Here is a 55286-nt window from a genome sequence, read left to right as displayed (position 1 = left end):
GGTGGGGAGCCGCCATGCCCACGACCGCACTCACTGACCTGCCTGTCGTTGTCGGGCTCAGCGCCCGGGAACACGAGGTACTGCGGGCGGTCGGCTGCGGCCTCACCGACGGCGAGATCGCCCTGACGCTGGACCTCCCCGAGCCCACTGTGGCCGACGATGTCGAGCACATCCTCGCCACGTGCGCGCTCCGCGACCGGGCCGCCGCCATCGTGTACGCGTTCGACCGTGGACTGGTCGTCCCCGGCCAGGGACCGCGCGGGCAGGCGGCGGCACCGGTACTTCGCGTCGTCGTGCCGCGACCGTCCCGGCCGAGGCTGCGGCTGTCCGTACTCGGGCCGCTGCGCGCCTGGTACGACGGGCGGCCGGTGGACCTGGGGCCGCTGCGCCAGCAGGCCGTACTCGCGGCCCTGGCCCTGCGCTCGGACCGTACGGTCAGCCGGCAGGAACTGCTCGACGCGGTGTGGGGCGCGGAACCGCCGGCCGGCAACGTCGTCCAGGTGTACGTGTACCGGCTGCGCAAGATCCTGCTCGGCGGTACGCAGCCGGACCCGGTGATCCGGCGCGACCGGTCCGGCTACCGGTTCGCCCGGGACACCGTCGAACTCGACGTGGCCCGGCTGGAGGACCTCGTCACCGCGGCGCGGCGCGCGGACGGCGCCGGCGACCTGACCGGTGCGGTACGCCTGTGCTCGCAGGCGCTGGAACTGTTCGACGGCGAGCCGCTGGCCGGCATCCCCGGACCGTTCGCCGAGCTGGAACGCCTGCGCCTGGCCGAACGCCGGATCGCGCTCGCGCAGTGGAAACTGGACCGGCAGCTCCGGCTCGGCCAGCACACCGGCGCCATCGCCGAACTGTCCGCACTGGCCGCCGCGCAGCCGTACAACGAGCCGGTCGCCGCGATGCTGATGCACGCGCTGCACCGGACCGGACGGCGGGGCGAGGCGCTGCTCGTCTTCACCCGCACGTACCGGCGGCTGGCCGACGACCTGGGGCTGGCGCCGGGCGAGACGCTGCGCCACGCGCACGAGGCCGTACTCCGGGGCGAGGACACCCGGTTCGGGCACTGACCGGGAGCCACGCAACCGCCCGGCGGGCGCGCGGTGCAGGGCACGATCCCTTGTCCCACAAGCGAACGGCACACACGAAGGCGGGCGGGGCGACGAGTGGTGAACTCGTCGCCCCGCCCGTTCAGGTCCTGCTCAGACGGTTTCCCCCACGCGGGCGGCCAACCAGTCGGACAGGACGGTCAGGGCAGGGCGGCCGGTGTGGTCGACCGTCGCGCTGCCGTACGAGGTGTGCGCCTTGCTGCCGTAGAAGACGGCGGCCTGGATGCCCTCCGAGATCACCTGCTTGGGGGTGAGGTCGGTGGTGAGCAGCTGGTTGATCGTGCCGCGCGGCAGGTCGATGCCGGCGACCGACAGGCCGTGCGAGGCCAGGTCGCTGATCGTCGGCACCATCGCCAGTACGTTGACGCCGAAGATGTCGGTGAGCGACTTCCGCGGCGCGTTCGGGTCGACCTTCGGCGGGTGGCTCGGGTTGAACTTGGCCAGCCCGTCCTGGAGTTTGCGCAGGTCCTTCGTGGTGCGTACCCAGTCGACGCGGTCCAGGAGGCTCAGCGCGTCGCCGACGGTGCGCTCGTTCGAGCCCTGCGGGAACATCCGCAGCAGCGCCGCGACCGGGGCGAAGTCGACCCGGTTGGCGGTCTTCGCCAGCGGCATCAGCTTGTCCTCGACCGTGGTCAGCACCTTGTACAGGCCCTTGACGTCACCGCTGGCGACCAGCGTCGGCACCATCGCGATCGCGTTCGCGATGCCCCGGTAGTCCACCCCGAGTACGCCGTGGATGACGTTGCTGGCCTGGGCGAGTACGGCGACCGGGCGCAGTCCCTCGACGACCGTGGTGGCGCGCGCGAGCTGGTCCGCCGGTACGCCGGCCAGCGGTGCCACCTTCTTGGCGACGCGCAGGCCCAGCGAGATCAGGCTGTCCAGGTCCTTCTTGTCGGCCGCCTTGAGCCCGGTGCTCAGGTCCTTCGCCAGCCCGACGAAGTCGGTGTCGTTCATCGCCTGCAACACCTGGCCCGCGATGTACGTCTGCGACCCGCGCGGCGTGTTCAGCAGCGCGTTGACGATCAGCGGGTTGCCGACGAACCGTTCCAGGTCCTGCATCTGCCGGACCAGCGGCACCAGGTTGTCGATCTCCTTGGCGAGCGCGGTGAGCTGACCGTTCGTCAACGTGCCGCGCTTCGTCTGCTTGACCAGCTTCTGCAACCCGGCCGGCAGGTACGACAGGTCGACGTCCTTGCCGTTGCCCGCCTTGAGGTCGGTGGTGACCGCCTCCCGGCCCTCGACGGACTGGAGCGCGTGGTCGACGCCGATCTGGCTCAGTACCTTGCCGATCACGACCAGGTACTTGTCCTTCTGCGGCAGCGCGCAGTACATGTCGCCGCGGACGCAGACGGTGGCGACCCGACCGGACACGGCACGGTACCCACCGGCGCGGGGGCCGGCGATGCCGAGCGTGCCGGGCTGCGTGGCGCCGAGGTCGACGGCACCCTTCGTACCCTGGCCCGGGTCGGCCACCAGCCCACCCGCCAGGTACTGGTCCGGCCGGATCGGCCCGGCACCCCGACCGATGTCGTACGCCAGCGTGCCGGCGATGTCGGCGCCCTGGCTGTACCCGACGATCGCGAAGCGGGTACCCGGGCACTTGCCGGCGAGCCGGTCGAGCGCCGCGCGGGCGCCCTTCATCCCCGTCGCCTTCGAGTCGTTGTACGTCATGCCCTTGTCGAACGCGGTCGCCGAGTACGTCACCACGTACGAGGAGACCTTCCCCGGGTACTGACGCTCCAGCCGGTCCATGACCGGCTGGAGCATGCCCGCGGGCGCGTTGGGATCCGCCGTCGAACTCGTCTCCCAGGTGCCGGGTACCACCATGAGCTTGACCGGCGTGCAGTCCTCGTTGGAGCCGGCCTGGGCCGCGCCGGTACCGACCGCGGCGACCGCGGCGCTCGCGGCAACGGCGGTGGCGGCCAGCAGCCCCAGGGCGCGTAGCCGTCTCCGCCGGAAGACCCGGACGGGTCGGGAACTGTGCACGATGCCTCCTCTGATGTGGGGGTGGAACGCGACCGGGCCCGTCGCCCCCGGCAGCCGACCAGCTGTCATCCGCACCCGTCTTCCGCCGGTACGGCCGCGTCCGCGCGCGGGCCGACCCGGTCGGCGTCGGCGTACCAGGAAGGCCCACCTCCCGCGGGCCCGTGCGCGGGCCGGAACGGTGTGGCAGCGTCGGACACCGCGTCGTCGAAGGTGCTCAGCTGAATCTCCGTTCTCGACGGGACCGGTGCGCGACCGATGTTCGCTTTTCTGCCGATTCCGCAGCCAGGCCAGCCACCGGCCCTATATGGCCGGTCCGCCCCACCCTCCTGACCAGCGACTCCGCCGGCGTACGGCCGGGCGGCACGGCCACCGGCGGGATCGCCGGCACGGCAGGCGGAGTACCGGTGTGCCGTGGTCGAGCCAGGCGCCGCCGGTGCCGTGCGCCGAGCGTCAGTGCCGGGGCGTACCGGTCCAGCGGTGGTAGGCGGCGAGGTCGACGTTGCTGCCGCAGACGATGGTGACGACGTGACGGCCGGCGAAGCGCTCGCGGTCTTCGAGGATCGCGGCGATGCCGAGCGCGGCGGACGGTTCGACGACGAGGCCGGCGTGGTCGAGGAGCATCCGCATCCCCGCGACGATCGACGCCTCGCGTACGAGGACGGCGTCGTCCGCGACCGCCAGCAGGTCGTCGAGTACGGCGGGGATGGGGCGGCGGCCGGCGACGCCGTCGGCGATGGTGTCGGCCGTGTCGGTGGTGACGACGCGCCGGGCCCGCCACGAGCGCGTCATCGCAGGCGCACCGGCCGGCTGCACGCAGATCACCTCGACCCCGGGCGCCAGCTCCTTGAGTACGTGGCCGACGCCGGTGGCGAGTGCGCCGCCGCCGAGCGCGACCAGTACGGCGTCGAAGGTCGGCTCGGCGGCGGCAAGTTCGAGGCCGATGGTCGCGGCACCCTCGCACGTCTCGATGTCGAGGCTGTCCTCAAGCAGGCGGATCCCGTCGCGCCGGGCGATGTCGGCCGCCCGGTCGCGGGCCAGTTCGTGGTCGCCGTCGACGAGTACGAGCCGGGCGCCCAGCGCACGGATGCGCGCCAGCTTCGCCGCCGTCGCCGTACGCGACGCCACGACGGTCACGTCGAGCCCGCGGCCGCGGCCGGACCACGCGAGCGCCTGGCCGAGGTTGCCCGCGCTGGCGCACACCACGGCCCGCGACCCGCCGTCCACCAGCCGGCTCGCGACCAGCTCGGTACCGCGGGCCTTGAAGCTCCGGACCGGGTTCGCCGTTTCCAGCTTGACGCTCACCCGGCACCCGAGCTCGGGTTCCCACGCCTCGCAGCGGTACAGCGGGGTGTCGAGGAACATCGGGTCGATGACCCGGCGGGCGGCCCGGATCCGAGCGGTGTCGAGCCGCGTCTCCTGCACGACCCGAGAGCCTAGCCGCGCGCTAGCTCCACTGCCCGGGTACGTAGTCGCCCGCGGGTCGCTGCGCGACGACGTTGAGCCGGTTGAACGCGTTGATCGCGGCGATGGCGCACACCAGCGCGGCGAGCTGCTCGTCGTCGTAGTGCTTGCGCGCGTTCGCCCACACCTCGTCGTCGACTCCGCCCGCCGCGTCGGCGATCCGCGTACCCTGCTCGGCGAGTTCCAGGGCGGCGCGCTCGGCCTCGGTGAACACGGTGGCCTCACGCCACGCCGCGACCAGGTGCAGCCGTGCGGCGGTCTCCCCGGCGGCCACCGCGTCCTTGGTGTGCATGTCGATGCAGTACCCGCAGCCGTTGATCTGGCTGGCGCGGATCTCGACCAGCAGCACGGTCGACTCGGGCAGCGTCGACGCGGCGACGGCCCGGCCGGCACCGGCGAGGCTCTTGACGAACTTCGCGGAGACGGGGTTCTCGAAGTAGTTCAGTCGTGCGTCCACGGTTCTGCTCCCTGCTCGCTTCTCGGTTGCTTCACCGTGTTGACACCGCCGTACGTGCCGGTGTGACGGGCGTGAGCCGGCTCACCTCTCCGCGGTGGGAACGGGGGTCAGCGCCGGCGGGAGGCGAGGACGACGACGCGCAGCGGGTCGTCGGGGCCCTCGGCCTCCCCACCGAGGTCCGCACACCCTGGGCGGCGTCACGGCCGCAGGTTCTCCAGGTCCGCCAACAGCCCCGGGTACTTCGGCTCCCAGCCGAGCGTCGCGCGGGTGTACGCGCTGGACGAGGGTTGGTCGGCGGCGAAGATCGGGCCGAGCGGACCGTACGTCTCGACCGGGACGGACTCGACGGGCAGGCCCAGCCGACGCCCGATGACCGCGGCGATGTCGCGTACCGGGTCGCCCTCGTCGGCGACGGCGTGCCAGGCGGTGCCGGCGGGCGCCCGTTCCAGGGCGAGGCGGAAGAGTACGGCCGCGTCGCGCGCGTGCACCGCCGGCCAGCGCTGCGCCCCGTCGCCCGGGTACCCGGACACCCCGGACTGCCGCGCGATGCCGGTCAGTACGCCGGCGAAGCCGCCCTGGCCGTTGTCGTGCACCGTCCGCGGCAGCCGTACGGCCGAGGACCGTACGCCACGGCACGCCAGGTCGAGGATCGCCGTCACCGTACGGCCGCGTCCACCGACCGGCCCATCCGTCGGTACCGGATCGGACTCGGTGGAGGCGCGGCCGGGCGCGGCGGGCGTACCGGAGACGGTGACGAGGGGGCGGTCGCTCCCGACGAGTTCCGCGCCGAGGGTGGTGAGGGCCGCGGTCTCCTCGGCGACCGCGTTCGCGACGGCGTCGGCGCTGCTGAAGTCGTTGCTGAAGGCCAGGTGGATCACCCCGTCGGCCCGGTTGGCGCCGGCGCGCAGCACGTCCAGATCGGCGAGGCCGCCGCGCAACGGCTCGGCACCAGCCTTCTCGGCCGCCCGCGCGGACGCCTCCGAACGTGCGAGGGCGAGGACGGTGTGGCCGTTGCCGAGGAGTTCGGCGACCACGGCGGACCCGATCAGGCCGGTACCGCCGGTGACGAAGACGCGCATGGGATTCTCCCCGAGTGACGGGACTCTTGTCCTGTCACCATACCAGGCGACGGGACCACGGTCCCATCACTTATGATGAATGCATGGCTCGGTGGGAACCAGGTGCGCGCGAACGCCTCGTCGTCGCCGCCGTCGACCTGTTCACCGAGCAGGGGTACGACGCGACCACGGTCCAGCAGATCGCCGAGCGCGCCGGCGTCACCAAGAGCACCTTCTTCCGGCACTTCACCGAGAAGCGCGAGCTGCTGGTCGCCGGCCAGGAAGCGCTCAGCCGGCTGCTGGCCGAGGGGATCGCCGAGGCGCCCGACGACGCCAGCCCGCTCCAGGCCGTCGCCGCCGGCCTCGAACGCGTCTCCATCGCGATGGGCGGCCCGCGGAACCGCGAGTTCGCGCCGCGGCTCAAGGCGGCCGTCGCCGCCAGCGCCGAGCTGCGCGAACGCGACGCGCTCAAGAGCGTCAGCCTCGCCGCCGCGATGACCACCGCGCTGACCGCGCGTGGCGTACCCGACTCGACCGCGGCCATCGCCGGCGAGCTGGGCGTCCTCGCCTTCAAGCGCGGGTACGCGGCGTGGGCCGACGGCGACGGCGACGGCGACCTCGCCACGTACACGCTGGCGGCGCTGGACGAGCTGCGGACGGCGAGCGCGGCCCTGGGCTGACCGCACGCTCAGGTCAGGACCTCGCCGTGCGCGGTGCCCTCCACCGCCCGCACGTACGACTCGGCCACGTCGGCGGCGGGAGTACCGGGAGCGGGGTCCATGCCGAGGTGTTCGAGGGTTTCGCGCACCCAGCCGGGACTCACGGCGTTGAGCCGGATCCCGCGCGGCAGCTCGATCGCCGCCGACCGGACGAACGCCGCCAGCCCCGAGTTCACCAGGTATCCCAGCGAACTGCCCGGTACCGGCTCGGCGAACCGGCCGCTGGTGAGCGTGACCGAACCACCGTCCCGTACGTGCGGCAGGGCGTGGCGTACGAGGTTCACCTGGCCGACGAGCTTGCCGTCGAGACCCCGCCAGTAGTCGGCGTCCGCGGGGGTGGACAGCGGCGCGAGACCGCCGCTCGCCGCGCAGGACAGTACGGCGTCGACGGGTCCGGTCCGGGCGAACAGCGCGTCGATCGAGCCGGCGTCCGCCAGGTCCACCGGGAGCGGGCCGCGACGCGACGCGCGGAGCAGCTCGTACCGGGGGGCCAGCGCGGCGGCCACCGCGCTACCGATCGTTCCCGTCGCGCCGATGAGCAGGATCTTCATGGTCGGTACCCGTTCCGTCGTGAGGTGTGCCGACCCCAGGCTGCGGCCGCCCGCCCCGCGCAACCAGCCCACCGCCGGGACCACACCTGACAGGTACAGGCACCGGCGCCGCGGATCGGCGAGACTCGTACGTATGACTGCACAGGTGACGTTGGGCGAGTTCCTCCGGTCGCGGCGGGCCCGGCTGCAACCCGCGGACCTCGGCCTGCCCGCGTACGGGGAGCGCCGCCGCGTGCCCGGGCTGCGGCGCGAGGAACTCGCCCAGCTCGCCGGCGTCAGCGCCGGCTACTACACGCGCCTCGAACAGGGCCAGAGCGCCAACGCCTCCGACGCCGTACTCGACGCCGTCGCCCGCGTGCTGCGCCTCGACGCCGACGAACGCACCCACCTGTACGCGCTCGCCCGGCCCGCACCGGCGCCGCGGCACCCCGCCCGGCCGGAGCACCTGCGCCCCGGCGTACGGACGATGATCGACTCGTTCGGGGACGTCCCGGCGCTGGTCATGGGCCGGTTCCTGGACGTACTCGGCTGGAACCGGGCGGCCCACGCCCTGCTCGCCGGACACCTCGACGCCGACGCCCCGTACCGGCCGGAGGGGCGGCCCAACGTCGCCCGGCTGCTGTTCCTCGACCCGCACACCCGCGAGCTGTACGGCGACTGGGACCGGAAGGCCCGCTCGACCGTCGCCGACCTCCGGCTCATCGCCGGCCGCAACCCCGACGACACCGCGCTCACCGCGCTGATCGGCGACCTCATCGTGCACAGCCCCGAGTTCACGACGCTGTGGGCGGCGCACGGCGTCGGCGACTGCGGCACCGGTACGCACACGTACCGGCATCCCGTCGTCGGCAGCCTCACCCTCGCCACCGAACTGCTCGCGCTTCCCGACGACGGTCAGCGCGTCGCCGTCTTCACCGCGGAACCCGGATCCGCCTCGGCCGCCGCCCTCACCCTCCTCACCCGCTGAAGGCGCGGTCAGGGCCGGGCGGGCTGGAGTTCGGTGAGGAGGCCGGCCGCGCGGGCGGCGCCGGGGGCGGCGGCGATCGCGGTGGCGATGGCGGCGGCCGCGTCCCGGAAGCTCCGGTCCCGTACGACCGTGTCGACGGCGGTACGGATCTCGGCCGGGGTGGCGCGTTCGCCGTCGAGGGCGATGCCGGCGCCGCGCTGGGCGAGGTGGGCGGCCAGGGCCGGCTGGTCGGCGGCCGGGTTCGGCAGCGCCACCACCGGTACTCCGTGGCGCATGGCGGCGGCGACCGTACCGTGGCCGGCGTGCGTCACCACGGCGACGGCGCCCGGAACCACGTCGGCGTGCGGCACGAACGGTACGACGGCGGCGTCGCCCGACACCCGTACCCGGCGCGGGTCGACCGTACCGGTGGTGACGAGTACCCGGTAGTGGCGGTCGGCGAACGCGTCGAGCGTGGCCTGTACACGGGAGGTCTGGTCCCAGGCGGCGCCGGTGGAGAAGCTGGCGACCACCAGCGGGCGCGGGTCCTCCGGCGGCCACGGCGGCGTCCAGCCGGACGGGTCGGACGGCTCGTCGACCGGCCCCACGAACGCGAACTCCGGCGGCAGCCGCCCGTCCAGCGGATCGAGTTCGCGGACGCTGGTGCACAGCGTGGGGAACGGCGTCCACGCGTCCCACAACCGGTCGAGCCGGGTACGGTCCCCGTTGGCGCGCACCGCGTTCACGGCCGGCAGCAGCAGTTGCTCGAACGGCCCGGACGGCGGCAGCAGTGCTCCCGGGGCGCTGTGCACGAGTACGGCGGCGGGGATGCCGGCGCGTTCGGCGGCGGCGAGCGCACCGAACATCAGGCAGTCCACGACCAGTACGTCGACCGGCTCCTCGGCGAGCAACCGCGGTACGTCGTCCAGGTGCCCTCCGCACGCCCACACCAGGTCCGGCAGGATCGGCATCCAGTCGTCCGGGGGCTGCGCCGGCCACCGCCCGTCCGCGACCCGGAGTACGTGGAACGGGAAGCCCAGCGCGGTGAACCGGTCCGCCTGCGTCGCGTACCCGGCGAAGGCGACCTCGTGGCCGGCGGCCCGCAACGCGCCGGCCACCCCGGTCTCGGGGACCTGGTTTCCCGCGCCGGGCCAGGTCAGGAACAGGAACCGGGCCATCAGTGCCTCCCCACGACGGATTCGATCATCAGCCGCATCGTCGCCTCGGCCTCGGCGCGCGAACGCCCGAAGTCGCGCCGCAGCAGCTTCCACGTGTAGACGTCGGACGCGCACACCAGCGCGTCGAGGGCCACCGCGCGCTTCTTCGGCGACCGCCCCGCGAGCAACGGCCCCAGCAGGTACTCGACGCGCTGCCGGTGCCGGGCCCGGCCGACCTCCAGGATCGGGAACACCACGGCCGGGCCGGTCTCGTCGGCGAGACCGCGGATGACCACGTCACCGATCTGCTCGTAGTGGTCGAACCAGGTACGCACGGCGGCGTGCACGTCGCCCGGCGCGGCGCCGTCGAGCTGCGCGGCGATCTCGGACAGCAGCTGTTCGAACGCGACCCGGAACAGTTCCGACTTGCTGCCGGCCACCCGCAGCACCGTCTGCACCGACACGCCCGCCGCGGCGGCGACGTCCTCCAGCCGGATGTCGACGCGCAGCCGGCGGCGCAACAGATCGGCCGCGGCGTCGACGACCCGGCGCCGGGTGTCGGCGGCCGCCTCCGCCCTGGCGCCCATCCGGTACGGCCTCGCCGAATTCATATTAACGACGTTAACACGAAAGTTCGGGTACCGCACCGGCCGTGCCGCCGCCCCGGAAGCCCTTGCCGTACAAGGAGATCGTGGGCCCGCGGTCGGTGAACGACGCGGCCCGCGCCGACCACGTACCGGCTCGGCGCGACCGAACGACCCGCCGGTACGTCAGGTCGCGGCGGCGCGGATGCGGTCGAGTGCCTCGGCCAGCCCGCGGTTCCACGGTGCACCGTGGCCCGGGAGTACCCAGGTGGCGGTGAGGCCGGACAGCTTGTCGAGCGAGGCGAGCGCCTCGTCCGGGTGCAGGGTGAACGGCGCCGCGGCGGGCCCGGTGACACCGGTGAGGACGTTGCGCGTGGTCATCGTGTCGCCGACGAACACCGCGTCGACCTCCGGTACGTGCAAGACGACGCTGCCCGGCGTGTGCCCCGGTACCCAGACGACGCGCGGCGAGCCGGGCAGGTCGAGCGTGGCGCCGTCGGTGAACGTCGTCACCTCGGCGACGCCCGGCACCCGGAACGCGCCGTGGCGCGCGCCGTACCAGAGGAAGCCGGCCGTCGCGCCGAGCCTGACCTTCCCCGCCTTCCCGTTCGGCTGGTGCGGTTCGCGCCGGGCACGCCCGGCGTCCAGCTCGTGCACGTACACGGGGACGCCGTGGTCGTGGCGCAGCCGTTCGGCGTACCCGAGGTGGTCGGTGTCGCCGTGGGTCAGGACGACGCCACGGATGTCGTCGAGGGAGCGGCCCATGTCGTCGAGTTCGCGGGTGAGGTCGGCCCACTGCCCGGGAATGCCCGCATCGACCACCGTGATGCCGTCCGGGGTGTCCACGAGGTAGCTGTTCACGTAGTCGTTGCCGACCCGGTGCAGTGACGGGGCGAGTTTCATGGTCGTTCTCCCTGCTGACGGGCGGCCGGCGTCGGACGACCCGGGCCCACAGGACGACGGTATGCGTTCCGGTTCAGTCGTGTCGCCTCCCCGGCAACAGCAGTGCGGTCGCGGCGAGAGCCACGGCGAGACCGGCGGCGACGAGGAACACCCGGTCGTACCCGGTGGCCGGGGTGGCCGCGCCCGCCGTGCCGGCGACGGTCGCGAGTACGGCGAGGCCGATGGAGCCGCCGACCTGCTGGGCGGTGGCCGCGACGCCGCCGACGACGCCCGCGTCACCGGCGGGGGCGCCGGCGGTCGTCGCCGCCATGAGGCTGGGGAAGACGAGCCCGATCCCGACCGCGACGAGCAGCGTCGGCCCGAGTACGTCGACGGCGTAGCTGCCGCCGCCGTGCGCCCGGGCGAGCCAGCCGAACCCGGCGACGAAGAAGGCGCAGCCGGCGAGTACGACGGGGCGGACGCCGAAGCGGGGCACCAGTACGGCCGCGCAGCGCGCGACCGCCATGAACGCCACCGCGGCGGGGGTCTGCCCCAGCCCGGCCGCGAGCGCGCCGTACCCGAGGGCGTCCTGCAGGTACAGGGCGGTGAAGTACCAGAGGGCGATGGCGACGGCGCCGAAGACGACGAGCATGGCGCCGCCGGCCGCGACACCGCGGATCCGGAACACCCGCAGGGGCAGGATCGGCCGGGCCGCGACACGCGCCTCCACCAGGCCGAACAGACCGAGCAGCAGCAGGCCCGCCAGGATCGGCCCGGCGACCGGTACGGACGTCCACGCGCCACCGGCGCTGCGCATCACCCCGTACACGAGCGCCGCGAGCCCGGCCGTACCGCAGATCGCGCCGGCGAGGTCGAGCGGTTCCCGCCGCCGGCCCGTACGGGTCAGCGCGACCACGGCGAGCGCGGCCAGCACCGCACCGACCGGTACGTTGACGAGGAAGACCCAGCGCCAGGACAGGCCCGTGGTGAGGGCTCCTCCGGCGAGCGCACCGGCCATGCCGCCCACGCCGCCGGACGCGGACCACGCGCCGAACGCGCGGGCGCGCGCACGGTCCCCGGTGACGTGGGTGTTGATCACGACGAGCGTCGCCGGGGCCATCAGGGCGGCTCCCACGCCCTGCGCGACCCGGGCCGCGACCAGCATCTCCGCCGTCGCCGCCAGGCCGCCCGCCAGGCTCGCGGCGGAGAACAGCACCAGCCCGGCGGTCAGCGTACGGCGCGGCCCGAGCAGGTCGGCGGCGCGGCCACCCAGCAGCATGAACCCGGCGAACGTCAGCAGGTACCCGTCGACCACCCAGGCGATCCCGCTGGTGGAGAACCCGAGCTCGCGGTCGATCGAGGGCAGCGCCACGTTCACGATGGACGCGTCGAGGATCACCACGAACTGGCAGGCGCACACCAGTACCAGAACGATCCCGGCGGTACGGGACGCGGCCGGTGCGCGGCCACGCGTGTCGACGGGCGTTTCGGTTGTCACGTACGCCTCCTGAGCGCCGAGTGTCGAGTGCCGGTCGCGGCGGCGCCCCGCCCGAGTCGGCCGTGGATCAGGCGTCACGGGACGCCGTCCCGGCCGTGGCGAGGGGCTTGCCTGGTAGCGCGGTGGCGTCGTCCGCGGGCCCGGAATCGCCCTGGCTGAGCCGGATCGCCGTACGCGCCAGTCGCTGCCCCTGGTGGCGCGCCGCGTCGAGTACGGCGCCGGCGAGGTCGGCCCCGCCCGGGCCGGTCACGGCGGACGCGCCGTACGGGTTGCCGCCGGCGGCGTACACGACGGGGTCGGTGTATCCGGGCGGCACGATCAGCGCGCCCCAGTGGTAGAAGACGTTGGCCAGCGACAGCAGCGTGGCCTCGCTGCCGCCGTGCCGGTTGTACGCCGAGGTGAAGGCGGTCACCGGCTTGTCGGCGAGCGCGCCGTCGTGCCACAACCCGACGGCCTCGTCGATGTACTGCTTCAGCGGCGCGGCCGGCGTGCCGAACCGCGACGGCGTACCGAAGGCGTACGCGTCGGCCCAGGCGAGGTCCTCGACGCGGGCCACCGGTACGTCGGCGGTGGCGTCGACGTGTTGCCGCCACCGGGGATTGCGGTCGATCGCCTCGTCGGGCGCCAGTTCGGCCACCCGCCGCAGGCGTACGTCGGCCCCGGTGGTGGCGGCACCTTCGGCGACCGCCCGGGCGAGCGTGTGCACGGCGCCGGTCGCGCTGTAGTAGATGACGGCGATCTTGGCGGTCACGGATGCCTCCCGCGGCATGCTGTAGACTTCATTATGCGGCTAACCTTATGCAGATAACGTTAGCCGCGTAAGTAAGCGAGCGTCAAGGAGGGTCCGTGGACTTCGACCAGGCAGACCGCGTCAACCAGGCCATCCGCCTGCTGAGCCTGCGGCACCGCGCCCGTACCGCCGAACTGCTCGCGCCCCTCGGCCTGCACCCCGGACAGGAGGCCCTCGTACTCGAACTCGCCCGTACCGGGCCGATGATCCAGGCGAAACTCAGCGAGGCGCTGAACATCGAACCCCCCAGCGTCACGCTGATGGCCCGCAAGCTCGAAGCCTCCGGCCACCTGCGCCGTACGCCCGCGCCCACCGACAAGCGCGCCAGCGTCGTCGAACTCACCGACAGCGGCCGGGCGCTCGCCGGTCAGCTCAAACGGCTCTGGCGCGCGCTCGCCGAGGAGACCGTGGCCGGCCTGTCCGCCCGCAAGGTGCAGGACCTGCCCGGCCTGCTCACCACGATCGCCGCGAACGTCGACACCCGGCACCGGCGCTGACACGTGGCTTCGCGCTGACGGACCTGGTCACCCCGAAACCGCGAGCGCGCCGCCCCCTCCGCATAAGCCCGATCCCGTTGGTACGCAAGGGAAGCAGCCCACCACGCCGCGCGATCCGGTACCAGGGAAACGGTCGTACGCGAGGACGAGCCGACGCGGTGGCGGGTGCCCGCTACGCTGCCGGCGTGTACGACAGGGAACGACGACCCGGGCCGCGGGCGCTGACGATCGGCCTGCTCGGCGTGGTCCTCGGCATCATCGCGATCGCGGTGCACGGCCCGGCGCTGTCCCTTCGCTTCCACGGCACCCGGGTCACCGCGACGGTCACGTCCTGCCACGGCGTCACCTGGCACGGCAAGTCCGGCGAGCAGCACCGCACCGAGTGCGAGGGCGAGTGGACGCTGCCCGGCGGGACCGTCGACACCGGGGAGATCGACGGCGCGGCCGACGCCATCGGGGCGTACGCGGAGGGCGAGAGCAGCATCGAAGTACACGAGCGGCTGGCGGTCTGGGCCACCGACACCGAAGCGCTCGCGGTACGGGACGACCCGACCGGGTGGCTCTGGGGTGGCGGCCTCCTCATCCTGGTCGGCGCCGCCGTCCTCGCCGGCTCCGCCTGGCACCGCCGCACCGCGTACTGACCGGCGCCCGTTCTGTCCACTGTGGACATACACCACACCAGCGGCAACCGCGTCCTTGCGCGGACCGGGATCGGCCGGCAGAACGCGATCAGCTCCCGGGTCGCCCATCCGTTGTGCCGGAACGGATCCAGCAGTACGTCGTGCACTGTCCCTCCGTTGCCGACGCGGACACCGCCGACCCTCGGCGTACGTCGGGCACGCCCACCGTGCCGCGGTCCGACGGTACGGACAAGGGAGATTCGCGCCGCCGCCCGGTGCTCAGCCCTCGGTGGGACGCAGGTACTCCGCCCAGGACGGCACGTCACGACCCACCTCGGCCATCAGCGTCAAACGGCTGCGGTAGTCGGCGACGCTCGGGCTGATGCCGTCGAACCAGTCCGTCACCGAACACCAGACCGGTTGCGCCGCTTGGCCTTCGGTCACCAGCCACACCGGCGGGTCCGGGTCGACGAGGTCGGCCCCGTCGACGACGTGGAACTCGTACGCCTGGTGCATGAGCAGCACCAGCAACCCGCCCGGCTCGCGGATCGCGCCGCCGTCCCGCGCCAGCGTCGCTCGCGCGTACCGCTTGGCCTCGCCGCCGACCGCGTCCACCCCGAGCGAGCTGCCGGCCCGCCACAACCCGTGCCGCACGCCCAGCAGGCGCAGTACGGCGCGGACGGCGGCGGGCACCGCGGTGACGCCCTGCGCCGCGGCGTACGCGTCGATCTGCTCGTCGGTCGCGCCCGTCACGGACTCCGGCGCCATCCCCTCGGCGGTGACCCGGTCGAAGACCGCCCGGATCGCCGCCGCGGCCGCCTCGTCCCGAGTACTCACGATCGCCTCCGCCCCCACCTGGTCCGTTACCGGAAGGAACCGTACCAACGGGTCATCCGCGGCGGTGCCGTGTGTACGCGCGGGATTGTCGGGGGTGGCGGGCAGGATGGGGACATGACGATCCCCGTTGCGCAGATCGAGGACGCCACCGCCTACGCGCAGGCGGTCGAGGACGCGGTGCAGGCCGCGGCCGCCTACTACGCGAGTGGCGGCTCGCCCCTGGACGACGACGCGTACGACGTGCTCGTCCGGGGCATCGCGGCGTGGGAGGCCGCGCACCCCGACCAGGTACTGCCGGACTCGCCGACCGGGAAGGTCGCCGGCGGCGCGGCCGAGGGCGACGTGCCGCACACGGTGTCGATGCTGAGCCTGGACAACGTGTTCTCGCCAGAGCAGTTCGTCGCCTGGGCGGCCTCGCTGGCGAAGCGGCTCGGCCACGACGCGGAGCGTTTCAGCGTGGAGCCGAAGCTCGACGGGCTGGCCATCGCCGCCCGGTACACGCGGGGCCGGCTGGCCCGGCTGATCACCCGCGGCGACGGTACGGCCGGCGAGGACGTCTCGCACGCGATCGGCACCATCGAGGGCCTGCCGACCGAGCTGACGGCGCCCGTCACGGTGGAGGTACGCGGCGAGGTGCTGATGACCACCGAGCAGTTCGAGCGGGCCAACGAGGCGCGCGTGGCGCACGGCGGCCAGCCGTTCGCGAACCCGCGCAACACCGCGGCGGGCACCCTGCGCGCCAGGGACCGGGCGTACACGGCGACGATGACGTTCTTCTGCTACGGCCTGCTGCCGCTCGCCGACACCGACGACGACCTGGCCGCCCGGCTGCCGGACCTCGCGCACAGCGAGCTGATGGCGCAGGCCGCCGAGTTCGGTGTGAACACCACCGCCACCACCCAGGTGCCCGGCGTCACCGCCACCACCACCGACGAGGTACTCGCCCGCGTCACGGAGATCGCCGCGCTGCGCGCCGAGCTGCCGTTCGGCATCGACGGCATCGTGATCAAGGCGGACCTCGCCGCCGACCAGCGGACCGCCGGTTCCGGTACGCGGGCCCCGCGGTGGGCGATCGCGTACAAGCTGCCCGCCGTCGAGAAGATCACCCGGCTCCTCGACGTCGAGTGGAACGTGGGACGCACCGGCATCATCGCCCCGCGCGGCGTGCTCGAACCGGTCGAGATCGACGGCTCCACCATCACGTACGCGACGCTGCACAACCCGGCCGACATCACCCGCCGCGACCTGCGCCTCGGCGACCACGTCATGGTGCACCGCGCCGGCGACGTCATCCCGCGCATCGAGGCGCCCGTCGCCCACCTGCGTACCGGGGACGAGCAGCCGATCGCGTTCCCCGAGGTGTGCCCGCGGTGCGGCTCCGGCATCGACACCAGCCAGGAGCGCTGGCGCTGCGAGCAGGGCCGCAACTGCCACCTCGTCGCCTCCCTGTCGTACGCGGCGGGGCGCGACCAGCTCGACATCGAGGGGCTGGGCGGCACCCGCGTCGTACAGCTTGTCGAGGCCGGGCTGGTGACCGACCTCGCCGACCTGTTCACCCTCACCCGCGACCAGCTCCTGAGCCTCGACCGGATGGGCGAGACCAGCACCGACAACCTGCTCGCCGCCCTCACCGCGGCCAAGGCCCAACCCCTCTCCCGGGTACTCTGCGCGCTCGGCGTCCGCGGTACGGGTCGCTCCATGTCCCGCCGCATCGCCCGGTACTTCGCAACCATGGACGCCATCCGCGCCGCCGATGCCGAGGCGCTGCAACGGGTCGACGGCATCGGGCCCGAGAAGGCGCCGTCCATCGTCGCCGAGCTCGCCGAGCTGGGCCCGCTGATCGACAAGCTCGCCGCGGCCGGCGTGAACATGACCGAACCCGGCGCGACGCCCCCGCCGACGACGGACGCGGACGAGGACGCCGGCGAGGACGCGGACGCCGGCCCGCTCGCGGGGATGACCGTCGTGGTCACCGGAGCGATGAGCGGGCCGCTGGAGAAGCTCAGCCGCAACCAGATGAACGAACTCATCGAACGCGCCGGCGGCCGCTCCTCCTCCAGCGTGTCCAAGAAGACCACCCTGGTCGTCGCGGGCGCGAACGCCGGATCCAAGCGCGCCAAGGCCGAAGACCTCGGCATCCGCCTCGCCACCCCGGACGAGTTCGCCGCGCTGGTCGCCGACCACCTCGACTGACCGGACGCGTGGGCGCGCGACGCTGATCGGGAAATCGGGCCTCGACGTTCCGTCGCCCGCAGCACGCCTTTGGTCCACAGTGGACAGACGGCGCCGCCGGCGCGGCGCGTGCCGGCGTGGCCGGCCGGCGTCACCGATACGCCAGTCGTACCGGGTGGCGGGGACACGATCGTGGCGCCCGGCGACGCGCGGCCCGATCAGGTCACCCGGGACTCCACCCGCACGGGGCTCCGCCGGCACGAGGTGGCGCTACGAGGCCGCCTCCGGCGCCACGTACCCGGGTGAAGATCGCCGCCGGGCCGACGGCACTGCTGACACGGACCCGGACACGACTCCCCCTGCGGCGTGGACGGACCGCGAACGACGCGTACCGGGGCGGATGTCCGATGTGGGGCGTCCGGACCAGTCGGCGGGCGAGGGAGACTGGGGAGATGCGCGCGCTGCGGGCGGGGCGGCGGACCAACCTGGCGCTCCTGGTGGTGTCGGTGCTGGCGACGGCCACCGGCGCGCTGGCGTACGCGGTGGGCACGCCCGGGCCGGCGCTGGTGGTCGGCGTGGCCCATGCGGTGGCCGGCCTGGCGCTGGTGGCGCTCGTCCCGTGGAAGCGGGTGGTCGTACGGCGCGGGCTGCGGCGGACCGGGCGCCGTGGCCGGGCGGTCGGTGTCGCGCTCGCGGTGCTGCTCGTGGTCTCGATCGGAGCGGGTGTCGCGCACGGCGTCGGCGGTGACCTGTCGGTGGCCGGCGTCAGCCTCATGCAGGTACATGTCGGTGCCGCGGTGGTCGCCGCGGCGCTGTTGGTGGCGCACGTGGTGGTACGCCCGCAACGGATCCGGCGTACCGACGTGTCCCGGCGGGCGCTGGTCCGGCTGCTGGGTGTCGGCGCGCTCGGCGGTGGCATCTGGCTCGCGCTCGCGGGTGTGAGCCGGGCGGCGGCGCTGCCGGGGGCGCACCGTCGCGCGACCGGCTCGTACCCGACCGGTTCGGGTCGACCGGACGCGATGCCCGTCACCCAGTGGTTCACGGACGAGGTGCCGGACCTGTCCACCGACCACACCCTCCTGGTACGCACCGGCGACCGTACCCGGCGGGTGACGTACGCGGAGATCGCCGCCGGGGTCGACAGCGTGCGCGCCACGCTGGACTGCACCGGCGGCTGGTACGCGGAGCAGCGGTGGCAGGGGCTGCGGCTGGACCGGCTGCTGGGCGCGGTCGACCCCGCCGCGTCCGTACTGGTCGTCTCGGTCACCGGCTACCGCCGCACGTTCCCCGCCTCGGACGTACGGCGGCTGCTGCTCGCCACGCGTGCCGCGGACCTCCCGCTGTCGTCCGGCCACGGCGGCCCGGTACGGCTCGTGGCGCCCGGGCGGCGCGGGTTCTGGTGGGTCAAGTGGGTGGCCCGGGTCGAGGTACTCGACCGCTCGTGGTGGTGGCAGCCGCCGTTCCCGCTCCAGTGACCCACGCGCAGCCGTACGCGAAACGGGACGGATCCGGCCGGCGTGGTTGTGGCCCGCAACAAGGGCGGGTACACAACGGGGATGCGCGGCGGCGCCGGGTACGGAAAAAGCCTCGCTGCGGGTTGTCGATTCCGCCGCACCCGTCCGACGTACTGGTGTAGGCACACCGACGAACGAGGAGCACTCATGGCCCAGTACGCGATCCTGATCTTCGACGACCCGACCGCCGGCGACTACACCGCCGGGCAGCTGGCGGAGAGCAAGCAGCACGCGGAGGACATCGTCGACTCGGGCGCGATGGTCTCGGCGTACGCGCTGGCGGCGCCGGAGACGGCGACGTCGCTGCGCGGCGACGTCGTCACGGACGGCCCGTTCGTGGACACCAAGGAGGTCGTCGCCGGGTTCTGCGTGATCGAGGCGCCCGACCTGGACGCGGCGCTCGCGGTGGCGCGCGACAACCCGGCGGTGCGCTGGGGTCGCGGCGGCGTCGAGGTACGCCCGGTCGCGGGCAGCATCCCCCCGGCGCGATGACCGACGCGGCACGGGCGGTCGCCGACGCGCACCGGCGCGAGTGGGCCCTGGTACTCGCCGCGACGGTGCGCGTCGCCCGGGACCTGGACCTCGCCGAGGAGTGCGTCCAGGAGGCGTACGCGGCGGCGCTGACCGCGTGGGCGCGCGACGGTACGCCCGCCAACCCGGCGGCGTGGCTGACCACCACGGCACGGCGCCGGGCGATGGACGCGATGCGCCGGGAGGCGACGTTCCGGTCGAGGCTGCCGCTGCTGGTGGAACCGGCCGAGACCGGGTACGAGCCCGCCACCGACCCGCCGCCGGAGCAGACCGACGCCGTACCGGACGAGCGGCTGCGGCTGGTGTTCACCTGCTGCCATCCGGCGCTCGCCCCCGAGGCCCGGCTCGCGCTCACCCTGCGCCTCGTGTGCGGGCTGCCGACCGCGGACGTGGCCCGCGCCCTGCTCGTGTCGGAGCAGACGATGGCGGCCCGGATCACCCGGGCGAAGAAGAAGATCGCCACCGCCCGCATCCCGTACCGGGTGCCGCGGCCCGCCGAGCTGCCCGACCGGCTCCCCGCCGTACTCGGGGTGGTGCACCTGCTGTACACCGCCGGGCACACCGCACCCAGCGGCCCGACCCTGCTGCGTACCGACGCGGCGGACCGGGCCCTGCACCTGGCCCGTACGCTGCGGGCGTTGATGCCGGACGAGCCGGAGGTCGGCGGCCTGCTCGCGCTGCTGCTCGCCACCGACGCCCGGCGCGCCACGCGTACCGGCCCGGACGGTGGGCTGCTCCGGCTGGAGGACCAGGACCGGTCGCGGTGGGACCGCGCGGCGCTGGCCGAGGCGCACGAGCTGATCGTCGCCGGGCTGCGCGCCGGCCGGCCCGGCCGCTACACGCTCCAGGCCGCCATCGCCGCCCTGTACGCCGAGGCCCCCACGTACGACGAGACGGACTGGCAGCAGCTCGTCACCCTGTACGACCGGCTCCTCGCGGTGTGGCCGTCGCCCGTGGTGGCGCTGAACCGGACCGTACCGGTGTCGATGGCGAGCGGGCCGGCCGTCGCGCTGGCCCTCGTCGACGAACTGGCGGCCGACCCGCGCCTCGCCCGGTACCCGTACCTGCCGGCGGTGCGGGCGGACCTGCTACGCCGGCTCGACCGCCCGGCCGAGGCGGCGCTGGCGTACCGGGATGCGTTGGCGCGCACCGACAACGACGCCGAGCGCGGCTTCCTCGCGGCACGGCTCGCCGAGGTCGACATCGAACCCTGACCCGGTCGCGCCGGGCCTCGCGGCGGTCACCGGCGCCGCGGCCCGGACACATCCCGGGGGTACGCGGTGGGCTACGGCGCGGCCGGGGCGGCGGAGTCCGGCAGGCCCGCGTAGTCGGGCAGGTCGACGCCGTTGATCGCGCGGTCGATCAGGGCGAAGTCCCATTCGGGTTCCGCGTCCGGGTCGGCGTCCGGCGCGGGTACGTCGCGGGTGTGCGCGTGCAGCCGGCCGATCTCCTGGTTGGCCTCGACGTACGACCGCATCCGCGCCTCGTAGCGCGCGAACCCGGCGGCCGGATCCCAGCCCGCGGCGGCCAGCTCCCCGGCCAGCACGTACGCGCCGACCAGGGCCAACCCGGTACCGCCGCCGGACAGCGGCGACGAGCTGAACGCCGCGTCCCCGAGCAGCGCCACCCGGCCGCTCGACCAGCGGTCCATCACCACCTGCGCGACCTGGTCCAGGTAGAAGTCCGGGGTGTCGTCGAGGTGCGTGAGGATGCGCGGGGCCAGCCAGCCCAGGCCGGCCATCCGCTCGCGCAGCAGCCGCTTCTGCGCCTCGACGTCGCGGTGGTCGACGGCGAGATCGGCGGCGGGGAAGGAGAACATGGCCATCGCCCGGGTGGCGTCCTGGACCGGCCGCAGCCCGGCGGAACGCCCGGACTCCGCCTCCTGGTAGTCGTACAGCCAGCGGTCCAGCCCGTACTCGTTGGGCACGGTGTAGAACGCCATCACGTGCCCGAGATGCCGGATGTACCGCTCGCGCGGGCCGAAGACCATCGCGCGCAGCGCCGAGTGCAGCCCGTCCGCCCCGACGACCAGCTCGAAGCGCCGCCGGTCGCCGCCCGCGAAGACCACGTCGACGCCGTCCGCGTCCTGGGCGAGTTCGGCGATCCGGTCGCCGAAGACGTACTCGACGCCGTCCCGCGTGTCGTCGTACAGCACCCGGGACAGGTCGCCGCGCAGGATCTCGATCTCCGCGATGTACCCGTCGCCGCCGTCGTCGTCCGCGCGGAACGTCTCCAGCACGTTCCCGTCCACATCCACCGTGTACGCCCCGGCGGTCTCCGTACGGGCCGCGCGTACCGGCGCGTCCAGCCCCATCCGCCGGATGACCTCCCGGGCCACCCCGCGCGCGTCCACCGCCTGCCCACCGGGCCGCAGGTCGGGCGCCCGCTCCACCACGGTCACCTCGGCGCCCCGTCGACGCAGCCAGTGGGCCAGCGCCGGCCCCGCGATGCTCGCCCCCGACACCAACACCCTGGTACGACTCACAGCGCCTCCCGCTCACCCGTTCCGGATCGCGCAGTCGCCCGCGGCGCCGCGGGTACTCCGCCGCGCCGGCATGGCGTCCTGCCTTCGAGTGGTAGACGTCCTCGACGCGGCGGACTCATCGGCCGGCGCCCGACCGGGTCGCCGGGTCAGGCCACCGGGCGGGCGGTCCGTCGAGGAGACCGCGGTTCCCGTCGACGCCCCCGACCTCCCGGGAACGTCAGTTCCCAGCTGTGCCGGGCTTCCACAGCGTGTACGTGAACGCGAGGTCGACCACCATCCCGCTCTTCGAGTCGTGGTTCGTCACGGACAGGTAGCCGTACCGGCCCCGGTTCGTCTTCACGCAGAGCACGTCGCCGTCGGCCAGGTCGTACGGGTCGATCGTCAGGGTCCAGCCCGGCGTCGTCCGGCAGCTGGCCGCGTCCTGCGGCAGGTCGTCGCGGCCGCGTACGGCGAGTTCGGCGCCGTTGACGGCGTCGAGACCCGCGACGCCACCGTTGACCCCGCCGATCACGATGTCGCTGTCGCCGTCCTTCGAGCCCGTGACCTCGCGGCTCTCCAGGTCCGCGGCGACGACGGCGGCGTAGAGGCAGTCCGTGCCGCCAGTTTCCATCGAGGTACACATGCGCAACGTGCCGTGCACCTCCTGCGCGGGCGGGGTCGCCGACGGGTGGCCGGACAGCAGGGGCGTCAGCTTGACGCCGGCGGTCAGCGCGGCGAGTACCAGGAGGACGGCCAGGCCGGCGACGACCAGGAAGCCCCACCGGCGGGATGGGCCGGCGGTCCGGGGCGCCGGCAGGTCGGCGAGCGTGGGCGGCCCATCCTCGGCGGCGTGCACGGAGACGGCGTCGACGAACCCCGTGGTGAGGGGCTGCGGATCGGCGTCGGCGTCGAGCAGCCCGCCGTACGCGACGACGAGTTCGGGCTGGTCGGCCACGGTGGGCAGGACCCCGAGCCGGCGGTGCAGCAGGCCGGCCACCAGCGGCATCCGGCTGGCGCCGCCCACCAGGAACACGCCGCCCGGTGGCGGCGCGGGCAGCGCGGCGGCGATCGCCGTGCCGGTCGCGGCCACCGTACGCTCGATCAGCGGCGTGGCGATGGTGTCCAGTTCCTCGCGTCCCACGGGCGCGTCGACCTCGACCACCGGCACGTGTACGAACGCCTGCGCGGTGCGGGACAGCATCTCCTTCGCCGCGCGGGCGTCGTCGGCCAGCTGCTGCCAGGCCCGCCGGTCGCGCGCGGTCCCCTGGGCCCGCAACCGGTCCCACGCGTCCGGGCCCCGCGGTCGGTACGTCCGCTCCAGGTGGTCGACCAGCGCCGTGTCGATGTCCAGCCCGCCGACGTCGCCCAGGCCGTCCTCGGCCAGCACCGTCGTCCCCCGGACCACGGACACGTCGAACGTGCCGGCCCCGAGGTCGTACACGACGACCGGTGCCGGGTCGACCCGGACGTCGGCGCCGGCACCCTCGCCCGGTCGCCGGGCAGGGTGCTCGGCGAAGTACCGCGCCGCCGCAACCGCCTCCGGTACGAGGATCACGCCGTCCCAGCCGGACCGGGCCGCCCCCTCCCGCAGGAGTCCCTGCCGGCGCGGCCCCCACCCGGCCGGATGCGTGAGCACCACGCGATCGACCGGACGGCCGGCCACCCGCCGCGCCTCGGCCGCGACACGCCCCAGCACCGCGGCGAACAGCTCCACCACGGGTACCTCGACGCCCAGCAGTACGACGCCGTCGTCGACGCGGAGCTTGGGATGCGGTTCGAAGCATTCGGGCGCCAACCGCGCCGAGTTCAGCGCGTCCCGACCGGTGACGAGGCGGCCGTCGGGCTGTGCGTACACCGAGGACGGCAGCAGCGGCGACCCGTCGAACAGCAACGCCTCCGTACGGCCACCGCTGCGTTCGAGCACCGTCACGGTGTTCGACGTCCCGAAATCCACGCACAGCCGTACCCCGGTCATGCGGCCAGCGTACGGATCGTCGCAACGGCCGGGACCGCCCGAGAATCCGGTACGACACCGGCCCAGTCGGCCCGGGTCACGGGTACGTCGCCGCGCCGCGCTCCCGGACCGGCCCGGTCACGAAGACTGTTGTGCCTGGAACACCATGAGCGCCAGTTGGACGCGGTTGTCCAGGCCGGTCTTGGTGAGGGCGCGGGAGATGTGCGTCTTGACGGTGCCCTCGCTCATGAACAGCGCCTTCGCGATCGTGGCGTTGGAGGCCCCTTCGGCCACGGCGTCCGCCACGGCGCGTTCGCGTTCGGTGAGCCCGGCCAGTACGCGGGCGGCTTTCCGGCTGCCGTCGTCGCGGCCGCTGTGCGCCTGGGTCTGCCGGGCGACCAGCTGCCGGGTGATCGTCGCGGAGAAGGCCGACTCGCCGGCGGCCGCGAGGTGGACGGCGCGGCAGAGTTCTTGCGGCGCAACGTCTTTCAGCAGGTACCCGCTCGCGCCGGCCTGCAGCGCGTCGAGCACGTGGGTGTCCAGGTGGAACGTCGTGAGCATGAGGATCGCCGACGACGGCACCGCGTCGTGGATCCGGCGGGTCGCCTCGACGCCGTTCATCCCGGGCATCTGCAGATCCATCAGTACGGTGTCGGGCCGGTGCCGTACCGCGGCGACGACGGCGTCGGCGCCGCTCGACGCCTCGGCGACGATCGCGATCGTGGGGTCGGACGACAGGACCATCGACAGCCCGGCGCGGACCATCGCGTCGTCGTCGACGATGAGGACGGACGTGGTGGTGTTCATCGCTGAGGCACTCTGCCACGCAGCCGGAACTCGCCGGAGCCGCCGTCCCCACGTCCGACGATCTCGTGCCGTACGGTGCCGCCGAGGGCGCCGACCCGCTCGGCCAGCCCGAGCAGGCCGGCGCCGCTGCCGGGAAGTACCGGGGCGTTGTCGTCGACCGGGTTGGTGACGGTGACCAGGACGTCCCCACCGTCCCGCCGTACGTCGACGGTCACGAGCGCACCGGGGGCGTGCTTGCGGGCGTTCGTCAGCCCCTCCTGGAGGATCCGGTACGCCTCCTCCGCGGCCGGGCCCGCCTCGCGTACGGCGTCGTCGTCGAGGTGCGCGACGACGAGCTGACCCGCCTGCCGCGCCTCGTCGACGAGGCCCCGGACGGTCCGCTCGTGCCGGGTAGCCTGCGGTACCGCGAGCGTGCCGTCCCGCAGCATGCCGATCACCGTACGCAGCTCGTCCAGCGCGCTGATCGCCGTCGTACGGATCGTCGCGGCGGTCGGGCCCACGTCCTTCGCGTGCGCGCCGGCGACTTCGAGCCCACCGGCGTACAGCGCGATCAGCGACATGTAGTGCGCGACCGAATCGTGCATGTCCCGGGCGATCCGGGTGCGTTCGGCCATCTGGATCTGTTCGGCGCGCAGCTCGCGCTCGCGCTCGATGCGTACCGCCCGGTCCCGGTAGACGGCCACCAGATCCTGCTGCTTCTGTTGCAGCGCACCCCAGGCCACGACCGCGAGCGCGATCGCCGTGTTGACCACGACGGTCAGGCTCAGCTCCGAGTTCGCCGGGTAGAGCAGCCAGAACGCGAGCGCGCCGGCCACGTCGGCGAGCGCCACCACGAAGGCCAGCTCGATCCGGCGACTGCGTGCCACGGCGAACAGCGCCACGTAGTTCGCGACGCCGGCCGTCGCGCAGAACGCCGCGACGACCGCGAGCAGCAGCCCGACGGCGACGGGCGCGCGCCGCCGCAGCAGGAGCGCGAGGCTCGCCAGGGCACCCACCGCGATGTCGAGCGCGCGCCACCCGCCGCCCGGCCGCTGTTCGAGTACGAGGAACAGCAAGGCGAGGCCACCCGCGAACGACGCGAGGACCAGCAGCGCCGACCTCCCACGCAGTTCCCATCGTTTCCGGCTGCCGCGAGGGCCGGTCGGAGAATCGTGCACCCGGTCAGCCTAGGTTGCGGCGCCCGTGCCGACAGTCAACGAAAGTGGTAGTCACGGTGGCCGATGGCTGACCCGCGCGGCCCGAACGACAGACGACGCGGGCGGGTGCGGGCCGACATCGTTGACGGCATGAACACGACGCGACACCGCCTGAGCCTGCTGCTCGGACTGGGTACCACCGAGCAGCGCCCCGCCACCCGACTGCGCTTCGCCGTCACGACCGTCGCCGCCTTCGCCACCGCCGTACAGGTCATCGTGTGGCTGCTGATGGCCATCTTCCAGACGCACCTGGACGGCCCGTGGTGGCTCTGGACACCGGCCAGCGCGCTGGTGGTCAACACCGCCGTGCTCGTTCTCGACCACGCCCGCCGGCACTGGTCGAACACCTCCGCCCGAACCGAACCCAAGGGGTCGCTGTGACCACGCCCTCGATCGCCCGCCACCCGTCCCCTCCGCGTACTGCGACCGCCCACCCGCACGCGTCCGACGCGCGTCTCGCCGGACGGGCCGGCCTGACGGTCGGCGCGCTCTCCGTACTGCTGGTGGCCCTGTACTTCATCTACTCCGGCCCGCCACCCGAGTGGAACGTCCTGACACGCAGCCTGCTGACGCTCGTCATCGTCGCCGTACTCACGGTCTTCGGCGTTGCGCTCGCCCGGCTGCTGCCCACCGACGACACGGGCCGGCGGAGCGTCGCCGGGCAGCTGTCCATCGCGTCGCTGCTGACGTACGTCGTCGTCATCCTGTTCGCGACCTCCCTCGAAGCCGGCACCCCGCTCGCGTACCCCGACAAGTCGATGGATCCGACCACCGACGGGCCGCTGGCCGCCGCGATGGCACTGGCGCACGGCCCGATCGCGCACATCTGGATCGCCATGTTCTTCCTCGGACTCGTCGCCGCCGTACGGCGATCGGCCGCACCGCGCATCCTCCCCGCGTGGACCCGACGCGGCACGGTCGTCGTCGCGGTGATCAACCTGCTCGCCGTACCGTCGCTGTACTTCGGCATGGACGCCGCCACCTTCTACGCCGTCAACGGCTGGGGCGCCGACGCTCTCGTCGGACTGATCACCCTGATGTGGGTCGGCTTCATCGGACTCGGCATCCTCCGGGCCCGCACGAGGTCCTGACCCACGAGGTACGCCAGCCGCAACGCGAGCGGTCCCGGACTGATCCCGGGGCCGTTCGCGTGTGCTCCCGGGTGGGCTCGACGCGCGCAGGTCGCGTACGCCCGACGGGGTCGGCCGATCGCCGCGGCGGTGACGCGGGACGACAGGGGCCCTTCGGCCTGTCGCCTGCGGCTACCCGGCTCGTAGCGTGAAGGAGTGAGGTTGCTACGAAGCCGCGATGGCGCCTGGCGGGTGGAAATCGACACCTCGGGCCTGGAAGACGGCAGTGACGGCGCGGTGGTCTGCGTGTTCCACGATGGCGTCAGCGTGGCTGAGGCAGCCACCATTCAGGAGGGCATGGCGGTGCTGCCCGACGATCTGCAGATCGAGTACGACGACAGCGAATCGTGAGCTTCCCTCGCGGCGGCTGCTCGGCGAACATCCCCGGTTCTCCCTGGTGGCGATCATCGATCGTGGGTACGAGACTGATGTCGGCGAGCCGAGTGTTCGGGCCTCGGGCGCTCGGTCCCCGAAAGTCCACAGAGGCGTTCGGTACCGCTTTCGCGGGGGTGCATCATGGCCTCGTTCGTACGGGCGACATTCACGCCGGTAGGCCCGTTCGGTGCGGTTGGCGGCGCGTGGTGGCCACGGTCCCGGAACCTGCAGGTCGAGCTGAGGGAACTGTTTCCCCGGCTGGAACGCCGGTACGGGCTCGTCGACGAGCTCCACCTGTGCCGGGCGGACTGGGACGCGCACCCGACCCAGACCTGGAACGGTGTACCCGTCACCTGGGATCCGGACCCGCACCAACCCCGGTTCGTCGCGCGGTGCCGCCGCGGTCTGCGCGTAGCACTGCGGTTGATACCGGCCGACACCGAGCAGTACAGCGCGTGCCGCGAGCTGACCGCGGCCGCCGCCGGGGTCGTGGTCCCGGACCGACGGCTGCTCACCAGGACGGCGGTCGACGTGACACAGCGGCCGTTGCGGCACGTCGACGAGCCGGCGCGACGTCGGTCCGCCGACGAACAGCTTCCCGTACGCCCGGTCGCGACACAGTACGGCCAGGCGACAGGTACCTGCTGACGGAGCGATCATGATGAGGACCCGCATCCCTCGCCGCGGCGACATCATCGAAGTCGACGACCCGACGGCCCCGCTCGCCCGGCTACGTCCCACGCGCATGCGGCTCACCAGTGATGTCGAGGCCCCGACCGGGCTGGACCCGGCCATCGCGGACTGGTGGCTGATCAGCGGATGGCGCCTGGGGCCGGACGGCCGGCCGGTGCACCTGTGCTGCCTGACCGTACGGTCGGCCGATGTCCGGCTCCTGACCGGCGCCCCGCTGGCCGAGCCCGGGCCGTGACGGAACCCGGAACGCCGTCCGCGCGGCACCCGGTCTGCGGCCCGGATCGACTGGCATGTCGAGCATCCGCTCGTGCCGACCAACGCGCACCGAGCACAGGCAACCTTCGCTCGACTCACGCCGTTCCGAAGCCGGCGCCGTGCGGCGCGATGCGTAGCCGACCGCCGGCGGCACGGCACCGCAGCCGGTACGCGGTGCCGGTCGGACTCCGCGACGTGCACCACGACCCCCGCGCCACACGGACGTACCGAGGGCGTTCGTCAGCGGGTGGTGGGGTAGCCGTCGTCGTTGAGCGGTACGGGTTGGCGCTGTTCGGCCGCGTCGGCGTCCGGGATCTCCACGATCTGGGGAGGGGCGGGCACGTCGGTCCGGTCGTCGTCGATGACGGGCTGCTGCTGCTCGGCGTGGTCGGCGTCGGGTACCTCGATGCCGGGCAGGACAGGGTCGTGTTCGGTGCGCCCGCCCGTGTCGTACTGGCAGGACGGGCAACGGTGCGGGCCGCGCGTGTCCCACCCGGCGTACAGGGCGGCGTCGCGCAGCAGACGCCAGTCGTAGCAGGAGTCGTCGTAGCAGGTGAAGCAGGCGCCGCAGCCGTCGCACACCAGCTCGTAGTACGGCAGCTGGTCCTGGTCGCTCCACAGTCGGCAACTCATCGTCTGACCTCCCTTCCGCGGGCGCTGCACCCTCCGGCAGGTCGGCTACCGCTGGCCCGACGGAGGGGCGGAGGAGTCGGGATCCGGCCCGTGCCGGCGGTGTTTCAGCCGGTCGATCTCGGCGCGCGCGGCGGCCAACTCGGCCTCCAGTACGACGATCCGGCAGGCCGCGTCCAGGGTGAGTCCCTCGTCGACCAGGCGCCGGGCGCGGTCGGCCAGCTCCAGTTCGTGGCGGCTGTAGCGGCGGTGCCCGCCGTCCGAACGGTGTGGTTCGACCAGCCCGGCCACTCCCAGTTGACGCAGGAACGCCTGGGTGACCCCGAGCAGGTCGGCCGCGGCGCCGATGGTGAAGGCCGGGTCATCGCCCCCCAGCCAGCCGGGCTGGGGATCGTCGTGTGCGCGCGGCATTCCGGCCTCCTCGGAACGTGATCCCGTCCCGGACCGCGGGCGGACCGGGACGGGACCGGGAACGAGAGATGGAGCACGAAGGAGTTTCCCTGACGGCCATCACCTCGCCTTCTCCACACCAGGCGTCGGGTACCGGTCTGCCGCCGACGCGCCGCCCCGGCGGCAGGTCTTTCGTGCCTAGCGGCTGCTGCCCTCGATGACCTTGTGCTCGTCGGAGCTGCGGGCGATGTTGATGCGCCGTGGCTTGGCCTGCTCGGCGACCGGGATGGTCACGGTCAGCACCCCGTCGCGGTAGTCGGCCGACACGTTCTCCAGGTCCAGCCCGTCGCCGAGCACCATCTGCCGGCTGAACGTGCCCATCGGACGTTCGCTGACCACGTACTCGGCCCCGTCGGGAGCGGCCGGTCGCCGTTCGGCGTGCACGGTCAGCGTGTTGTTCTCCGCGGTGACCTCCAGCGACTTCTCGTCGATGCCCGGCAGGTCGAAATGCACCATGTACGTGTCGCCGGAGCGGTACGCGTCCATCGGCGCCCACCGCGGCGTCCGCGCGCTGTTGAGGTTGAACCAGTCGCTGGCCAGCCGATCCAGATCACGGAACGGATCGAAGCGCAGCGTGCTCATCGAACTCACCCCTCTGTCTAGTTCACCGGACTGCGTCGTGTCGTGGACTGCCCACACCGGCGTCAGGCCAGCCGCGGGGGAAACCCGGGCCAGGGCCGGCGCCAGCGTGCGTTGCTGCGGCGCGGACGGAACGGCCAGCGCCGTCCGCGCGCGACCGGACGCTGCGTGACGATGGGCACCACCGCTCACCTCACTCTCAACCGCTACTCGCTGGGTCAGCTAATCTCCACTGACGAGTACCATATTACTGCGTCTAGTCGAATCAACAAGCCGTCGCCGCGAGAAGCTCCACCCGACGGGCGCGAGACGAGCGATCGCCCCCGGCACGCGCGGACCATGGCCAGCTGCGGCCAACAACCCGCCGGCCCCACCGCGACCCGGAACCGCCGGGCTCGGTCGAACCGGGCGGTTTCCACCACCTGGCCCCGGCCACGCCCGGCACCGCGGCGTGGCCGGTACACGGGTCAGGGGTCGCGGTGTCGGAGCAGCAGGCAGGCGAGGAGCAGCGCCCCGGCGGCCCACGCGGCGAGGACGCCGATGCCGGCCCACGGGGAGATCGGCAGCTTCGTGAGGTTGGTGGTGGCCTGGACGGCGAGCCCGGCCGTCATCGGCGCGACCTGCTCGATGTGGCGCCGGAGCGGATCGCCGACCGCCCGGGCGAGCAGGGTCGGCAGGTACAGCACGGCCAGTACCACGCCGATCGACACGGCGGTGTCCCGGACGGCGGTGGCGATGCCGAGGGCGAGCAGCGCCACCAGGACCAGGTACAGCACGCTGCCGGCCGCGGCGCGCGACGTCGGGCCGTGCGTGAACCACCCGAGTACGGATCCGTGGTCGGCGCCGAGGCCACCCGGGCGTACGAGTCGGCCCGCGACCAGGCTGCCCGCGACGGCGACGGCGCCGGCGGCGAGGGTGAGTGCCGCCACGGCCGCGGCCTTGGCGCCGAGCACCGTGATCCGGCGGGGCACGGCGGCGAAGCTGGTACGGATCATGCCGGTGCCGTACTCCTCGGTGATGGCCAGGACGGCCAGTACGACGATGACGGCCTGGCCGAGGTCGATGCCGGTCAGGGCGAGCGTGGTGGTGTCCTGGCCGCCGCTGCCCGAGGACTGGTGCGTGGTGGCCGCGACCACCACGCCGACGCCCGTCGTGAGCACGGCCGTACCGATGAGCAGCCAGGCGGTACTGGCCAAGGTACGGATCTTGGTCCACTCGGCGCGGAGCGCGGCGATCATGCGTCCCTCCGGTGCAGCAGGAACCTGGCCGCACCGAGCGCGGCGGCCGTGTAGGCGGCGAGTACGAGCAGTCCGGCCCAGGCCGGCAGCGGGTAGTAGCCGTTGACGAAGGTGTAGGGGTAGTCGACCAGCGAGGACCGGGGGAGGACGCCGAGGACGGAGAACGCGGCGGCCGGAGTGGCGCGGAACAGCCAGGTCTCCGCGCCGCCGGACATGTTGGACCCGATCAGGTACGGCAGGACGAACACCACGATCCCGGCGGCGACCGCACCGGCGCTGCGGCGCAGCATCGTGCCGAGCCCGAGTACGGCGACCGCGGTCAGCGCGGTGACCAGCCCGCACCCGACGACGATGCCGGCGACTGTCGCGGCACCGGCGGGGAACACGTACACGCCGTTGTGGGCGAGGATCAGGTCGCCGACCGGCACCGCGACGGTGGCGGCGAGGGCGCCGATCACGAACCCGACTCCACCCAGCACGACCGCCTTGGCGGCAAGTACCCGACCGCGTTGTGGCGTGGCGGCGAACGTCGTGCGGATCAACCCCCGGCGGTACTCGCTGGTGACGAACAGCGCCGCGAGCACGATCAACACGATCGATCCGACGAGCAGCCCGAGCAGCAGGCTGCTGGCGACGGTGTTGGTACCGAGGACACCCTGCACCACGGCGGGAGCGATGTCGCCGGACCCGGTGAGGACGAACCCGTCGCCGGCGGCGCGTGCCGCACCGGTACCGAGGACCGGGTAGAAGTCGGCCGGGCCCGTACCGATGCCGGCGCTCCGCCAGCCACCATCGGCGGCCCCGGTGACGGTGACGTGGCGGAAGCTGCCCGTGGCCAGGGTGGGGTGACCGGTCTGGCCGTCGAACGACACCGGCGAGGTCACGAACAGCCCGACCCGTACGGTCGCCGGCAGCCCGGGCAGGTGGGCGACGCCGACTGCACGCCACGAGGTCCCGTCGACGGACTCGTACCCGGTGATCGTGTCTCCGTCGCGGGCCAGTCGTACCCAACGCGGCGAGGCATTCGTGCTGGTGCCGGGCCGGTCATGGGTGTAGTCGTACTGGAAGCGTGTCCCGTGCCGGCCGGTGGCCATGACCGCCGCGTACGAGGAGCCCGGTCTGGTGGTCGGGGTGAGCAGGATGCCGGCCTTCGCCCAGCCGGCCAGGCCCGGGCGGGTGGCGGACACCGACGGGGCGACGTTCACCGGGTTGGTGGAGATCCGGCCGGTGAGCGAGGCGATCTGGGCGGTGACGGTGCCGTCGCCGGTGAGCGACCGGCTCAGGTACCGGTAGCTGTCGGCGACCGCCGTGCCGTCCGGCCCCGTCGGTACGGCGGGATGACCGCTGCGGCACGTGACGCCGGTCCCCGTACAGGTGCCGCTGTGAATGCCGTTGGCGACCAGGTAGGTGAACAGGACGGACATCAGGACGGCGATCCCGAGACCGACCAGCCAACCGCGGACGGTACGGAACTTCACCCACTCCGCCCACAGCGCCGGTCTGAACCCGCCGCCCTGGTCGGAGTCCACCGAACGCGAAGGAGCGCCCACGGCCGTCACCGTCCCTGCTCCCCACCGACCGTCGCCCGGTACTCGGCCGCGCCCGCGGTCAGCCGGAGGTAGACGTCCTCCAGGCTGGCCCGCTGGCTGGAGACCTCGGAGAACGGCACGCCCGCCTGGCCGAGTACGGCCACGATCCGCTGGGCGGCGGCCCCGGCCACGGTGACGGTACGCGGGTCGACGGCGGTCGCCGCCAGGCCCGCCCGGCGCAGCGCCGCGGTCGCCTCGGCCGGTACCGCGGTGCGGAGCAGTACCTCACCGCTCGACGCCAAGGACACGAGCTCGTCGACCGGCGCGTCGGCAAGGACCCTGCCGCGACCGACGACGACCACATGGTCGGCCGTGTCCTGCAACTCGCCCATCAGATGGCTGGACACCAACACGACACGCCCCTCGTCGGCGAGGGAGCGCAGCAGCCCGCGGATCCAGATGATCCCCTCCGGATCCATGCCGTTGAACGGCTCGTCCAGGATCAGCGCCGGCGGATCGCCCAGCATCGCGGCGGCGATCCCGAGCCGTTGCCGCATCCCCAACGAGAAGCCGCCCGCCTTGCGGCGCGCGGCACTCGTCAGGCCGACCAGGTCGATCACCTCGTCGACCCGGCGTACGGGCAGGCGCTGCGACCGGGCCAGCCACAGCAGATGGTTGCGCCCCGTACGGCCCGGCTGTACGGCGGCCGCGTCGACCAGCGCGCCCACGTACCGCAGCGGTCTGCGCAGCCGCCGGTACGGCACCCCGCCGACCAGCGCGTGGCCCTCGTCCGGCGTGTCCAGGCCGAGAACCACCCGGATGGTGGTCGACTTGCCGGCCCCGTTGGGGCCGACGAATCCGGTCACCCGGCCCGGCGGCACGGTGAAGGTCATCCCGTCGAGGGCCTGGGTGGTACCGAACCGCTTGCGCAGTCCGGACACTTCGATCGTCTGCTCGCTCACCGTGGTGGTCCGTTCGTCGTCGGCTGGGTCACGGACCGTTGTACGGAGCCGGCGGTCGCAACCCGGTCGCGTCCGCTGATACCGGTTTGCGACCCACCGGCGGTCATGCTGGGGAGATGGCACGAGCGACCACCGGACCGAAGCACCGCCCCACCCCGGCACGAGGAGGTGGTCCGCGGTGAGAGTGCTGGTGGCCGAGGACTTCGAGGTACTGGCCCGGTCGATCGGCACCGGGCTACGCCGGGAGGGCATGGCCGTCGACGTCGTACTCGACGGGGCCGACGCCCTCGACCACCTCGCCCTCACCCGCTACGACGTGGTCGTCCTGGACCGGGACCTGCCCGGCGTACACGGCGACGACGTCTGCCGCCGGCTCGTCGAGAACGGCACCGAGAGCCGCGTCCTGATGCTCACCGCGGCCAGTACGGTGCAGGACCGGGTGCACGGTCTCGACCTCGGGGCGGACGACTATCTCCCCAAGCCCTTCGACTTCGCCGAACTGGTCGCCCGGGTCCGCGCCCTCGGCCGCCGGGCGACCCCGCCCGTACCACCGACGCTGGCGTACGCGGACATCGTGCTCGATCCGGCCCGCCGGGTGGTGACGCGGGCAGGGCGACGGCTGGACCTGAGCCCCAAGGAGTTCGCCCTGCTCGAATGCCTCCTCGCCGCGCCGGGCATCGCACTGTCCGCCGAACACCTGCTCGAACGCGTCTGGGACGAGGCGGCCGACCCGTTCACCACCGCTGTCAAGCACACCATGCGGCGACTGCGCGCCAAGCTCGGCGAACCTCCCGTCATCCACACCATCCGCGAAGGCGGCTACCGCATCGGAGACAGCTGATGGCTGCGCCACGACAGCTCACGTCCCTGCTACGGGCCCGGCGGCCCGTCCTCCGGGTACAGCTCACGCTGCTCTACTCCGGACTGTTCCTCACCGTCCTCGCCGCCGTACTGCTCGCCACCAACCTCCTGTACGGCCACACCGCCGCCCGCGCCCCCGCCGGCGCCGCCGCCGAGCCGGCCGACTCCAGCAGCCGGTTCGACGTCGTACCCGCGCTCATCGGTCTCGCGGCCGCGATCGTCGTCCTGGCCGGCGCGTGGTGGCTGGCCGGCCGGTTCCTGCGACCCCTGCACGTCATCACCACCACCGCGCAACGGATCTCGGCCACCAACCTCGACCAGCGGCTCGCCGTACGGGGGCCGGACGACGAACTCACCCGGCTCGGCAGCACGCTCAACGACCTGCTGGGCCGGCTGGAGTCCGCCTTCGCGGCCCAACGCCACTTCGTCGCCAACGCCTCCCACGAGCTGCGTACCCCGCTCGCCGGGCAACGGACCCTCCTCCAGGTCGCCCTCGCCGATCCGGGCGCCGACACCGCGTCACTCCGAGCAGCCTGCGAGGAGGCACTCCAGCTCGGATCGCAGCAGCAAAGGCTCATCGACGCCCTGCTCGTCCTCGCCACCAGCGAACGCGGCATCGAGCGCCGCGAACCGTTCGACCTCGCCCCACTCGCCGAGGCGTTACTCGCCCAGCGCCGCGCCGACGCCGAAGAACACGGCATCCGCGTCGACGCCGACCTCCGTACGGCCCTCGCCGCCGGCGATCCCCGACTCGCCGAACTGCTCGTCGCGAACCTCGTCGACAACGCCCTACGCCACAACCGCGCCAACGGAACCGTCGAGATCACCACCGGCCAACTCCCGGGCGACCGGGCGACGATCACCGTCGGCAACACCGGCCCGATCATCCCACCGGACGACGTCGACCGGCTGTTCCAACCGTTCCAACAGGCCGGCGCGCAACGCCTCAGCCACAACGACGGCCACGGCCTCGGCCTGGCCATCGTCGCCACGATCGCGCGTACCCACCAGGCGACGATCACCGCACATCCACGACCCCGCGGCGGACTCGACATCGCGGTCAGCTTCCCTACCGACCTCTGACACAGCCCAGCAGTACGGAGAAGTGCGGCCCCTGAACCGGGCGGAGGCAGTTCAGGGGCCGTACGTCGTGCTCAGTCGTCGACGGTCAGGCCGCGCAGAGCGGCGCCGTCCGGACGTATCCGCCGAGGTTCTCGTCGTCGGTACCCAGAAGGGCATCGCCGGTTCCGGGCAGGCACTCGATCGCCTCGACCTTGTGCTGGGGGAACGTGGCGAGCACGCGGGCAGAACGCGAGACCGAGATCCGTACCCGGCCCTTCGACGAGACGGTGACCCGGCCGGCGAGACTCACCGCGGAATCGAACGGGCCGTCATCGCCGGCGTCCGATGCGGAACTCGTCAGGATGCGGCCGGAACTCGTCACCGTCATGTCCGAGACGTTCCGGGTTCCCTCGTCAGTCGGGTAGTGCGCCCGGTACTTCTTTTCCACCACGGCGCCGAAAGTCGCCTGTCCCCACTTGGTGAACGACAGGGACGCCGCGTAGATGGTGGAGGGGCGCTTCTTGCCCTCCCCGCGGTCGGCCCACAGGGCGGCGAGCTTGCCGTTCTGGCTGATGATCGAGAAACTCTCGAACTCGTCGCCTTCGCCAATGGCGGGCAGCGGCGTGTAGTCGATGACGGACGCCGTCGAGTCGGCGACCTTGATGTGGTAGGCGATCCCCCGGCTGGCGAGCGCGACGTACTCCCCCGTCATGCCCGGGATCGCCTCGATCGACTCCAGGTCGACCGGCTCCGCTCCGGTCCACTTGAGCCGCTCGACGGACGTGGCGCCATCCCGCATGGTGACCCGCGACAGGTGCGCCTCACCGGCGTTCTTGTTGTCGTGGACGATCAGCGCGCTCAGATCGCCGCCGTCCGTACGACTCTCCAGGGCGATACCGCTGACGCCGCTGTGGGAGTCGGTGCCGACCCGCTGCCAGTTCTCGGTGGCACCGGCGGAGGTGACGCCGAACGTCGCCAGCAACCCGGCCGCCGCCGCGACGGCGACCGTACGCCGCAGTGTTTGCAGTTTCACGGGTGGTTGTTCACCTTTCCTGTTCGACAGAAACGCGACCAAGCCGCATCGTCAGGAAACGTCATGACCAAGTTCGGTGGCGATGACGTAGGAGTAAGCATTTCCTTACTGCGCGCAGAGATGTTCCTGCGCCCCGCAGTGATCTTGCTGCAGGCGTGATGCTAATGAAAGGTATACGGCTCGATCAAGAACTTTGAGGATAGGTTGAGCAAGCGCCGTCGGCCCGACACGTTGCCGGCGATTGCGGCTCGTGCCGAAGCACATGCCTCCTGTCATCCCCGCTGCTGGCGCACGGAGCGACCGGTCTGCGAGTTCAGGAATGGCGCACCGTACATCGCGTCGGCACATTCCGCTGCCGGTTCCTGAATTGTTCGGGCGCTGCACTCGACCGACAGATACCCGCGCGAACCGGTAGCCCGCCCCAAGCCGGGTGAACGCCGAAAGAACGACATCGGGAAGCGATCTGAACTGCTAATGTCCGACGGCTGACGCCAACGGAACCCGCGAGAACCTGCGCGTGGCCACCGCCCCAGCTGGGTACGCCTTTCGCCTCGTCTTCGGAGACGGCGGCCCCAACCTCACGCTGGCGCCGCCCGACTCCCCGACGCCGAGGTGGGTGTCACTTGCCGCTGTAGACGGGGAAGGCGCTGGATTCTCCGTAGTCTCGCTCGTGCAGGTCCCGCAGTGTTTCCATGTCCGTCTCGGCGATGGCGAAGTCGACCTCGGCGTTCGAGCGCATGTGGTTCGGGTTTGCGGTCTTCGGCAGGGCCACCGTGTCGAGCTGCAGGGCGTACCGGATGCACAGCTGGGGCACGCTGACGCCGTACTTCTCGGCGATGGCGGCGACGCGCTCGTTGTTGAGGATCTCGCCGTGGGCGATCGGCGAGTACGCCTCGACGAGGATGTTCCTGTTGTGGCAGTAGGCGATCAGGTCGCTGGGCGTGTTGCCCGCGTGTACCAGGATCTGGTTGACGTGCGGGGCCACGGTGCCGTGCGCAAGGATGTTGTCCAGGTCTTCCTGGAGGAAGTTGGACACGCCGATGGAGCGCAGCTTCCCAGCCTGGTACGCGTCTTCGAGGGCACGCCACGCTGCCAGGTTGCCCGCGGAGTAGTCGCCGCCACGGAAATCGTTCCACGGTTGCGGGGCGTGGATGAGCATGAGGTCGATGTGGCCGATGTCGAGTGTGGACAGTGACTGGTCGATCGCTGCCACGGCCTGGTCGTGGTCCTTGATCTCTGCGGCGAGCTTCGTGGAGACGAACAGCTCCTCGCGGGCGATGCCGGCGGAACGGACGCCCTCGCCGACGCCGCGCTCGTTGCCGTACGCCTGGGCGGTGTCGATGTTGCGGTAGCCGATCTCGATGGCGGCGCGGACGGCGTCGGCCGCCTTGTCGTCGTCGATGAACCACGTACCGAGTCCGAGCTTGGGGATCTCGATGCCGTTGGACAGCGTGCAGGTCTCCGCCAACATGCTCATGCGTTCGCTCCGTTCCTCGGCAGCCTGCCGTACTCCTCGTCGGTGACGGGCTCGAACCATTCGTTGCCGACGCCGTCGCCCGGGGTGATGAAGGCGAGGTGGGAGAACCACGAGTCGGCCTTCGCGCCGTGCCAGTGCTTCGTACCCGCCGGAACACGGATCACCGTGCCGGGCTCCATGATGGTGGGGTCCTCACCCTCGGCCTGGTACCAGCCGCTGCCCGCCGTACACAGCAGGATCTGATCACCGCCGCCGCCGGTGCCGTGATGGACGTGCCAGTTGTTGCGGCAGCCCGGCTCGAAGGTGACGTTGCTGACCGGAACGCTGCCCGCGGCGAGCGGAGCCAGGTAGCTCTCGCCGGTGAAGTACTGGGCGAAAGCGTCGTTGGTCTGGCCGAGCGGGAAGATCTGCGCAAAGTCGCCATCGGTCATGTCGTGTCCTTCGTTCGTTCTGGATGATCTGTCGCCGGGCGCAGGACTGAGTCGCTGGCGTGACCGCGATTGGGCCATGGGCCGCGGCTCAGTCGGTCGCGTTGTGGTCGGTGGGGTTGCGCCTGCCGGACGCCGCGCCGGACTCGGCGTGAGCCTCGGTGGCGGCCCAGGTCGCCAGCAGCGCAAGGTTGTCGGCGGAGGCGGTGGCCGGTTCGGCGGTGTAGGCGGTGAGCACGAGCCACGGGGCGGCGACGAGTTCCATGGAGTCGTAGGCCAGTTCCAGGTACCCGACGGCAGGGTGGTTGAACGTCTTGATGCCACCGCGGTGCAGCCGCACATCGTGGGCGCCCCACCGGGTACGGAACGCCTCGCTTCGGGTGGCGAGTTCGCCGATGAGTGCGATGAGGTCGGGGTCGTGGGGGTTGCGGCCGGCTTCGGTACGCAGCAGCGCGACAGCAACCGCGAGGGCCCCGTCGTGGTCGGGGTAGAAGTCGCCGGCGCGGGGGTCGAGGAAGTCGAGGCGGGCGATGTTGCCGCGGTGCGCCGGCTGGTCGAGCACGGGTGAGTACAGGGCCCGGCCGAGGGCGTTGCTGGCCAGGATGTCCAGGCGGCCGTTGCGTACGAACGCCGCAGTGCCGCTCATGGAGTCCAGCACGCGCTGCACGCTGGCCGGCACCGGTGTCTTGACGCGGCGCGGCGGGGTACGGGTCGGCTTGGCCGCGCGGGCGAGGTTGAACAGGTGCTGGCGTTCGGCCTCGTCGAGTTGCAGCGCCCGAGCCACCGCGTCGAGTACGTCGTCGGAGACGCCGGCGATGTGTCCCTTCTCCAGCCGGTTGTACCAATCAGGGCTGACGCCGGCGATGACGGCGACCTCTTCCCTCCGCAGCCCCGGTACGCGGCGGCGGCCGGCATTGGGCAGGCCCACCTGCTCGGGAGTGAGCTTGGCGCGGCGGGTGGCCAGGAAGTCACGGATCGCGGCCCTGTCCGCCGTCTTGTCATCCGCTCGTACGTCGGCTCGGCCGGCTGATCGCTCTGGCATGCGATCCACGCTACGAGCTTCGCCGGGCTGTGGGAGGTCGAACTTGTACCCCCCCCTGTCTCGCCCTCCCGCCCGGGCACGAGCCGGGGTTGTCTGGGTCGCGTGACCACCAGCAGCACGACCGCCACCCGCGAGACGCCGGCTTGGGCATCCGACGGTGCCGCGACCAGACCACGGCGGCATGCCAGCGCGGCACTGACCGCGGCGCTGCTGGGCTTCTTCGTCGTCACCATCGATGCGGTGGTGGTGAACGTGACCCTGCCGACCATCCGCGATGACCTCGGCGGCGGGGTGGCCGGGCTGCAGTGGGTGGTCGACGGGTACACGCTGATGTTCGCCGCGCTGCTGCTGTCGGCCGGATCGCTGTCCGACCGCCTGGGCGCCAAGCGCGCGTTCGGTGCCGGCCTGGTCGTGTTCGTGCTGGCCTCGGTCGCCTGCGGGCTCGCCCCCACCCTCGCGTTCCTGATCGGGGCGCGGTTCGTGCAGGGCAGCGCCGCCGCGGCGATGATGCCCGCGTCGATGGCCCTGATCCGCCAGGCGTACTCCGACGCGAAGGCTCGCGGCCGCGCGGTCGGCATCTGGGCCATGGGCGGCGCCGTCGCCTCCTCGTCCGGTCCGGTACTCGGCGGCGTTCTCACCCTTGTCGACTGGCGGTTGGTCTTCTTCGTCAACGTCCCGGTCGGCGCGGTCGCACTGCTGTTACTGGCCCGAACCCGGCCCTCGACACCGCGGCCGGCGCCGTTCGACCTGGTGGGTCAGTTCACCGGTGTGTCGGGGATGAGCGCGTTGACGTTCGCAGCCATCGAGGCCGGTTCGCGAGGCTTCGCCGAACCCACCGTCCTCGCCGCGTTCGGCGTCGCGGTGATCGCACTCGCCGGGTTCGTCCGCGCTCAGCAGATCGTCGCCCATCCGATGGTGCCGCTGTCCCTCTTCCGGTCCCGCACGGTCGTGATCACCGTGGCCAGCGGGTTCGCGTTCATGATCGGCTACTACGGGCTGCCGTTCGTGATCAGCCTGTTCCTGCAGCAACACCGCGGCCTGTCCGCGCTGGCCACCGGAATCGTGTTCCTGCCGATGATGCTCATCGGGCTCGCGCTCACCCCGTTCTCGGCACGCATCGGGGAACGGATCGGCCGCAAGAGGTTGATCGTGGCCGGGCTGCTGCTCATGACCGCCGGCCTGGCCGCCATCGGAGTACTCCCGGCCACCGCGTCGCTGTGGCTGCTGGCCGGGCTGATGGTACTGGTCGGGCTCGGCGGACCCACCGTGTCCCCGCCCGCCACCGCGGTCCTGCTCGACGCCGTCGACCACGAGCAGGCCGGCGTCGCCTCCGGGGTGTTCAACACCAGCCGCCAGATCGGCGGAGCGCTTGCCATCGCCGTGTTCGGAGGCCTGCTCACCAACCCCACCACGGTCGTGACCGGCGTACACACCAGCCTGCTCATCGCCGCTGCCGTCCTCGCCGCCACCACCGTGCTCGCCCTGTTCCTGCCCACCACCGCGACGCCAACCTCGACGTAGCTGCCATGACCTCCGCTGACCTCGTCGAGCGGGGCCTGGTACCGCCACTCCATCGCCGGCGGCCAGCACACCGGGGCACGTCACGTTCGCCCTGCCGGGCCGGGCTGCTCGACGCGATCATCCACGTCTACCTGAAGGCCATGCTCGCCGAACGGGCCGTCGCCGCCACCGTGCGCCTCGACCTCGTACGCGGCCAAGAGCCACGAGTACAAGTCAGCAAGCCCGACAAGAGGGGACGACGCCATGACCGAACAGCAGAACGCCGGGCACGCAAACGATCAGCAGGGCGGCTGGACCGGCGGACAGAACGCGTTCGGCGACTTCGCGCCGGCGATGGTTCACTACACCGACAAGGTCCTGTTCGACGAGGTGTGGCAACGGGAAGGCCTGTCCAAGCGCGACCGCAGCCTCATCACCGTCGCCGCGCTCACCGCGCTGGGCAAGACCGAGCAGTTGCGGTTCCACATCGGCTTTGCCCGTACCAACGGCGTCACCACGGCCGAACTGATCGAAGCCATCACCCACCTCGCCTTCTACGCCGGCTGGCCCAACGGTATGAGCGCCATGACAGTCGCCAGGCAACTCCTCGGTGACGACAACGCCAGCGGCGCAGACGCCTGACCACGCCGTCCATCCAGACGCGGCCCAGCGACCCGCCACATCACGTCTGCTGTACCCCCGTGACCAACGCCGCGATCGATGCACACGGCGACGATCCGGGTTCGGCTACCGGCTGGTCGCCGACACCCCCGCCGCGGTGACGCCGTAGATGAGCTGTTCACGGTGTCGGGGTCGAGTCCGGCGCAGCTGCGTGTTGCCCGCAGCCTGGATCGCCCGGCGAATCGGTACCGCGCCTGGCAGGATGCTCAGTTCCGGAATTTCACCCCACCGACAAGGGCCAAAGCCTCCCGTAGTCGGGCTGCCTGCGTTAGACGTTCCGGGACTGCTCTGCCCAGTTCCAGCGATGCGACGACGTAGCCACCGTGGGACTCAGGGAGACTGAGCTCCGCGGCGCGGCGGGCGCCCTTGCTGGTGTTCCTGTAGGTAACGACCAACAGTTCCGCGCTGCCGCGTGGGGCGGCCACCAGCCGGATGGTCTCCATGCTCTTCCATTTCAGAGTGAATGACTTGTCCTTCAACCGAAGCCGACGCTCGTCAGTCACCCTCAGGTGGTCAATATCAACAATGAGGTCAGCTGGCCGGCAGATGCCGTGAGCCGCCGAAACCGGCAGGGCGACCAGGAAGAGTCCAAGGAAGAATGCAGCGCCGCCCGGATTCTGCTCCATGTCCGCGAGCGCGCCCCGCAGCCTGCCAAGAAAAGACGTGAGCACCATCAAACCGGCGAGGATGCCTACCCCTGCGGCCGCTGCCCGCAGCGCCGCAGAGGCCCGCTCACTGGCCCGGATAGCGGGCGTGGACAGTTCAAAACGTTCGGGCAACGCGATGTCAGCAGATCCTGCCGGCCGACCGTCAGCCGGCGGCGCGGCAGTCGTCGTTGGTGTCCGGGCGAGTCCGATGGCCAGCACCAGCGACGGTACAGCGACGAGGAAGGAGCCCACTCCGGCCAGCCACGACAGGGTTTCAAGATCAGACCGGTACAACACCACGGCCATGAGCGCGCACGCCAGGACGACTGACCCGCCCAACCAGATGCTCATCCTTCGCATCCACAGGATTGTGTCGCAGGCCGACCACACCACAGGGCCGCTGCTGACGAGTAGTTCAGGCGGGTAATGGCTGGCTTGGCGGGCGCACCGCAGCAGACCTGTTCGCCGGGTGCTCGGAGCCCGATCGACCAGCCGGCGACGGGAGGCATCGGCGGCACGCTCCATCGACTGGGCCGTTTGCTATTCCGGCGCACGGCCTGAACTGGCTCTATCCGGCGACAGTGTGGCGGCCGGCACGAGCTGGTGCAGGTCCAGGCGTAGCCGTCCGTTGCGTGAGCGGACGGTGAAGTCAACCAATCGTCGGCGGTATCACCGGCAGCCGCGCCCGCCCCGACACGCTCATGCTCGGCCGACTCGATCTCGACGGCCGCCTCCGCCTGGTCGGCCAGACCACCCACCTGTACGCAGCGGTCGCCGCCGAACTCGCACCGCTGCTGCACCCGCCATCGGTTGGTCGGCAACACATCCAGCACCTCTGGCCGCAGCCACTGCCCGCCGGGTGGCTCGGCCGGTGGGGCGGCCAAGCCGACCCGTTGCCGTACCGGCAGACCGACCCCACCCTCGTCGTGGAGGTCTCCGCCGACCGCGCCTACGAACACGGACGATGGCGCCACAACCCCCGAGCACTCCGCGCCGGACTCGACCTCAGCCACTTCGACGTGCTATTCCGGTGGGACGAACGGTGACTGCACGCACGCCCACGCCGGCGAGCTCCGGCTACGGCCGGAGGCCCTGTCGCCTGCCCGGGGCACTCGCCACGGTGTGCCAAACGGGTGTGCACGCCGATCGATCGCCCCTGGAGGCGGGCTCGTGTTCACAGGTCGAGCCGTAGCGAGGCTGAGCATGGCGGTGCGACTGCCGCGGGTCTCGGCGTTCAGCAAGCAGCTCATCGGCGTTGTTGCCGGCTTCTACGCCGCTCTGCTCGCCGCTTGCGCGGCGGCCAGCGCCATCACGAGTGACTGGGCGGTCCTGCTGGCGGCGCTGGTGGGTCTCGGTGCGGCAGGTGTGTCCGTGGTGGCCGTCCATGGCCTGATTCGGCTCGCCTTCAAGATCTTCAAGGAGATCGGATAGCCAACACGGCCACAGCGGCAAGCTACTCGTGCAGAAGCGCGGCGCCGTCGAGGTCGAGGGCGTAGCGGGCGACGCCATCCGGTCGCATCGCTGCGGCGACCGACCGCGCCGGTCTCGTTGCAGTCGAGGACGTAGCGGCCGCCGACCCCGGTGAGCAGTGGGGGGCGTAGCGAGCGACCGCGGTGGCCGCCCCTTGGTCCCTCGTGCGCGCCGGCACTCCGCGGTCCGCTCGGCCAGATGGCGCCGGGAAGTGAAGGCCCGACGAGCCAGGGTTGCGTGGCCCCAGGTGGGCTCAGTCGACGGGGCTGTCGAGCCAGGAGCCCTTGAGCATGAGCGTACGGCCGGCGAATTCGGTCAGCGAGTTCCAGGCGAGGATCCGCTCGGGGACCAGGCGGACGTACAGGAACCTGTCCGGGGCGTGGCGCGGGTCGGTCGAGACCTGTGCATAGGCTTCGGCCGAGGCGACGTCGATGTCGGGTACGTCGAGCAGCGTCGCGCGGGTGTCGATCATGACGACGTCGGCGGTGTCCCCGATCGCCACCCTCGCCCTCGGTCTCGCCCGCAGGTTTGCGACCGTGCGGCTACGCCGAAAGGTCGCGGTGGTCAGCGTCGACCCGTCCCACACGTAGGCGACCGGGATCAGGTGGGCGCCGTGGCCGTCGCTCCCTGTCGCGAGCCACATCTGGAACCCGCTGGCCAGACGGTCGACGGTATCGGCTCGTCGCTGTGCGAGGTCGCGGACCGGCGGGAGGGGTACTGAGGGCATGTCTACTTCTTGACGAGAACTCACACCCTCAAGACGAACGGGCAGGCACCAGATCCGACACCTGCCGGCGAGACAGCACCCGTGTCGGTTCGCCGCCCTTCTGTCCGACGCCCGCCCCACCCTCTGACCTGGCTGCGCAGCATGCGCCGGGTTCATTGCCCATCGTGCCGGCCGAGGCGGCTTGCCTGGGCATCACCGGGACCGCACCGTCGGAACACCGCCGGATGTCGGTCCGCTGTGCCGGCTGCGTATGCGCGAGAGCTGGCACCACACGGAAGGCAGCGATGGTGCGCTCGGAGGAGGGCGGTCGGCGAAGAGGTCCCAGTACGCCTCGTTGACGGTGTCGAAGTCTCGCCGGAACTGACGTGGCCTGGCCAGGGTGCGGCGCACCGGGTCGGTTCCGACCGTACCGAGTCGACGATGGTGGCGGCACAGGCGAACGCGACTCGTGGGGTCGTGGCGACCCTGCGTCCCTCCACGTCATCGTCGACGATGCGCTATTGATCGAGACTACTCGAATATACTAATTTGTTGGATCAAATGCGGAGCCGTCGAACAGCTGGAGGACGCATGACCGAGATCGTCCTGTTCCATCACGCTCTGGGGCTCACCCCGGGCATCACCGGCTTCGCCGACGAGCTGCGCCATGCCGGGCACACCGTGCACACGCCTGACCTGTTCGAGGGCCGCACCTTCGCCAGCATCGAGGCCGGCATGGGACACGTCGGCGAGATCGGCTTCGGCACCGTGCTCGACCGCGGCACCCGGGCGGCCGAGACGCTGCCCGCCGAGGTCGTCTACGCCGGATTCTCGCTCGGCGTGCTGCCCGCGCAGAAGCTGGCGCAGACCCGGCCTGGCGCGCGAGGCGCACTGCTGTACTACGCCTGCGTACCGCTCGCCGAGTTCGGTGCCGCCTGGCCGCGCGGCGTGCCGGTGCAGGTACACGGCATGGACGACGACCCGTACTTCGCCGGCGAGGGTGACCTGGACGCAGCGCGCGAAGTGGTCGCCCAGGCCGACCGTGGCGAGCTGTTCGTCTACCCCGGCGACCAGCACTACTTCGCCGACCCGACGCTGCCCTCCTACCGCGAACAGGCCGCAACACTGCTGCTGTCCCGCACTCTGGCGTTCCTCGACCAAGTCCAATGACGCGTACCGGCGCACTGCGCTGAGCGCGGATGTGGAGAGCCGTGAGCCTCGGCCACGATGGCCACGACGAAGGCGGCTGGGCGAAGCTCCAGCCGATCGACGGCGGGTACGCGCGGCCCGCGCGTCAGCGACCACACCGTCACGATCGACTACACCGGATCGGCGGGCGGCTCCTCGTGGCACGAGGTGACCCTGAAGGCTGCCCGCGCGGGATTCTCGGGCCGGACCGGAGCTCCGCCGGATCAGCGCTCCCCTGCGCGGCGGATTCCGGCCAGATCTCGGCGACGACGCCGGCGAGATCGAGCACAACATCCGGGACCAGTACGCGACGACCAGATGCGCTACGCCCTTGCCCGAGTACCACAGAGCGGGCCTCCCCGGTCATGGGACCGGCAGATCGGTTCTGGTGGCGATGCCGAGCTTGGGAAATGCCTTGTACAGGTGGTTGGCGACGGTGCGGGGGCTGAGGAAGAGCTGGGCGGCGATGTCGCGGTTGGACAGTCCCTGCGCGGCGAGTCGGGTGACCGCCTGTTCCTGTGGGGTGAGGACGGTCGTGTCACCCGGGGCAGACGGGGCGATCGCGCCGCCGGCGGCGCTGAGTTCGCCGCGAGCCCGCGCCGCCCACGGTACGGCGCCGAGGGGTTCGAACACATCGAGCGCCGCGCGCAGGTGAGTACGGGCATCGGCCTTCCGGCGGGAGCGGCGCAGCCATTCGCCGTACAGCAGATGGGTGCGGGCTCGTTCGAAGCCGCGGTTGTCGGGTTCGTGTCGCTGGATCGCGGCGCGGTAGAGGTCGTCGGCGTCGCTGTCGCGCGCGAGCATGGCCCGGCAGCGGAGCACCACCGCGTCGAGCCAGGGTTGCCGGACACGGTCGGCCCACTCGGTGAGCTGGGTAAGAGCGTCGACGATGTGCGCCGTTCGACCGAGCCGTGTCGCCGCCTCGATACGGTCGGGGATGCTGCGCCTGCCGGGCAGGTGGTGGCGAGCCGGCGACCGGCTGAGGGCGTCGAGGTGGGAGAACGCCCGCTCCCAGCGACCGGATCCGAGGTGCAGCAGACCGTCCGCCCAGTGTGCCCATGCGAGGCCGGGCGCCAGCAGGTCCGGCCCGGGCGCGGCGCGCGCGTCGTCGGAGTGGGCTCGGCACGCGTCGGCGTCACCGCGAAACGCGGCCAGTACTGCGAGCACGCCGCTGAGGTCGGTGGCCAGGGTGTCGTGTCCGGCGGCCTGGGCGATGCGTACGCCCTCCTCAGCGGCGTCGCGCGCCGCCAGGTGCTGACCGTGGAACAGCTGCGAGCGTGCCATGCAGGACAGGACGGGCGGTAGCTGGCCGAGCCAGCCCCGTTCCCGGTGGTTACGAAGCATGCGTGTCGCGACGCGGTGTGCCTCGGCGTCCTGTCCGGTCGCCTGGAGTGCGGTGGCGGCGAGGATGAGCCGGTCGGGTCCGCCGTACCCGGTGTCGCGTGCTCGGGTGACGACCGCCGTGAGGCTGTCCGGGCTCGGGCTGTCGACGGCGTCCCGGACGCACCACACCAGCAGGCGTACGACATGAGAGAGCGGGTCGTCGGGCGGTAGCGGGAGGACGGCGAGGCGTTCGGCAGCGTCGGTCACCGGCTGCGCGCCGAGGTACCAGCCGACGTGCACGGCGTCGAGGAGCAGGTCGGCCGCCCGGCGCGGGTCGTCGGCGGCGACCATCGAGGCGGCGTTGACCAGGAGGCGGCGCGCCTCGGGCAGCGACCCACGATAGAACGCCGCCGTACCCTGCGCGCCGGCCAACCGGCTGCGCAGGACGAGGTCCGTGGTCTGGGCAGCGGCCCGGTCCGCGAGGTCGGTCGCGGCTTGGAGATCGCCACCGTTGAGGGCGGCTTCGGCGGCGAGGGCAAGGCGGCGGGCGCGTCGTTCGCCCGGCGGGGTGAGCTGCGCCGCCCGCTCGTGGGCGGACACCGCTGCCGCGTAGCCGCTGCGCGCCGCCGCCGCCTCCGCGCTGCGTTCCAGCTCCGCCGCGATGTCCTCGTCGGGGTCGGTTGCGGTGGCGGCGCGATGCCAGGCCCGACGCTCGGCGTCGTGGGGGCCGTCCAGCGCCGCGGCGAGCGCCGCGTGGGCGTCGACACGGTACCGGTGGGGGGCCGACTCGTAGACAGCCGCGCGTACCAGCGGATGCCGGAACGTCACGGCGGCGAGGTCCGCGCGGACCAGCCCCGACCGCTCTGCCGGCTCCAGGTCGCCCGGCGCCGCCCCGAGCCGCGCCCCTGCCCGTAGCACGACGTCGAGTTCGCCGGTGTCGTGTGCGGCCGCAACGACCAGCAGCATGCGGGTGGCGTCGGGCATGCTCCGGATCCGGCCCGCGAACGCCTCCCGCAGCCGGTCGGTCAGAGGCAGCGTCGCCGGCAGTGTTCGGACGTCGCTGGCGCGGAGGTTCGCCACAGCGGCGGGCAGCTCGGTGATGGCGAGCGGGTTGCCACCCGCCTCGGCCAGCATCCTGCGGCGCAGCTCCGGTGCCAGGTCATGGACCCGCTCGTCGAGCAGCGCGGCGGCCGCGGACGGATCCAGGCCGCTGAGCCGCAGTTCCGGCAGCTCGGAGCTGGTGAAGACGCTCTCGGTGTCCCGGGCGGCGCACACCATCACCACACCCTCGGTACCCAGCCGGCGGGCGGCGAAGACGAGCGCCTGCGCTGACGCGGGGTCAAGCCAGTGCGCGTCGTCGACCAGGCACAGTAGCGGTCCGTCCTCCGCGAGCTCGGACAGCAGCGACAGTACGGCCACGCCGACGAGCAACCGGTCCGCCGGCTCCTGACCTGGGACCGCGGCGAGACCGAACACACGCTGCAACGCGTTCCGCTGCGGCTCCGGCAGGGCGCCGAGACGATCCAGCGCCGGCCGCAGCAGCAGGTGCAGGCCCGCGTAGGGCAGGTCGACTTCGGTCTCGACACCGCTCCCGCGCAGTACGCGCCAGTCCGCCGCGGCGTCGGCCGCGTACGCCAGCAGCGTGGTCTTGCCGATGCCCGGTTCGCCGCGAACGACCAGGGCACCACTGGCCTGGTCGTACGCCCCGGCAAGTAGCCGGTCGATGACCGTCAGCTCGTCGGCGCGCCCGTGCATCATGCGCGCACCGTACCCAGGGCTCCTCATTGCGCCGGAGCCAAGTACTCATGCCGTGACGGATTCGACCGTGCGGATCCCCGCTTAGCGTGATGGCCAGCACCGGGAGCGCAGCGTCGACCTCCACCTCGAACGGGCGGTCCGCAGTGAGTACCGGTGAATGTGGCAGGACCGGCGCAGACCCACGCTCGTCGACACCAATGCACAGGAAGGGCCCATGTTGTCGCCTGATCCGCTGACCATCCATCCGCTGGCCGCACACCCGCGGGTGGTGTTCCTCAAACCGCTGGTCAGCTCGCCGAAGATCATCGTCGGTGAGTACACCTACTACGACGACCCCGACGCCGCGACCCGCTTCGAGCAACGGAACGTGCTCTACGCCTACGGCCCTGAACGGCTGGTCATCGGCAGGTACTGCGCGATCGCCGCCGGGACGCGCTTCCTGATGGCCGCGGCCGAGCATCCGATGCTGGGCGCGTCCACCTTCCCGTTCACGATGTTCGGCGGCGAGTGGGCCGAACGGACTTTGGACATCGTGACCGCGATGCCGAGCCGGGGCGACACCGTCGTCGGCCATGACGTCTGGTTCGGCCACCAGGTCACCGTCATGCCCGGAGTACGCATCGGCGACGGGGCCGTCGTCGCGGCCGGCTCGGTCGTCACCGCGGACGTGCCGCCGTACACGATCGTCGGTGGCAATCCGGCCCGAACGATCCGCCAGCGGTACGACGACGCCGACGTCGAGCGCCTGCGCCGGGCCGCCTGGTGGGACTGGCCGGCCGCCCTGGTCACCGAGCACGTACGCGTCATCATCGCCGGCACCCCGGCCGACATCGAGCGCATCGCGGTCGAGCACAACCTGGAGCAGGACGCATGACGTCCGTGTCCATCGAGGAGTACACGGTGCCGGGCGACGGCCCGTACGCGGTCACGGCCGGCCCCGACGGTGCGCTGTGGTTCACCATGGTCGGCGGCAGCAGCATCGGTCGGCTGGTCCCCGGCGAGAGGGCCGCCAGCCATCAGCTCGAACCGGGCTGCGGCCCGACGATCATCACGGTCGGGCCGGATGCTGCGCTGTGGTTCACCGAGTACCAGGCACACCGGATCGGGCGGATCTCCCTCGACGGAGCCGTTCGCGAGTTCCGGCTGCCCACCCCGGACTCCGGGCCGTTCGGCATCGCCTCCGGGCCGGACGGTGCGCTGTGGTTCACCGAGACCGCCGCCAACCAGATCGGCCGGATCACGCCCGACGGGCAGGTCACCGAGTACCCGCTCCCGGTCGACGACGCGTTCCCGTCCGCGATCGCCGTGGCGGACGACGGCGCCATGTACGTCACCCTCAACCAGGCCAACGCGATCGGCCGGGTCGAACTCGACGGCACCGTGAACGTGCACCCGCTGCCCACGCCCGCTGCCGGACCGGTCGGGATCACCGCCGGCGAGCACGGAACCGCGTGGTTCGTCGAGATCGCGGCCGGCCAGCTCGGCCGGATCGGCCCGGACGGCACGATCACGGAATTCCCGCTGCCGGACCGGACGGCCAAACCGCACGCCATCACGGCCGGCGGCGACGGCAGGTACTGGTTCACCGAATGGGCGGCCAACCGCATCGGCTCGGTCACCGTCGACGGCCAGATCCAGATGTACGACCTGCCCACCCCGGGCGCGGAACCGCACGGAATCACCCTCGGCCCGGACGGCGCACTGTGGGCGGCGCTGGAGATCGGCGCGCTCGCCCGCATCACCCACTGACAACGACGCAGAAGAGGAAGCCATGACGACCACACCGCGAACGATCGACGCCGAGTTCGAGATCGACGACTGGGACGAGACCCCGTACCTCGAACCCACCGAGGGACCGAAGCTGACCAAGGTCACCATCCGCAAGACCTACCGCGGGACGCTGGACGGTACCGGCGTCGCCGAGGTTCTCACCGCCCAAGGCGCGGCAGGCGCCGGTTACGTTGCCTCCGAACACATCCAGGCAACGCTGGACGGCCGGAGTGGCACCTTCGTGATCCAACACGGCGGTCTGGCTGACGGTACGGACCAGAGCACCTTCGGCACCGTCGTCCCGCACTCGGGTACGGCAGAACTCGCCGGCCTGTCCGGCCATGCCACCGAAGCCCGACACGGCGTCCTCACCCTCACCTACACCTTCGACGCCGACTGACGCCACCAGCCGGGTCCGGCAGCACACGCCACGACCCGCACCCGGCCGGACCCACTGTGGGGCGCACCGGTGCCGAAACATCGCCGGCGCCGGGTTCGTCGAGCGCCCCGCCTGGACACACTGCTGCTCGGCCGACTCGACGGACGCCTGCAACCGGTCGGGCACACCACACCTGTCCGCCGCGATCGCCGCCGCGGCACCTGCATCCGTTGTCCGACAACACATCCAGCGCTCCCCAGCGCTACCCACCAGCCTGGCCGACGGCCAGGACCCGCCCATCTGGCCTTCGCGGCTCTGGTTCCAAGCGGCGTCGCGTGCCGGTGGTGGATCGATCGTCAGGCATGAAGGCTTCGCGTCGAAAGGTGGCTACGACCATTACCGCCCCCGTTTCACAGCAGATCACGCTCTATCCCGCCGAGGACCGGTTCGTCGGGCCCCGACCCGCCGTCCTCGTCCTGCCCGGCGGTGGCTTCCGGGAACTCCCGCCGCACGAGGGCGAAGGCTACGCACGCTGGCTGTCCGGCCTCGGCATCCACGCCTTCGTCCTGTCCTACCGGCTGCTGCCGGACCGGTTCCCGGCCCCGCTCGAAGACGCCCGGGCCGGATTGGACCACATCCGCAGCGGCGACCACGGCCTCGACGTCGGCCGGGTCGGCGTCATCGGTTCGAGCGCAGGCGGCCAACTCGCCGGCCTGCTCATGACCGGACAGGTCCTGTCCATCGAGGACGGCGTCGCCGACCCGCCCCGCCCGGACTTCGCGATCCTGGCGTACGCGCTGGCCGACCTCGACCTGCTGCCGCCGCCGGTGGTCGAGAACCTGCTCGGTGACCTGCTGCCCATCAAGGACGAGCTGTCCCCGGCCAAGCACGTGGACGCGTCGGTGTGCCCGACCTTCGTCTGGGCCACCGCGCAGGACCCGCCGGGCTTGCCCAACGCACTGGAGTGGACCCGGGCGCTGGCGGCTGCCGCGGTACCGGTGGAGTTGCACGTCTACCCGGCCGGTGGCCACGGCATCGGACTCGCCGACGGGGTGGAGTACGGCGGCGCGCCACACCCGTCCATCGCGCGCGAGCCGCACACCGCGAACTGGACGACCGCGTGCGCGGCCTGGCTGCGACGAGATGGCGTCCTTGTCGACTGACCGCGTCGCCGCCTGGGGTACACGGCGCGCTGCGCAACGCGTTGGCGCTGGCGCAGACCTGGCGGCGGCGACCCCACCGACCTGCTCGTGTGCTGCCACGGGTTCTGCGTGACTTCGGCAGCGCAGTACCGCGGGGCTGCACGGGTGTTGCCTACGGCGGCCCGGCGTTCGGTGGCGAGCGGTCGGCGGGCACGAGGTCCTTTGCGAGGAACAGGACGGCGTCGGCCGTCAGCGCCGGGTACAGGCGATCGTCGTCGTCGAACGTGGCCAGTACGACGGTCCCGGTGGCGGGGCGCTGGGCCAGGATGCGTTCGGTGGCACCGACCTCGTCGCGTACCGGCATCCGCAGGTCCATCAGGACCACACCGGGATGGGCGGGCCCGGCGAGCCGTACCGCCGCGAGGCCGTCTCGGCCTCCCCTCGGATCCTCGGACGGCGGCCGGCCCGGGAGCCCGCGGGCTGGCGGCCTCGGAGGTGATCAGCGTGGTGGACGACGCATCGAACCCGCCGTAGATCTCTGCTCTGCCGGCTGCGGCCTCCAGGTCGGACACGCTGCCGTACTGGTGGACGTGTCCTTACCGACGGCCGTGGTCGGCGGTGAGGAACCCACCTGCCCCCACTGGTGCCGCCGCGACCCGACCGTCTCAGCCAGCGGCGACGACGGAAGGCAACACAACTTGGCACGGTCCCCATGAGGCCGACTACTACCTCACACTGCCGGGTACCAACGCGCGGATCGACCCCGAGTCGTGCCGCCTGAGCCCGCAGGGTGTCGAGGAGTCCAGGATCCGAGGCTCGGGCACATCTCGGGCGCATGGCCGATGATCATCGAACCGGTTCAAGGGGCCCCGAAATGACGAAGCCCCAGGTCAGACGCGATGTCTGCCTGGGGTGGGAAAGTGCGCCCGGAGGGATTCGAACCCCCAACCTTCTGATCCGTAGTCAGATGCTCTATCCGTTGAGCTACGGGCGCATGGTCACGAGAACCGGTTCATGAGTGTAGCGGGTTGGTACGGGGGTGCGTCGGGGGGTACCCCGGCCGGCGGGCACGCGGCTTCACGGGCACCGGCTGTACGTGGCCGTGGTGGACGTTCGGGGTGCCGGCGGGGTCGGGATGGGCGAGCATGGGCGGATGACGCCTGACGCGGTACGGGAGTTGTACCGGGCGCCGATCGAGGAGTTCGTGGCGACCCGTGACCGGCTGGTGCGTGCGGCGCGCCGGTCGGGTGACACGGAACTGGCGGGCGCGCTCGCCGCGGCGCGTAAGCCGTTGCTGGCCGCGTGGCTGGTGAACCGGCTGGCGGCGGACGCGCCGGAGCGGGTGGCGGCGCTGTTGGAGTTGGCGGAGCGGTTCCGAGCGGCGTACGCGGCGGGTGACGCCGGGCAGGTCCGCGAGCTGTCCACGGAGCGGCAGCGGGCGCTGGCCGAGCTGGTGGACCTGACCGGCCGGTACGCGGAGGACAGCGGGCGGCGGGCGACGGACGCGGTGTTGGCGCAGGTGGGCGAGACGCTGTCGGCGGCGCTGGTGGAGCCGGAGATCGCCGCCCGGGTACGGGACGGGGTCGTGGTCCGTCCGGAGCGGTACTCGGGGCTCGGTCCGGCGATGCCGGCCGCGTCGCCGGACGTACCGGGGGCGGAGCGGCGGCTGCGGTCGGCGGGCGACCGGGCCGAACCCGTACGCAAGGAGAAGGCGGCGGGTGCGGGGCGCAGGGCGGGCGCCGGGCGGAAGGCCGAGGCGGAGGCGAAGCCGGATCGCAGGGCGGAGGCGGAGCGGGCGCGCGACGAGGCGGCCGGCAAGGAACGCGAGACCCGGCAGCGGCTCGCCGACCTCGACGCCACGCTGACCGACCTGCGCGACGCGCTGCGCGAGGCGATGCGGGCGCGGGACCGGTGCGCGCGCGACCACGAGACCGCGCGCCGCGCCCTCGCCCGCGCGGAGCAGCGCCTCCGCAACCTCTGACCAAACCACCCGGCCGTACGCTCGGGCGCATGGATGGGCGCTGGGAACCGGGTACGGCGGGCGTGTTGCGGCTGCCGTCGGGCCGGTTGGTACGCGGGCGTGGGCTGCGGAAGCCGCTGCCCGCCGGGCCGACACCGACGTTCGGGCTGTACCTGCTGGGCTCGGAGCCGCCGGCGGTGGACTGGCCGAGCCGGTGGCTGCGCTGGCCGGACTTCCGGCTGCCGGCCGACCGGGACGACGCGCTCGACGCGCTGCGCGAGGCGTGGCGGCGGGCCGGCACCGAACGGGTCGAGGTGGCGTGCGGCGGCGGGATCGGCCGTACCGGGACCGCGCTGGCGTGCCTCGCCGTACTCGACGGGGTGCCGCCGCGCGAGGCCGTCGCGTACGTGCGGGCGGGGTATGTGCGGCGCGCCGTCGAAACGCCCTGGCAGCGCCGGTACGTCACGCGCTTCCCCCACGCCTGACCTGCGACGCCGGCGCGAGGGGGCAGAAACCGGAGGCTGGTCGGTACCGTGGGGTAAAGCCGACAAACCTCTGAGGAGTGGACAGTGCCCGAGACGGACGAGGGGGGTCGGGAACGGTTCCCACGATGGGCCCGGTACGGGCTGATCGTGGTGCTGCCCGTCGCGACGGTGGTGACGACCGCCGCGGCGTCGGTGACCGCCGGCCCCGTCCGGGTGTACTGGATCCTCGGGACGGTCGCGGTGACGCTGATCGCCGGATACCTGAACGTCAGCGAGGCGCGGAAGGCCGAGCGGATGCGGGTGACCGCCGTGCAGGCGAGGGCCGAGCTGGGCGAGTCGCTGTCCCGCGCCGGCCAACCCCTCCTTGAGGTACTCGGCCGCGTCGTCGGTACGAAGGCGCAGGTGGAACGGAAGCGCCACCTGGAGGTGCTCGTCACCAAGAGCGTCGAGCTGGCCGCGTCGCAGTGCGGGCGCAAGGAGACCGGCTGCCGTACCCGGAGCGTGTTCTACACGCTGAGCCGGGACGGTACCGAGCTGGCCAACCCGCTCAAGAGCGGCTGGCTCGGCAACTCGCCGCGCGACCGGTACACGTCGACGGCCGGTGAGGCCGAGCGCGAGATGGTGATGCTCGCGCAGGGCGAGCGCGCGCGACTCATCGGCGACGTACGCCGGGACAGCTCCGACTGCCTGTACCCGGGGCAGCAGCACCGGTCGTTCCTCGCGGTTCCGGTGCGCGCCAACGG

The 55286-nt window shown here is 72.3% G+C and carries 56 protein-coding genes, 1 tRNA gene and 1 pseudogene (1 of these 58 cut by a window edge); 28 read left to right on the top strand and 30 right to left on the bottom strand.

Annotated elements, in window-relative coordinates:
- The first annotated feature begins 14 nt into the window (after nt 1-14).
- Nucleotides 15-1070: an AfsR/SARP family transcriptional regulator gene (locus tag Aru02nite_RS25190; RefSeq protein WP_203661916.1), complete on the top strand. Its 1056-nt coding sequence runs from the start codon at nt 15-17 to the stop codon at nt 1068-1070.
- Between the two features lie 132 nt (nt 1071-1202).
- Here Aru02nite_RS25190 and Aru02nite_RS25185 read toward each other — a convergent pair whose 3' ends face one another.
- The 4 genes from Aru02nite_RS25185 to Aru02nite_RS25170 form a co-directional block, all read right to left on the bottom strand.
- Nucleotides 1203-3095: a cutinase family protein gene (locus Aru02nite_RS25185; RefSeq protein WP_203661914.1), complete on the bottom strand. Its 1893-nt coding sequence runs from the start codon at nt 3093-3095 to the stop codon at nt 1203-1205.
- A gap of 450 nt (nt 3096-3545) precedes the next feature.
- A complete protein-coding gene (locus Aru02nite_RS25180; RefSeq protein WP_203661912.1) occupies nt 3546-4517 on the bottom strand; it encodes a threonine ammonia-lyase in 972 nt (323 codons plus the stop codon).
- A 22-nt stretch (nt 4518-4539) separates the two neighbouring features.
- Entirely contained in the window at nt 4540-5013 is a 474-nt protein-coding gene (locus Aru02nite_RS25175) for a carboxymuconolactone decarboxylase family protein (RefSeq protein WP_203661910.1), read from the bottom strand.
- Nucleotides 5014-5210: 197 nt separating this feature from the next.
- The gene (locus tag Aru02nite_RS25170) at nt 5211-6092 is read right to left on the bottom strand and encodes an SDR family oxidoreductase (protein ID WP_203661908.1); all 882 of its coding nucleotides are present in this window, start codon (nt 6090-6092) and stop codon (nt 5211-5213) included.
- 83 nt (nt 6093-6175) lie between these two features.
- Between Aru02nite_RS25170 and Aru02nite_RS25165 the strand changes: the two genes are divergently transcribed.
- A complete protein-coding gene (locus Aru02nite_RS25165; protein WP_203661907.1) occupies nt 6176-6751 on the top strand; it encodes a TetR/AcrR family transcriptional regulator in 576 nt (191 codons plus the stop codon).
- An 8-nt stretch (nt 6752-6759) separates the two neighbouring features.
- Here the strand turns inward: Aru02nite_RS25165 and Aru02nite_RS25160 are convergent, their stop codons facing one another.
- The gene (locus Aru02nite_RS25160; RefSeq protein ID WP_203661905.1) at nt 6760-7341 is read right to left on the bottom strand and encodes a short chain dehydrogenase; all 582 of its coding nucleotides are present in this window, start codon (nt 7339-7341) and stop codon (nt 6760-6762) included.
- 133 nt (nt 7342-7474) lie between these two features.
- On the opposite strand from Aru02nite_RS25160, the gene Aru02nite_RS25155 reads away from it, so the two are divergent.
- The gene (locus Aru02nite_RS25155; protein ID WP_203661903.1) at nt 7475-8308 is read left to right on the top strand and encodes a helix-turn-helix domain-containing protein; all 834 of its coding nucleotides are present in this window, start codon (nt 7475-7477) and stop codon (nt 8306-8308) included.
- Nucleotides 8309-8316: 8 nt separating this feature from the next.
- Here the strand turns inward: Aru02nite_RS25155 and Aru02nite_RS25150 are convergent, their stop codons facing one another.
- From Aru02nite_RS25150 to wrbA, 5 genes are all read right to left on the bottom strand, one after another.
- Nucleotides 8317-9465 (bottom strand): glycosyltransferase, encoded by a 1149-nt coding sequence (locus tag Aru02nite_RS25150; protein WP_203661901.1) that lies wholly within the window; start codon nt 9463-9465, stop codon nt 8317-8319.
- A complete protein-coding gene (locus Aru02nite_RS25145; RefSeq protein ID WP_203661899.1) occupies nt 9465-10055 on the bottom strand; it encodes a TetR/AcrR family transcriptional regulator in 591 nt (196 codons plus the stop codon). The genes Aru02nite_RS25150 and Aru02nite_RS25145 overlap by 1 nt, the downstream gene beginning before the upstream one ends.
- A 159-nt stretch (nt 10056-10214) precedes the next feature.
- A complete protein-coding gene (locus Aru02nite_RS25140; protein WP_203661897.1) occupies nt 10215-10931 on the bottom strand; it encodes an MBL fold metallo-hydrolase in 717 nt (238 codons plus the stop codon).
- 73 nt (nt 10932-11004) lie between these two features.
- On the bottom strand, nt 11005-12408 hold the full coding sequence (locus Aru02nite_RS25135; RefSeq protein WP_203661894.1) for an MFS transporter: 1404 nt from the start codon (nt 12406-12408) through the stop codon (nt 11005-11007).
- A gap of 67 nt (nt 12409-12475) precedes the next feature.
- Nucleotides 12476-13159, bottom strand: coding sequence for an NAD(P)H:quinone oxidoreductase (wrbA, locus tag Aru02nite_RS25130; protein WP_203661892.1), 684 nt, complete (start codon nt 13157-13159; stop codon nt 12476-12478).
- Nucleotides 13160-13254: 95 nt separating this feature from the next.
- On the opposite strand from wrbA, the gene Aru02nite_RS25125 reads away from it, so the two are divergent.
- Together Aru02nite_RS25125 and Aru02nite_RS25120 are read left to right on the top strand one after the other, a co-directional pair.
- Nucleotides 13255-13695, top strand: a complete 441-nt coding sequence (locus Aru02nite_RS25125) for a MarR family winged helix-turn-helix transcriptional regulator (RefSeq protein ID WP_203661890.1) — start codon at nt 13255-13257, stop codon at nt 13693-13695.
- Nucleotides 13696-13880: 185 nt separating this feature from the next.
- Nucleotides 13881-14336 (top strand): hypothetical protein, encoded by a 456-nt coding sequence (locus Aru02nite_RS25120; protein WP_203661888.1) that lies wholly within the window; start codon nt 13881-13883, stop codon nt 14334-14336.
- Nucleotides 14337-14594: 258 nt separating this feature from the next.
- Here the strand turns inward: Aru02nite_RS25120 and Aru02nite_RS25115 are convergent, their stop codons facing one another.
- Nucleotides 14595-15152, bottom strand: a complete 558-nt coding sequence (locus Aru02nite_RS25115) for a hypothetical protein (protein ID WP_203661886.1) — start codon at nt 15150-15152, stop codon at nt 14595-14597.
- A 114-nt stretch (nt 15153-15266) separates the two neighbouring features.
- Between Aru02nite_RS25115 and ligA the strand changes: the two genes are divergently transcribed.
- From ligA to Aru02nite_RS25095, 4 genes are all read left to right on the top strand, one after another.
- Entirely contained in the window at nt 15267-17345 is a 2079-nt protein-coding gene (ligA, locus tag Aru02nite_RS25110) for an NAD-dependent DNA ligase LigA (RefSeq protein WP_203661884.1), read from the top strand.
- Between the two features lie 431 nt (nt 17346-17776).
- A complete protein-coding gene (locus Aru02nite_RS25105; protein ID WP_203661882.1) occupies nt 17777-18799 on the top strand; it encodes a molybdopterin-dependent oxidoreductase in 1023 nt (340 codons plus the stop codon).
- 186 nt (nt 18800-18985) lie between these two features.
- Entirely contained in the window at nt 18986-19330 is a 345-nt protein-coding gene (locus Aru02nite_RS25100; protein WP_203661880.1) for a YciI family protein, read from the top strand.
- Complete coding sequence (locus Aru02nite_RS25095; protein ID WP_203661878.1) at nt 19327-20583, top strand: RNA polymerase sigma factor; 1257 nt, start codon at nt 19327-19329, stop codon at nt 20581-20583. The genes Aru02nite_RS25100 and Aru02nite_RS25095 overlap by 4 nt, the downstream gene beginning before the upstream one ends.
- Nucleotides 20584-20654: 71 nt before the next feature.
- Here the strand turns inward: Aru02nite_RS25095 and Aru02nite_RS25090 are convergent, their stop codons facing one another.
- The 4 genes from Aru02nite_RS25090 to Aru02nite_RS25075 form a co-directional block, all read right to left on the bottom strand.
- On the bottom strand, nt 20655-21854 hold the full coding sequence (locus Aru02nite_RS25090; protein WP_203661876.1) for an FAD-dependent monooxygenase: 1200 nt from the start codon (nt 21852-21854) through the stop codon (nt 20655-20657).
- Between the two features lie 217 nt (nt 21855-22071).
- A complete protein-coding gene (locus tag Aru02nite_RS25085; protein WP_203661874.1) occupies nt 22072-23808 on the bottom strand; it encodes an Hsp70 family protein in 1737 nt (578 codons plus the stop codon).
- 117 nt (nt 23809-23925) lie between these two features.
- Nucleotides 23926-24594 carry a response regulator gene (locus Aru02nite_RS25080; protein ID WP_203661872.1) on the bottom strand — a complete coding sequence of 223 codons (669 nt, stop codon included), beginning with the start codon at nt 24592-24594 and terminating at the stop codon, nt 23926-23928.
- Nucleotides 24591-25751, bottom strand: a complete 1161-nt coding sequence (locus tag Aru02nite_RS25075) for a sensor histidine kinase (RefSeq protein ID WP_203661870.1) — start codon at nt 25749-25751, stop codon at nt 24591-24593. The genes Aru02nite_RS25080 and Aru02nite_RS25075 overlap by 4 nt, the downstream gene beginning before the upstream one ends.
- Nucleotides 25752-25880: 129 nt before the next feature.
- Between Aru02nite_RS25075 and Aru02nite_RS25070 the strand changes: the two genes are divergently transcribed.
- From Aru02nite_RS25070 to Aru02nite_RS25050, 5 genes are all read left to right on the top strand, one after another.
- Nucleotides 25881-26171, top strand: a complete 291-nt coding sequence (locus Aru02nite_RS25070; RefSeq protein WP_203661868.1) for a hypothetical protein — start codon at nt 25881-25883, stop codon at nt 26169-26171.
- Nucleotides 26168-26881 (top strand): hypothetical protein, encoded by a 714-nt coding sequence (locus Aru02nite_RS25065; RefSeq protein WP_203661866.1) that lies wholly within the window; start codon nt 26168-26170, stop codon nt 26879-26881. The genes Aru02nite_RS25070 and Aru02nite_RS25065 overlap by 4 nt, the downstream gene beginning before the upstream one ends.
- Nucleotides 26882-27076: 195 nt before the next feature.
- Nucleotides 27077-27271, top strand: a complete 195-nt coding sequence (locus Aru02nite_RS25060) for a hypothetical protein (protein ID WP_203661865.1) — start codon at nt 27077-27079, stop codon at nt 27269-27271.
- Between the two features lie 165 nt (nt 27272-27436).
- On the top strand, nt 27437-27943 hold the full coding sequence (locus Aru02nite_RS25055; RefSeq protein ID WP_203661863.1) for a DUF5994 family protein: 507 nt from the start codon (nt 27437-27439) through the stop codon (nt 27941-27943).
- A 10-nt stretch (nt 27944-27953) separates the two neighbouring features.
- Nucleotides 27954-28223 (top strand): hypothetical protein, encoded by a 270-nt coding sequence (locus Aru02nite_RS25050; protein ID WP_203661861.1) that lies wholly within the window; start codon nt 27954-27956, stop codon nt 28221-28223.
- A 260-nt stretch (nt 28224-28483) separates the two neighbouring features.
- Here the strand turns inward: Aru02nite_RS25050 and Aru02nite_RS25045 are convergent, their stop codons facing one another.
- From Aru02nite_RS25045 to Aru02nite_RS25020, 6 genes are all read right to left on the bottom strand, one after another.
- Entirely contained in the window at nt 28484-28876 is a 393-nt protein-coding gene (locus Aru02nite_RS25045) for a hypothetical protein (RefSeq protein ID WP_203661859.1), read from the bottom strand.
- 45 nt (nt 28877-28921) lie between these two features.
- Nucleotides 28922-29284 (bottom strand): helix-turn-helix domain-containing protein, encoded by a 363-nt coding sequence (locus Aru02nite_RS25040; protein WP_203661857.1) that lies wholly within the window; start codon nt 29282-29284, stop codon nt 28922-28924.
- 177 nt (nt 29285-29461) lie between these two features.
- On the bottom strand, nt 29462-29905 hold the full coding sequence (locus Aru02nite_RS25035) for an Hsp20/alpha crystallin family protein (RefSeq protein ID WP_203661855.1): 444 nt from the start codon (nt 29903-29905) through the stop codon (nt 29462-29464).
- 464 nt (nt 29906-30369) lie between these two features.
- Entirely contained in the window at nt 30370-31140 is a 771-nt protein-coding gene (locus Aru02nite_RS25030; protein ID WP_203661853.1) for an ABC transporter permease, read from the bottom strand.
- The gene (locus Aru02nite_RS25025) at nt 31137-32690 is read right to left on the bottom strand and encodes a DUF1349 domain-containing protein (protein WP_239076937.1); all 1554 of its coding nucleotides are present in this window, start codon (nt 32688-32690) and stop codon (nt 31137-31139) included. The genes Aru02nite_RS25030 and Aru02nite_RS25025 overlap by 4 nt, the downstream gene beginning before the upstream one ends.
- A 5-nt stretch (nt 32691-32695) precedes the next feature.
- Nucleotides 32696-33631, bottom strand: coding sequence for an ATP-binding cassette domain-containing protein (locus Aru02nite_RS25020; protein ID WP_239076936.1), 936 nt, complete (start codon nt 33629-33631; stop codon nt 32696-32698).
- Nucleotides 33632-33809: 178 nt separating this feature from the next.
- Here Aru02nite_RS25020 and Aru02nite_RS25015 point away from each other — a divergent pair, with 178 nt between their 5' ends.
- Entirely contained in the window at nt 33810-34472 is a 663-nt protein-coding gene (locus Aru02nite_RS25015; protein ID WP_203661851.1) for a response regulator transcription factor, read from the top strand.
- Complete coding sequence (locus Aru02nite_RS25010) at nt 34472-35575, top strand: sensor histidine kinase (RefSeq protein WP_203661849.1); 1104 nt, start codon at nt 34472-34474, stop codon at nt 35573-35575. Before Aru02nite_RS25015 ends, Aru02nite_RS25010 begins: the two co-directional genes overlap by 1 nt.
- Nucleotides 35576-35660: 85 nt before the next feature.
- Here Aru02nite_RS25010 and Aru02nite_RS25005 read toward each other — a convergent pair whose 3' ends face one another.
- The 4 genes from Aru02nite_RS25005 to Aru02nite_RS24990 form a co-directional block, all read right to left on the bottom strand.
- Entirely contained in the window at nt 35661-36587 is a 927-nt protein-coding gene (locus tag Aru02nite_RS25005; RefSeq protein ID WP_203661847.1) for a hypothetical protein, read from the bottom strand.
- A 619-nt stretch (nt 36588-37206) separates the two neighbouring features.
- Nucleotides 37207-38064 (bottom strand): aldo/keto reductase, encoded by an 858-nt coding sequence (locus tag Aru02nite_RS25000; protein ID WP_203661845.1) that lies wholly within the window; start codon nt 38062-38064, stop codon nt 37207-37209.
- The gene (locus Aru02nite_RS24995; RefSeq protein WP_239076935.1) at nt 38061-38495 is read right to left on the bottom strand and encodes a cupin domain-containing protein; all 435 of its coding nucleotides are present in this window, start codon (nt 38493-38495) and stop codon (nt 38061-38063) included. The genes Aru02nite_RS25000 and Aru02nite_RS24995 overlap by 4 nt, the downstream gene beginning before the upstream one ends.
- A gap of 88 nt (nt 38496-38583) precedes the next feature.
- Nucleotides 38584-39534: a helix-turn-helix transcriptional regulator gene (locus Aru02nite_RS24990; RefSeq protein WP_203661841.1), complete on the bottom strand. Its 951-nt coding sequence runs from the start codon at nt 39532-39534 to the stop codon at nt 38584-38586.
- Between the two features lie 102 nt (nt 39535-39636).
- On the opposite strand from Aru02nite_RS24990, the gene Aru02nite_RS24985 reads away from it, so the two are divergent.
- Together Aru02nite_RS24985 and Aru02nite_RS24980 are read left to right on the top strand one after the other, a co-directional pair.
- Nucleotides 39637-41055, top strand: a complete 1419-nt coding sequence (locus tag Aru02nite_RS24985) for an MFS transporter (RefSeq protein ID WP_203661839.1) — start codon at nt 39637-39639, stop codon at nt 41053-41055.
- A gap of 243 nt (nt 41056-41298) precedes the next feature.
- A complete protein-coding gene (locus Aru02nite_RS24980) occupies nt 41299-41676 on the top strand; it encodes a carboxymuconolactone decarboxylase family protein (protein ID WP_203661837.1) in 378 nt (125 codons plus the stop codon).
- A 245-nt stretch (nt 41677-41921) separates the two neighbouring features.
- Here the strand turns inward: Aru02nite_RS24980 and Aru02nite_RS24975 are convergent, their stop codons facing one another.
- Nucleotides 41922-42713, bottom strand: a complete 792-nt coding sequence (locus Aru02nite_RS24975) for a hypothetical protein (RefSeq protein ID WP_203661835.1) — start codon at nt 42711-42713, stop codon at nt 41922-41924.
- A gap of 350 nt (nt 42714-43063) precedes the next feature.
- Between Aru02nite_RS24975 and Aru02nite_RS24970 the strand changes: the two genes are divergently transcribed.
- Together Aru02nite_RS24970 and Aru02nite_RS24965 are read left to right on the top strand one after the other, a co-directional pair.
- Entirely contained in the window at nt 43064-43408 is a 345-nt protein-coding gene (locus Aru02nite_RS24970) for a hypothetical protein (protein ID WP_203661833.1), read from the top strand.
- Nucleotides 43409-43565: 157 nt separating this feature from the next.
- Nucleotides 43566-43793, top strand: a complete 228-nt coding sequence (locus tag Aru02nite_RS24965) for a hypothetical protein (protein WP_203661831.1) — start codon at nt 43566-43568, stop codon at nt 43791-43793.
- A 292-nt stretch (nt 43794-44085) separates the two neighbouring features.
- On the opposite strand, the gene Aru02nite_RS37305 is transcribed toward Aru02nite_RS24965, so the two are convergent.
- Complete coding sequence (locus tag Aru02nite_RS37305; protein ID WP_275408717.1) at nt 44086-44475, bottom strand: pyridoxamine 5'-phosphate oxidase family protein; 390 nt, start codon at nt 44473-44475, stop codon at nt 44086-44088.
- Nucleotides 44476-45129: 654 nt separating this feature from the next.
- Between Aru02nite_RS37305 and Aru02nite_RS24955 the strand changes: the two genes are divergently transcribed.
- Nucleotides 45130-45708: a dienelactone hydrolase family protein gene (locus Aru02nite_RS24955; protein WP_203661827.1), complete on the top strand. Its 579-nt coding sequence runs from the start codon at nt 45130-45132 to the stop codon at nt 45706-45708.
- Nucleotides 45709-46089: 381 nt separating this feature from the next.
- Here Aru02nite_RS24955 and Aru02nite_RS24950 read toward each other — a convergent pair whose 3' ends face one another.
- A complete protein-coding gene (locus Aru02nite_RS24950) occupies nt 46090-48807 on the bottom strand; it encodes a helix-turn-helix transcriptional regulator (RefSeq protein ID WP_203661825.1) in 2718 nt (905 codons plus the stop codon).
- A 214-nt stretch (nt 48808-49021) separates the two neighbouring features.
- Here Aru02nite_RS24950 and Aru02nite_RS24945 point away from each other — a divergent pair, with 214 nt between their 5' ends.
- The 4 genes from Aru02nite_RS24945 (at nt 49022) to Aru02nite_RS24930 (ending at nt 52119) form a co-directional block, all read left to right on the top strand.
- Nucleotides 49022-49681, top strand: coding sequence for a CatB-related O-acetyltransferase (locus tag Aru02nite_RS24945; protein WP_203661822.1), 660 nt, complete (start codon nt 49022-49024; stop codon nt 49679-49681).
- Nucleotides 49678-50556, top strand: a complete 879-nt coding sequence (locus Aru02nite_RS24940; RefSeq protein ID WP_203661820.1) for a Vgb family protein — start codon at nt 49678-49680, stop codon at nt 50554-50556. Before Aru02nite_RS24945 ends, Aru02nite_RS24940 begins: the two co-directional genes overlap by 4 nt.
- A gap of 22 nt (nt 50557-50578) precedes the next feature.
- Complete coding sequence (locus Aru02nite_RS24935) at nt 50579-50977, top strand: DUF3224 domain-containing protein (protein ID WP_203661819.1); 399 nt, start codon at nt 50579-50581, stop codon at nt 50975-50977.
- 362 nt (nt 50978-51339) lie between these two features.
- Nucleotides 51340-52119 (top strand): alpha/beta hydrolase, encoded by a 780-nt coding sequence (locus Aru02nite_RS24930; protein WP_239076933.1) that lies wholly within the window; start codon nt 51340-51342, stop codon nt 52117-52119.
- A 151-nt stretch (nt 52120-52270) separates the two neighbouring features.
- On the opposite strand, the pseudogene Aru02nite_RS24925 reads toward Aru02nite_RS24930, so the two are convergent.
- Both Aru02nite_RS24925 and Aru02nite_RS24920 read right to left on the bottom strand, forming a co-directional pair.
- Nucleotides 52271-52519: pseudogene (locus Aru02nite_RS24925) on the bottom strand (response regulator); the annotation flags it as partial.
- Between the two features lie 500 nt (nt 52520-53019).
- Nucleotides 53020-53092 (bottom strand) — tRNA-Arg (locus Aru02nite_RS24920).
- Between the two features lie 159 nt (nt 53093-53251).
- On the opposite strand from Aru02nite_RS24920, the gene Aru02nite_RS24915 reads away from it, so the two are divergent.
- From Aru02nite_RS24915 to Aru02nite_RS24905, 3 genes are all read left to right on the top strand, one after another.
- On the top strand, nt 53252-54079 hold the full coding sequence (locus Aru02nite_RS24915) for a coiled-coil domain-containing protein (protein WP_203661815.1): 828 nt from the start codon (nt 53252-53254) through the stop codon (nt 54077-54079).
- Nucleotides 54080-54108: 29 nt separating this feature from the next.
- Entirely contained in the window at nt 54109-54543 is a 435-nt protein-coding gene (locus tag Aru02nite_RS24910) for a protein-tyrosine phosphatase family protein (RefSeq protein ID WP_203661813.1), read from the top strand.
- Between the two features lie 84 nt (nt 54544-54627).
- Nucleotides 54628-55286, top strand: the 5' portion of a protein-coding gene (locus Aru02nite_RS24905; protein WP_203661811.1) for a GAF domain-containing protein. 124 nt of this gene lie beyond the right edge of the window; 659 of the gene's 783 nt are visible here — the first part of the coding sequence; the start codon lies at nt 54628-54630; its stop codon lies beyond the right edge, outside the window.

This window comes from Actinocatenispora rupis, assembly GCF_016861975.1.
Classification (GTDB): domain Bacteria; phylum Actinomycetota; class Actinomycetes; order Mycobacteriales; family Micromonosporaceae; genus Actinocatenispora; species Actinocatenispora rupis.
This window is presented reverse-complemented; position numbering and strand designations above follow the sequence as displayed.

What these genes read in the sequence shown, in the direction of transcription:
- Aru02nite_RS25165 (WP_203661907.1), top strand. Translation starts at nt 6,176, where the DNA reads ATGGCTCGGTGGGAACCAGGTGCGCGCGAACGCCTCGTCGTCGCCGCC.
- Aru02nite_RS25100 (WP_203661880.1), top strand. Translation starts at nt 18,986, where the DNA reads ATGGCCCAGTACGCGATCCTGATCTTCGACGACCCGACCGCCGGCGAC.
- Aru02nite_RS24970 (WP_203661833.1), top strand. Translation starts at nt 43,064, where the DNA reads ATGCTCGGCCGACTCGATCTCGACGGCCGCCTCCGCCTGGTCGGCCAG.
- Aru02nite_RS25170 (WP_203661908.1), bottom strand. Translation starts at nt 6,092, where the DNA reads ATGCGCGTCTTCGTCACCGGCGGTACCGGCCTGATCGGGTCCGCCGTG.
- Aru02nite_RS24995 (WP_239076935.1), bottom strand. Translation starts at nt 38,495, where the DNA reads ATGACCGATGGCGACTTTGCGCAGATCTTCCCGCTCGGCCAGACCAAC.
- ligA (WP_203661884.1), top strand. Translation starts at nt 15,267, where the DNA reads ATGACGATCCCCGTTGCGCAGATCGAGGACGCCACCGCCTACGCGCAG.
- Aru02nite_RS25155 (WP_203661903.1), top strand. Translation starts at nt 7,475, where the DNA reads ATGACTGCACAGGTGACGTTGGGCGAGTTCCTCCGGTCGCGGCGGGCC.
- Aru02nite_RS25145 (WP_203661899.1), bottom strand. Translation starts at nt 10,055, where the DNA reads ATGAATTCGGCGAGGCCGTACCGGATGGGCGCCAGGGCGGAGGCGGCC.
- Aru02nite_RS24910 (WP_203661813.1), top strand. Translation starts at nt 54,109, where the DNA reads ATGGATGGGCGCTGGGAACCGGGTACGGCGGGCGTGTTGCGGCTGCCG.
- Aru02nite_RS24935 (WP_203661819.1), top strand. Translation starts at nt 50,579, where the DNA reads ATGACGACCACACCGCGAACGATCGACGCCGAGTTCGAGATCGACGAC.
- Aru02nite_RS25000 (WP_203661845.1), bottom strand. Translation starts at nt 38,064, where the DNA reads ATGAGCATGTTGGCGGAGACCTGCACGCTGTCCAACGGCATCGAGATC.
- Aru02nite_RS25040 (WP_203661857.1), bottom strand. Translation starts at nt 29,284, where the DNA reads ATGCCGCGCGCACACGACGATCCCCAGCCCGGCTGGCTGGGGGGCGAT.
- Aru02nite_RS25010 (WP_203661849.1), top strand. Translation starts at nt 34,472, where the DNA reads ATGGCTGCGCCACGACAGCTCACGTCCCTGCTACGGGCCCGGCGGCCC.
- Aru02nite_RS24965 (WP_203661831.1), top strand. Translation starts at nt 43,566, where the DNA reads ATGGCGGTGCGACTGCCGCGGGTCTCGGCGTTCAGCAAGCAGCTCATC.
- Aru02nite_RS24990 (WP_203661841.1), bottom strand. Translation starts at nt 39,534, where the DNA reads ATGCCAGAGCGATCAGCCGGCCGAGCCGACGTACGAGCGGATGACAAG.
- Aru02nite_RS25105 (WP_203661882.1), top strand. Translation starts at nt 17,777, where the DNA reads ATGCGCGCGCTGCGGGCGGGGCGGCGGACCAACCTGGCGCTCCTGGTG.
- Aru02nite_RS25190 (WP_203661916.1), top strand. Translation starts at nt 15, where the DNA reads ATGCCCACGACCGCACTCACTGACCTGCCTGTCGTTGTCGGGCTCAGC.
- Aru02nite_RS25050 (WP_203661861.1), top strand. Translation starts at nt 27,954, where the DNA reads ATGATGAGGACCCGCATCCCTCGCCGCGGCGACATCATCGAAGTCGAC.
- Aru02nite_RS25085 (WP_203661874.1), bottom strand. Translation starts at nt 23,808, where the DNA reads ATGACCGGGGTACGGCTGTGCGTGGATTTCGGGACGTCGAACACCGTG.
- Aru02nite_RS24955 (WP_203661827.1), top strand. Translation starts at nt 45,130, where the DNA reads ATGACCGAGATCGTCCTGTTCCATCACGCTCTGGGGCTCACCCCGGGC.
- Aru02nite_RS24975 (WP_203661835.1), bottom strand. Translation starts at nt 42,713, where the DNA reads ATGAGCATCTGGTTGGGCGGGTCAGTCGTCCTGGCGTGCGCGCTCATG.
- Aru02nite_RS24950 (WP_203661825.1), bottom strand. Translation starts at nt 48,807, where the DNA reads ATGATGCACGGGCGCGCCGACGAGCTGACGGTCATCGACCGGCTACTT.
- Aru02nite_RS25150 (WP_203661901.1), bottom strand. Translation starts at nt 9,465, where the DNA reads ATGGCCCGGTTCCTGTTCCTGACCTGGCCCGGCGCGGGAAACCAGGTC.
- Aru02nite_RS24915 (WP_203661815.1), top strand. Translation starts at nt 53,252, where the DNA reads ATGACGCCTGACGCGGTACGGGAGTTGTACCGGGCGCCGATCGAGGAG.
- Aru02nite_RS25030 (WP_203661853.1), bottom strand. Translation starts at nt 31,140, where the DNA reads ATGATCGCCGCGCTCCGCGCCGAGTGGACCAAGATCCGTACCTTGGCC.
- Aru02nite_RS25080 (WP_203661872.1), bottom strand. Translation starts at nt 24,594, where the DNA reads ATGAACACCACCACGTCCGTCCTCATCGTCGACGACGACGCGATGGTC.
- Aru02nite_RS25140 (WP_203661897.1), bottom strand. Translation starts at nt 10,931, where the DNA reads ATGAAACTCGCCCCGTCACTGCACCGGGTCGGCAACGACTACGTGAAC.
- Aru02nite_RS25095 (WP_203661878.1), top strand. Translation starts at nt 19,327, where the DNA reads ATGACCGACGCGGCACGGGCGGTCGCCGACGCGCACCGGCGCGAGTGG.
- Aru02nite_RS25070 (WP_203661868.1), top strand. Translation starts at nt 25,881, where the DNA reads ATGAACACGACGCGACACCGCCTGAGCCTGCTGCTCGGACTGGGTACC.
- Aru02nite_RS25160 (WP_203661905.1), bottom strand. Translation starts at nt 7,341, where the DNA reads ATGAAGATCCTGCTCATCGGCGCGACGGGAACGATCGGTAGCGCGGTG.
- Aru02nite_RS24945 (WP_203661822.1), top strand. Translation starts at nt 49,022, where the DNA reads ATGTTGTCGCCTGATCCGCTGACCATCCATCCGCTGGCCGCACACCCG.
- Aru02nite_RS24980 (WP_203661837.1), top strand. Translation starts at nt 41,299, where the DNA reads ATGACCGAACAGCAGAACGCCGGGCACGCAAACGATCAGCAGGGCGGC.
- Aru02nite_RS37305 (WP_275408717.1), bottom strand. Translation starts at nt 44,475, where the DNA reads ATGTGGCTCGCGACAGGGAGCGACGGCCACGGCGCCCACCTGATCCCG.
- Aru02nite_RS25045 (WP_203661859.1), bottom strand. Translation starts at nt 28,876, where the DNA reads ATGAGTTGCCGACTGTGGAGCGACCAGGACCAGCTGCCGTACTACGAG.
- Aru02nite_RS25035 (WP_203661855.1), bottom strand. Translation starts at nt 29,905, where the DNA reads ATGAGCACGCTGCGCTTCGATCCGTTCCGTGATCTGGATCGGCTGGCC.
- Aru02nite_RS25055 (WP_203661863.1), top strand. Translation starts at nt 27,437, where the DNA reads ATGGCCTCGTTCGTACGGGCGACATTCACGCCGGTAGGCCCGTTCGGT.
- Aru02nite_RS24940 (WP_203661820.1), top strand. Translation starts at nt 49,678, where the DNA reads ATGACGTCCGTGTCCATCGAGGAGTACACGGTGCCGGGCGACGGCCCG.